We start from the raw sequence: 53,864 nt of genomic DNA, 5'->3' as shown, positions 1-53,864 counted from the left end.
ACGCGATCGACCTGACGGGCGCGGACGCCGACCTGGCCCGTGAACTGGAGATCGCCGCGGCGGACAACCTGAAGCGCGTCCTGCGCCCCCGCACCGAGGACTTCACCGAGCCCCCGGGCACGGACCGCATGACCGCGTTCCTGGAGACGAAGACCGTCTGGCACCCCACGGGTTCGCTGGGCGCGAGCGGCTCCTCGTACTAGTCGCACACGTGCCGGAGGCCCCGACCGCGTCGGTCGGGGCCTCCGCCGCGCGTCCCTAGGGCAGCAGCCCCTGCGTGAGCGGACCGGCCACCGGCAGGTCAGCGAGCGCGCCGCCCCTGGTGACGAGGTCGGTCGCCATGTTCGTGCCCACCGGCTTGAAGTCGGCGACCTGCGTGCCGAGTCCGTTGTCGAGCGGGTCCACGCCCGTGTTGGCCAGCGGGTCGATCTGGAGCTGCGTCAGCGGCGCCACACCGTGACCGACGCCCTCCAGGGCGGCCGCGCCGTCCACCTGGGTCAGCGAGTCGGCCGGCAGCGGCACGCCGACCCCCTCGACGGCCTGGGCCGCGGCGCCCGCGCCGAGCAGGGCGGCACCGGCCGCCGTGACGGTGAGTCCGGCCTTCAGCAGAGCGCTGCGACCGGGGGTCCGGGACTGTGCGTGACGCGCCATGGAGATCCTTCCAACGGCTTCGTGGGGTGACAGAGCGGCCACAGACGGTAGCGGAGGTGTGATGCTCGATACCAACGGGTCACCTCGGTGGTCCCCTTTTCGGGGTAATGGTTCACACTGGTGTCCCGTGAGTTCCCAACCGATCCCGACCCGGGTCGTCCTGCTCGCGGGCCCCTCCGGCTCCGGCAAGTCGTCCCTCGCCGCCCGCACCGGACTGCCGGTCCTGCGCCTCGACGACTTCTACAAGGAGGGCGACGACCCCTCCCTGCCCACCGTCATGGGCAGTTCGGACATCGACTGGGACTCCCCGCTCTCCTGGGACGCGGACGCCGCCGTGGCGGCCATCACCGAGCTGTGCCGTACGGGACGGACCCATGTGCCCGTCTACGACCTCGCCACCAGCGCCCGGGTGGACCGCGAGACCCTCGACATCGAGCGGACCCCGCTGTTCGTGGCGGAGGGGATCTTCGCCGCGGACATCGTGGAGCGCTGCCGCGAGCTCGGCGTCCTCGCCGACGCGCTGTGCCTGCGCGGCCGCCCTTCGACGACCTTCCGCCGCCGGCTGCTGCGCGACCTCAAGGAGGGCCGCAAGTCGGTTCCGTTCCTGCTGCGCCGCGGCTGGCGCCTGATGCGCGCCGAACGCTCCATCGTCGCCCGCCAGACCGCGCTCGGCGCGCACCCCTGTGCCAAGGACGAGGCCCTGGGTCGCCTGGCCGCCGCGGCGGCCGGCCGCCGCCGCACCCCGGCGACCCGCTGACGCCACCGCTCAGCGACCGGCGGCGCCGACCGCCGACCGCCGAACCCGAACGCGCCGAGGGCCGGACAGGATCCCCCGATCCTGCCCGGCCCTCGCCGTTTTCCCCCGTACCCGTACCCCCGTACGGTCCCCCCGTCGATTCCCCCGTAGGGTCCGCGATTCCCCCGTGGACCCCGCGTTTCCCCCCTCGCCTTCAGGCCACCAGCTCGCCGAAGGACTCCTCCTCGTCACGGCCGAAGCTCAGCACCTCGTCCTCGCGCAGTCGCCGCAGCGAGCGCCAGATGCTCGACTTCACCGTGCCGACACTGATGTCCAGGATCTCCGCGATCTCCGGGTCGGTCCGGCCCTCGTAGTAGCGCAGGACCAGCATCGTGCGCTGGAGCTCGGGCAGACGGGCCAGCGCCTGCCAGAGGACCGCGCGCAGTTCGGTGCCGCGCATCGCGTCCGTCTCGCCCACCGTCTCCGGGAGCTCCTCGGTCGGGTACTCGTTGAGCTTGCGCCGCCGCCAGGCGCTGATGTGCAGGTTCGTCATCGTGCGGCGCAGGTAGCCGCCGACCGCGGCCTTGTCGCTGATCCGGTCCCAGGCGCGGTACGTGGAGAACAGCGCGCTCTGGAGCAGGTCCTCGGCCTCGAAGCGGTCACCGGTCAGGTGGTAGGCGGTGGCGTACAGGGAGGCCCGGCGCTCCTGGACGTAGGCCGTGAACTCGGCCTCCGAGCAGGAACGCTCCCCCGTGACCTCCCCGTACGCCGCTGCCCCGTCAGCGACGGCGACCATGTACGGCGCCTTGTGCTGACGCCCGACGCCGCGAACGCACCCCCGCCCGCTCACGGCCCCGGACTTCTCGGTGCTCCGCGTGACGTCGTGGAGGCGCGTGACAACTGCGCTTGAGGTGGTGCTGTGCAGTGCGTTCATCTCGCGCCCCCCGTCGGTTGGAGTCCGTACGTCCTTGATGTCGAAAAGCCTGCCCGGCCGACTTCATGGCGGTGTCCGCCGACTGTCACAGCCGTGTCACAGGCCCAGGGCCGGGCGGGGGCGGGAGGGAGGAGCGACGGGACGGTCGAACTCGGACGGCCCATGCGACAGAATGAGGCCGTGCCTTTCCTGTTGCTGATCGAGGACGACGACGCCATCCGCACGGCCCTCGAACTCTCACTGTCCCGTCAGGGCCACCGTGTGGCCACCGCGGCGACGGGAGAGGACGGTCTGAAGCTGCTGAAGGAACAGCGGCCCGACCTGGTCGTGCTGGACGTGATGCTGCCCGGCATCGACGGTTTCGAGGTGTGCCGCCGCATCCGGCGTACGGACCAGTTGCCGATCATCCTGCTCACGGCCCGCAGCGACGACATCGACGTGGTCGTGGGCCTGGAGTCGGGTGCCGACGACTACGTGGTCAAGCCGGTGCAGGGCCGGGTGCTCGACGCCCGGATCCGCGCCGTGCTGCGCCGCGGCGAGCGCGAGTCCACCGATTCGGCCACCTTCGGCTCGCTGGTGATCGACCGCTCGGCGATGACCGTGACGAAGAACGGCGAGGACCTCCAGCTCACCCCGACCGAGCTGCGGCTGCTGCTCGAGCTGAGCCGGCGGCCCGGACAGGCCCTGTCGCGCCAGCAGTTGCTGCGGCTCGTGTGGGAGCACGACTACCTGGGCGACTCCCGCCTCGTCGACGCCTGTGTGCAGCGGCTGCGCGCCAAGGTGGAGGACGTGCCGTCCTCGCCGACCCTGATCCGTACCGTACGAGGTGTGGGCTACCGGCTGGACGTCCCTGCGTGAGCAAAGGGATCATCTCGGTGCTCCGGTTCACCAGCCTGCGGCTCCGGCTCGTCGTCGTCTTCGCCCTGGTCGCGCTCACCGCGGCCGTGTCGGCCTCCGGCATCGCGTACTGGCTGAACCGCGAGGCCGTGCTCAAGCGCACCCAGGACAGCGCGCTGAACGACTTCCGCCAGGAGATGCAGAACCGGGCGGCCTCCCTGCCCCTGCGGCCCACCGAGGACGAGCTGCGGCGCACCGCTGAGCAGATGGCGAGCGGCAGCGCCGGCTACAGCGTGCTGCTGATCGGCGAGCGCGACGCGGGCAAGCCGATCGTCGGCGCCTCGAATCCTGACAGGTTCACGCTCGCCGACGTGCCGCGTTCGCTGCAGACGGCCGTGGAGACGAAGCGCCCGGTGTCGGAGGCCAACGCCTACCCGTACCACCTGTTCTGGCAGCGGACCCAGCGCGGTTCGACGCCGTACCTGGTCGGCGGGACGAAGATCGACGGCGGCGGCCCGACCGGCTACATGTTCAAGTCGCTCGCGGCGGAGAAGGCCGACCTCAACTCGCTGGCCTGGTCCCTCGGCATCGCCACCGGCCTCGCCGTGATCGGCTCCGTGCTGCTCGCCCAGGTCGCGGCGACCACCGTGCTGCGCCCGGTGCACCGGCTCGGCGAGGCGGCCCGGCAGCTCGGCGAGGGCAAGCTGGACACCCGCCTGCGGGTCTCCGGCAACGACGAACTTGCCGACCTCTCCCGGACGTTCAACAGCGCGGCCGAGTCGCTCCAGAAGAAGGTCGCGGACATGAGCGCGCGGGAGGAGGCGAGCGCCCGCTTCGTCGCCGACATGTCGCACGAGCTGCGCACGCCGCTGACCGCGCTGACCGCCGTGACGGAGGTCCTGGAGGACGAGCAGGACGCGCTCGACCCGATGATCGCCCCGGCCGTGGCCCTGGTGGTCAGCGAGACGCGCCGGCTCAACGACCTGGTGGAGAACCTGATGGAGGTGACCCGCTTCGACGCGGGCACCGCCCGGCTGGTCCTCGACGACGTCGACATCGCCGACCAGATCACCGCGTGCATCGACGCGCGGGCCTGGCTCGACGCGGTGGACCTGGACGCCGAACGCGGCATCGTGTGCCGGCTCGACCCCCGCCGCCTCGACGTCGTCCTCGCCAATCTGATCGGCAACGCGCTGAAGCACGGCGGCTCGCCGGTGCGGGTCTCGGTGCGGACCGAGCGGACCGAGGACGATGAGACCGGCGAGACCTCGGAGGAGCTGGTGATCGCCGTGCGCGACCACGGCCCCGGCATCCCCGTGGAGGTCCTGCCGCACGTCTTCGACCGCTTCTACAAGGCGAGCGCCTCCCGGCCGCGGTCGGACGGCAGCGGTCTCGGCCTGTCGATCGCCATGGAGAACGCGCTGATCCACGGCGGTTCGATCACGGCCGCCAACTCGACGGACGAGAACGGCGAGGTGGACGGCGCGGTGTTCGTGCTGCGACTGCCCCGGGACGCCTCGGGGATCGCGCGGGAGCTGCAGACCCGCAGCAGCCAGGGCGAGGTGGAGGAGAGTTGAGACGTCGGCGTACAAGTGCGCTGCTCGCCCTGGGCGCGACCCTGGCCGCCGGACTGGTCACCGGCTGCGGCATCAGGACGACCTCGGTACCGGTGGACGCCGGCGCGGCGCCCTCACGCGTGCCGTGCAGCGTCACCGGCGGCGCGGACCTGTCCGCGGCCCAGGGAGTGCCGCTGCGGGTGTACCTGCTGTGCGGGGCCCAGCTGGAGGCGGTGGAACGCAGGTCGCCGCTGCCGGAGGAGAAGGTCTCGGGCGATCCGCTGCGCACGGCCTCGGCGCTGCTCGCCCAGTTGTGGAGCGAGCCCTCGGCCGAGGAGCGCGAGGCCGGGTTCACCACCGCGGTGAAGGGCCCGCTCGTGGTGACGGCCGGCCACAAGGGAGACCCGGCGGGCACGCTGCGGCTGAGCCGCCAGCCGGAGGACCTGCCGCCGACGGCGCTCGCGCAGATCGTCTGCACGTTCGCGGAGAGCGCGGCGGGCGCGTCCGGCACGGGCGGCCCGGCCGGCGACTCGGTCGTCCTCGGCGGCCCCGGCACGTACCAGCCGCGCCGCTACAGCTGCCCCCGGGAGCTGAAGGAGCGCCCGGAGTCGGCGGTTCCGTCGACGCCGGCCACGGCCTCCTGACCGGTCGCGGACCTGCTCGGGGGCCTCGGCCGAAACCCTTCGGGCGAGCGGCGGAACCGATTCCGCCGGAGCTCGCGTCTTGGGGGGCGTGCAGCGTCAAGGTTCGGGCGGTTCGAGCAGTTCCGGCGGCAGTGTCGCCGTGGTCGTACGCGTGGCGGGGTTCGTCCTTCTCCTCGCCCATCTGCTGCTCGTCGCCTGGGTGACGCTCCGGCCGCGCGACGTGGCCTGGATGACCGCGCCCAACCTGACCCCGCTGGCGGGGCTCCGGGGCGACCTGGCGCTCGGCCCGGCCGAGGCCGCCCGGCGGATCGCCGGCGGACTGCTGCTCCTGGCCCCGCTCGGGGTGCTGCTCCCGATGGCCGACGGCCGGCTGACCGTCTCGCCGTGGGCGTCCCTGACCCGTACGACGGCGGCCGGGGCACTGGTGTCGCTGGCGGTCGAGCTGCTGCAGACGGCCGTTCCGGGGCAGGTCGTGGACGTGGACTCGGTGCTCCTGAACACCCTGGGCGTGGCGCTGGCGCACGTCCTGGTCGTCCCGGCCGCCCGGGCGCGCCTGCGCCGCGGTCCGCGGGGGACGGCCTCCCGGAAGCCCGCCCCAGGCGCGTCGCCGGGGGCCGGTCCGGGCGCGTCCCAGGGGTCCCGTCGGGGTTCGGCCCGGGGTTCCGCCGCCGCTCCCGGACGCGGCTCCGCCGAGGGGTCCTCCTCCGGCAGGAGGAGGAAGGAGCGGTCTTCTCAGGGGGCGACCCCGACGATTCCCAGGGTCGGGATCGCCCCGTAGACCAACGTTTTGTCCGGCGCGCCGGGCCAGGATGGAGACAGATCGGGAGCCGGACGGACGGCCCCCGCGAGACTCCGAAGGAGCCCACCATGGCCGCACTGACCCGCCCCCGTGACGGACGCGTGATCGGCGGAGTGTGCGCGGCGCTGGCACGGCGCTTCGGCATCTCCGCCTGGGCGATGCGCGCGATATTCCTGGCCTCGTGCCTGCTGCCCGGCCCGCAGTTCCTGCTCTACCTGGCGCTGTGGGTGCTGCTGCCGGCGGAGAAGTCGCCGAGCACGGCCTGGTAGCCGACGAGGTACGCCGAGGGCGCCCATCCCGGTCACGGGGTGGGCGCCCTCGGGCGTGTCCGCGGGAGGCCTTACAGCGGCAGGCCGCCCAGCGCGGAGCCCACCGGCAGGCCGCCGAGGAGGCCGCCGGCCGCGCCGAGCGGGGTGGCGGCGAGGCCGCTCTGGGCGCCCTGGAGCGGGAGGTCGCGGGCCTGCTTCTGGACCTCGCCCGGGAGGTTCTGGGCCTGCTCGACCGCGCCCGGCAGGGTGTTCACGCCCTGCTCGACGCCGTTGCCGAGGGCGGTCTCGCCGCCGCCGAGGGCCTCGGCCGCGCCGTCGGGGAGCTCGGTGAGGCCGTCGCCCAGCGGCACGGTGCTGGTGACCAGGCCGAGCACGTCGGGGCCGGCCGGCAGCGAGGCCGGGGCGGCGGTGGCCGTTCCGGCGGCGGCAGCGGCGAAAGCGGCACCGAGGGCGGCGACACCGAGCGTCTTGGCGGCAGACTGCTTCATCAGAAAATCTTCCTCAGGGAATCTCGGGTGCGTCTCGGGCGACGGGAAGGCCCGGAGAGCATGGGGAACGCGGAGAATGCGGAGCGGCTACGCAAACTAACGAGCAAAATTGCGCACCGCAAACACCGAAATGCGGCCGGGCGTGGTGCGCCCGGCCGCTCCGCACTCCGTTCCGAGGGCTCCGGTCAGCCGGCCTGACGGGAAGAGTCGCTGGTGGTGGCCGTCTGCTGGAACAGCCATTCGGACTTCAGCTCGGCATAACCGGGCTTGATCACGTCGTTGATCATCGCGAGTCGTTCATCGAAAGGAATGAACGCTGATTTCATCGCATTGACCGTGAACCACTGCATGTCGTCGAGCGTGTAGTCGAAAGCCCCGACCAGGAATTCGAATTCCCGGCTCATGCTGGTGCCGCTCATCAGACGGTTGTCGGTGTTGACGGTGGTCCGGAAGTGCAGCTTGCGGAGCAGCCCGATGGGGTGCTCCTGGTACGAGGCCGCCGCACCGGTCTGCAGGTTCGAGGTGGGGCACATCTCCAGCGGGATGCGCTTGTCCCGGACGTACGCGGCGAGCCGGCCCAGGGTCACCGAGCCGTCGGCGGCGACCTCGATGTCGTCGATGATCCGCACGCCGTGCCCGAGCCGGTCGGCGCCGCACCACTGCAGGGCCTGCCAGATCGACGGCAGGCCGAAGGCCTCGCCGGCGTGGATGGTGAAGTGGTTGTTCTCCCGCTTCAGGTACTCGAAGGCGTCGAGGTGGCGGGTGGGCGGGAAGCCGGCCTCGGCGCCCGCGATGTCGAAGCCGACGACGCCGGAGTCGCGGTAGCGGTTGGCGAGTTCGGCGATCTCCAGGGCACGGGCGGCGTGCCGCATCGCGGTGAGCAGGGCGCCGACCCGGATGCGGTGCCCGTTGGCCCGGGCCTGGCGCTCCCCCTCGCGGAAGCCCTCGTTGACGGCCTCGACGACCTCTTCGAGGGTGAGACCGCCCTCCAGGTGCTGCTCGGGGGCGTAGCGGACCTCGGCGTAGACGACGCCGTCCTCGGCGAGGTCGACCGCGCACTCGGCGGCGACGCGGACGAGGGCCTCGCGGGTCTGCATGACGGCGCAGGTGTGCGCGAAGGTCTCCAGATAGCGCTCCAGGGAGCCGGAGTCGGCGGCCTCGCGGAACCAGATGCCGAGCTTGTCGGGCTCGGTCTCGGGGAGGCTCTCGTAGCCCTGGGCCCGGGCGAGTTCGATGATCGTGCCGGGGCGCAGACCGCCGTCGAGGTGGTCGTGCAGAAGGACCTTCGGGGCGCGGCGGATCTGGTCCGCCGAGGGGGTGCTGGGGATCTGGCTCGTCATTTTCGCACTCTAACGCCTACGCGCGTAGAGCGCGCCCCTTGGCACCGCATCGTCCCGCCGCGTTTTTCCCGTGCGGGCGCCCGTGGCGGCCACCTAGCCTGCCCGTATGACCACTTCATCGGACGCCTCCGCCACCGACCGCGAACTGCGCCGGATCCGGGGCTTCCTGTCCACGTTCGCCCGTCGGCAGGCCGAGCGGACGATCGACTTCCCCGGCGGGTTCGCCGCGCTCGACGACACCTTCGCCCTGTCCTACGCCAACAACCACGTCCTGGTGGACGGCACGCCCGACCCCGAGACCCTGCCCGCCGTGGTCGACGAGGTCATGTCCCACCTGACGCACCGCAGCGTGTACATCCCCGACCCGGCGGTCGCCGAGGCCTGCTCCGGCCCCCTCACCCGGGCCGGCTACACCCGCACCACCGCCGTCGTCATGCGCCACACCGGCCCGGTCCCGGAGCTCGGCGGCGCCCGCGAGGTGGACCTGCCCGCGCTGCGCGGCCCTCTCCTCGAGAGCCAGCGGCGCTTCCTGCCGGACGCCGCGGACGAGGTGATCGAGACCCTGGTGGAACGCCGCGCGGCCCGCCGCCGCGGCGCCGACGACGTCCGCTTCCTCGCCTCCCACGACGAGTGGGGCGAGGTCGCCTCCTGGGCCGACCTCTACGTCGACCGGGCCACGGGCGTCGCCCAGATCGAGGACCTCGTGACGGCCGGGAGCCACCGCGGCCAGGGCCACGCCGGCGTCGTCCTGGACACCGCCCTCCGCCTCGCCGACGCTGCCGGCTGCACCACGGTCTTCCTCATCGCCCTCGCCGACGACTGGCCGCGCCACTGGTACGCCCGCCGGGGATTCGCGCCGGTGAGCGAGCTGTACTGCTTCGACCGGGCCTAGGAGGGACGGGCGTTCGCTGAGCGGACGATACGTAACAGAGATCGCGCGTACGGCTTCCGTACACCTTGGCTTCTGAGACTGTTCTGCCATGGCGCACTACGCACTCGTGGGACCGGCCGACGCCCCGACACCCCGGCTCGGTCGGCCTGTTGGAGCGACGAACCCGGTGACCGAGGCGGGCGGAGTGGTTCTGCTGCTTCCGGACGGTGAACCGGTGTCGGGGCGGCGCGCCTCCGTGCGGGCGCACGCGGCCGTGCTGCCGTGGGGGCGGCGGCTGGTGCGGGCCGGGCGGGAGGACGGGCTGGTCGCGCACGTGGTGCGCTACCGGGGACGCGGATGGAACGGCGCGGACGCCCAGTTGGCGGCGGACGCCTCATGGGCGGTGGCGGAGGCCGTACGGCGCTACGGGGACGTGCCGGTGTGCCTCGTGGGGCGCGGGATGGGCGCGCGGGCGGCGCTGCGGGCGGCCGGGCATGCGGCGGTGACGGCGGTGCTCGCGGTCGCGCCCTGGCTGCCGGAGGACGACCGGGCGGCGGAACCGGAGCCGGTGCGGCAGCTGGTGGGCCGGCGGGTCCTGCTCGTGCACGGGACGAACGACGCCCGGACGGATCCCGAGCTGTCCTATCGCTTCGCCGAGCGGGTCAAGAAGTCGAACCGGGACACCTGCCGCTTCGAGGTGCACACGGACGGGCACGCGCTGCGCCAGTACCAGGACGAAGTCCAGGCGCTGGCGGCCGACTTCGTGCTCTCGGCGCTGTTCGGGCACGTACCGAGCCGGCCGCTCGCGGACGCGATGGCCGCGCCGCCCCCGCTGGGGCTGCGGATGCCGCTGGCGGCGGGTTTCGGGCGGTCGATGCGCTAGTCATGCGGGCAGGCGCTGGTCATTCGGGCAGCAGGCTGCCCCGCTTGCTCAGCAGGAACTTCTTGAAGGCCGCGACCGGCGGGGTGTCCGGGTGGCCGTCGAGCCAGGCCACGCCGATCTCGCGGACCGCGCGCGGGGAGGTCACGCCGAGTTCGACGACGCCGGGGCGGGCGACGGCCGGCGGCGGCAGGAGGGCGACGCCGAGGCCCGCGGCGACCAGGCCGCGCAGGGTCTCGGCCTCCTCGCCCTCGAAGGCGACCCGGGGCTTGAAGCCGGCCTGGGCGCACAGGTCGTCGGTGATGCGGCGGAGCCCGTAGCCGGGTTCCAGGGTCACGAAGGTCTCGTCGGCGGCCTCGGCCAGGCGGATGCGCTTGCGGGCGGCGAGGCGGTGGTCGTCGGGGACCACGAGGCGCAGCCGCTGTTCGTCCAGGCGGCGGGCCACCAGGTCGGGGGCGTCCGGGACCGGCGAGGTCAGGCACAGGTCGAGGTCGCCGGCGCGCAGGCGTTCGATCATCGCCTCGCCGTAGTTCTGCACGAGGGTGAAGCGGACCTTGGGGTGGTCGACCCGGAAGGCGCGGATGAGCCCGGGCACGGTCTCGGAGCCCATGGTGTGCAGGAAGCCGAAGGCGACCCGGCCGGCGGTGGGGTCGGCGTCGGCCCGTACCGAGTCGGCGGCCCGCTCGACCTCGGCGAGGGCGCGTTCGGCGGAGGAGAGGAAACGGCGGCCGGCCGGCGTGAGGGAGACCGTGCGGCCGCGGCGGGCGAAGAGGGCGACGCCGAGGTCCTCCTCGAGGCGGACCATGGCCCGGGAGAGGGTCGACTGCGGCACGCCCATCTCGGCGGCGGCGCGGGTCACGTGCTCGTGCCGGGCGACGGCGGCGAAGTACGCGAGCCGGGGCGCGAGCAGCAGTCCCATGTCTTCTTCGTTACTGTTCGGTGACAGGCGAGGCTGTGACCTGTACTCATGCACCATGGGAACGATTACAGCAGTTCCGTGCATTGGACGCATGAAGCGGGGCGGCCTACGTTCGAGACATGCCTGATGCCAGTACCGAGGCGGCCGCCACCAGCACGGTCGCCGACTCCAGTGCCGCCGATTCCCGTCTCGCCCCCGGCGCCTCCGGCTACCGCCGGATGAGCCTCGCGCTGTTCGCCGCCGGAGTGGCCACCTTCGCCCTCCTCTACTCCACGCAGGCGCTCCTCCCCGCCGTCACGGCCGCGTTCGGCGCCACCGCCTCGGCCGCCTCCTGGACGGTGTCCGCCGCGACCGGCGCGCTCGCCCTGTGCGTCCTCCCCCTCAGCGCGCTGTCCGAGCGCTTCGGGCGCCGCTCGATGATGACGGCCTCGCTCGCCGTCGCCGTCGCCGTCGGCCTCCTCGTGCCGCTGGCGCCGAACCTGGAGAGCCTGGTCGCGCTGCGCGCGGTGCAGGGCGCGGCCCTGGCCGGTGTGCCGGCCTCGGCGATGGCCTTCCTGGCCGAGGAGGTGCGCCCGCGGGCGCTGATCGCGGCGATCGGTCTGTTCGTGGCGGGCAATTCCATCGGCGGCATGAGCGGCCGGATCGTCACCGGCTGGGTGGCGCAGCTGTGGGGCTGGCGGGCCGGCCTGGCGGCCGTCGGGGTGCTGGCGGCGGTGTGCGCGCTGGCCTTCCGGGCGCTGCTGCCCAAGGCGCGGCACTTCACGCCGTCGACGCCCGCCCCGAAGGCTCTCCTCCGGACCGTCCGCGGTCACCTCGCCGACCCGCTCCTGCTGCGCCTGTACGCGATCGGCGCGCTGTTCATGACGGTGTTCGGCGCCGTGTACACGGTGATCGGCTACCGCCTGGTCGAGGCGCCGTTCTCGCTGCCGCAGGGCGTGGTCGGCTCGATCTTCCTGGTCTATCTCGTCGGTACGGTCGCGTCGGCGGCGGCCGGCCGGCTGGTCGGGCGGCTCGGCCGGCGCGGGGCGCTGTACCTGGCGGTCTCGACGACGGCGGCCGGTCTGCTGCTCTCGCTCGCCGACGAGCTGCCCGCGGTCCTCGCGGGTCTGGTCCTGATCACGGCCGGCTTCTTCGCCGGACACGCGGTCGCCTCGTCCTCGGTGAGCCGTACGGCGAGGACGGGCCGCGCGCAGGCCTCGGCGCTCTACCAGTCGGCCTACTACCTGGGCAGCAGCGCGGGCGGCACGCTCGGCGCGGTGGCCTTCCACGCGGGCGGCTGGGCCGGAACGGTGCTGATCGGCCTGGTGGCGGTGCTCGGCGTCGTGTCGATCACGCTGTACGGGACGCACAGCGCGCGGGTCGAGGCGCGCCGTGTGGCGGCGGGACGTCACGAACTGGCCACGGCCGCCTGAGGCACTGCAACTGTCGGGCTCCCCCGAGCGTCAAACGCATCAGGACTCTAGGGGGAGTTGACGATCATGAACGGGATACGCAGACGCGCGGGCATCGGGCTCGCCGTCACGTCTCTGGTGGTACCGATGACGGTGGCGCTCACCGCCGCCCCGGCGCAGGCCGCGTCGTGCAACGTCACGACCGGCCCGTACCAGAAGCAGGTGGAGAAGTTCCTCGGCCGGCCGGTCGACGGGAAGCAGTCGCTCGCCGACTGCAAGGCCATCCAGGCGTTTCAGGCCAAGCACGGGATCACCCCGACGCAGGGATACGCCGGGACGATCACCTGGCGCACGATGTCCACGATGCTGGCGCAGCGGGCGGCCGGGACCAATCCGAACAAGGACCACAAGTGTCCGACGAACAAGGGCCGGATCGCCTGTGTCGACCTGACCCGCCAGCTCAGCTGGATCCAGGACGGCGCCAAGCTGAAGTACGGCCCCGTGCCGGTACGGACGGGCCGGGACGGCTCGGAGACGCGCACCGGCGCCAAGAAGATCTACTGGCGCAACATCAACCACTGGTCGACGCTCTACCACGTGTCGATGCCGTACGCGCAGTTCTTCGACGGCGGCCAGGCCTTCCACTCGGTCACCAAGTCGATGTGGAACCCGCCGGGTTCGGCCGGCTGCGTCAACATGACGCAGAAGGACGCCAAGGCGTACTGGAGCCTGCTCCGCAACGGTGACGACGTGTTCGTGTACGGGCGCAAGCCGGGCACCTGACCGGAACCGGCCCCGGTTGTCAGTGGGCTGCGATAGCTTCCCCCCATCGGCGTCGAACGGGCGCCGATGAGGGGCGACCGGGGTGGACCGATGGCTGCGCAGATGACCGAGGACCTGGAGAAGTACCGCACCGAGCTGACCGGTTACTGCTACCGGATGCTGGGCTCCGCCTTCGAGGCGGAGGACGCCGTGCAGGACACGATGGTCCGCGCCTGGCGGTCGATCGACTCCTTCGAGGGCCGCTCCTCCTTGCGTTCCTGGCTCTACCGGATCGCCACGAACGTGTGCCTGGACTCTCTCAACGCGGGCAACCGGCGGGCCCGTCCGATGGATCTGACGGATCCGACGCCGGTCGCCCAGGCCCGGCTCAACGAGCGCCCGGAGGTCACCTGGCTGGAGCCGGTGCCGGACGGCCGCGTGCTGCCGTCGGTGGCCGACCCGGCGGAGACGGCGGTCTCGCGCGAGACGGTGCGGCTGGCGTTCGTGGCCGCGCTGCAGCACCTGCCGCCGAAGCAGCGGGCGGTGCTGATCCTGCGCGAGGTGCTGGCCTGGAAGGCGAGCGAGGTGGCCGAGCTGCTCGGCCTCACCGTCGCCTCGGTCAACAGCGCGCTGCAGCGGGCCCGGGCGACCATCGCGCAGCAGGCGCCGGCCACGTCCGACGCCGCCGACCCGCTGGACGAGGAGCAGAAGGCGCTCCTCGACCGCTATGTGGCGGCCTTCGAGGGGTACGACATGCAGGCCCTCACCGCGCTGCTCCACGAGGACGCGACGATGTCCATGCCGCCGTACGACCTGTGGCTGCGCGGCCACGAGGACATCGTGGGCTGGATGCTCGGCGTCGGCGAGGTGTGCCGCGGATCGAAGCTGGTGCCGACCGTGGCGAACGGGCAGCCGGCCTTCGCGCACTACCACCCGGACCCGGAGGGCGGCTACGCGCCGTGGGCGCTGATCGTCCTCCAGCTGAGCGACGGGAAGATCGGCGGGATGGACTTCTTCCTGGACACGAAGCGCTGGTTCCCGCTGTTCGACCTGCCGGAGCGGCTCGACGCCTGACGTCCGCCGTCACAGCAGCTCGCCGAGTCCTACGAGCTCGAGGATTCCGCGTAGTTCGGGCGCGGCGCCCCGGAACTCCAGCCGGTGCCCGCGCCGCCGGGCCGTGAGCCGCAGCCGGGCGAGCGCGTCCACGACGGCGAGATCGGCCGGGCCGAGCCCGCCGATCTCGCAGACGACGCGACCGGGCTCGGCCGCTTCGAGCAGGGCGCAGAGCCGGCCCACGTCGTCCGGGGCGGGCCGCCCGGCGAGGCGCAGTTCGAGCGTGCGAGAGGTGTCCACACCAGGGAGACCGCCGGCGTGCGCGGAACTCATCGCCCCTTAGGCTCGGCGCCATGACTCATGATCGCGTCGAACTGGTGATCTTCGACTGTGACGGTGTTCTGGTGGACAGCGAGCGGATCTACTGCCGGGTGGACCGGGAGGTGTTCGCGAGCGTCGGCGCCGAGTTCAGCGAGGAGGAGATGGTCGACCTGTTCGTCGGCTCGTCCCACTCGCGGCTCACCGCCCTGGTCGAGCAGCGCGCCGGCCGTCCGCTCGCCACCGACTGGCAGCGGCCGTTCCGGCACCTGTACGAGGAGGCGCTGGACGCCGAGCTGACGGTCGTCGAGGGCATCACGGACGTGCTGGACGCGCTGGAGGTGCCCTTCTGTCTCGCCTCCAACGGCAGTCCCGAGAGCATCTCCGCCAACCTGGCCCGCACGGGCCTGCTCGACCGCTTCGAGGGCCGGGCCTTCAGCGCCCGGCACGTCCCCCGCCCCAAACCGGCTCCCGATCTCTTCCTGCACGCGGCCGCCTCGATGGGCGTCCCGCCCGAGCGCTGCGCGGTCGTCGAGGACAGCCCGTACGGCGTCCAGGCGGCCCGCGCGGCCGGCATGCGGGCCTTCGGCTACTGCGGGGGGCTGACGCGGGCGGAACGACTGGAAGGGCCGGGCACCCGGGTGTTCGGCCACATGCGGGAGCTGCCGGGGCTGCTGCTCAGCTGACGGGGAACTCGGCGGTGTCGAGGGTGAGGTCGAAGGGGGCGGGGAGGTGGAGCTCCTCGCCGAACGGGACCGCGCTCAGAACGCGGTAGACGTCTCCCTTCGGCTCGCCGTAAAGGGTGACGGTAGGACCGCCGGGCGCGAAGGAGTCGACGAGGAGGAAGAGCGGCACGCCGGCCTGCGCGTATCCCGCTGCCTTGGTGATCCGGTCCGTGCCGGCGTTGGACGGTGAGGTGATCTCGACGATCATCTCCGCTCCGGCGGCCGAGACGAAATGCCCCCTTTCGGTGCGCAGCACCGCCCTGGGCACTACGGCAAGATCGGGGATGAACAGGCCCTGTCGGGACGGGACGGCAGTACCGAGCGTCTGGTAGACGCCCCAGTCCTGAGGAATGGCAGTGTAGAGCGCTCGATGGATCTGGTCGGCGATGTCGTTGTGGTTGTTGGCCGGCGGCGGTGACACGGTGATGATCCCCGCGATGATCTCCACCTTGCAGCCCTCGGGCGCGTCCGTCTCCTCCCAGAGCCGGACGAGGTCGCTCCACTCGTAGCCAGGGGACGAGTGGTCGACGGTGAGTGCGCTCATGGCGGTCTCCTCTATCGATGCGTCACCGATCCCAGCATGCCGAACGGGGCCGATGGACGTCCATCGGCCCCGTTCACCTGGAGGTGTCACAGGCATATGCCTATGCGATGCGGTCCAGCACGATCGGGTTCGGCGTGAACGCCGTGCCCGGAGCCGCGATGTCCCACGCGCCTTCGAGGGACTTCAGGGCGTAGTCGAACTTCTCCGGGGTGTCCGTGTGGAGGGTGAGGAGGGGCTGGCCGGCGGTGACCGTGTCGCCCGGCTTGGCGTGGAGCTCGACGCCCGCGCCGGCCTGCACCGGGTCCTCCTTGCGGGCGCGGCCGGCGCCGAGGCGCCAGGCGGCGATGCCGATGTCGTAGGCGTCGAGGCGGGTCAGGACGCCGGAGGCCGGGGCCGTGACGACGTGCTGCTCGCGGGCGACCGGGAGGGTCGCGTCCGGGTCGCCGCCCTGCGCGGCGATCATGCGGCGCCAGACGTCCATCGCGGAGCCGTCCGCGAGGGCCTTGGCCGGGTCGGCGTCCTTGATGCCGGCCGCGGTCAGCATCTCGCGGGCGAGGGCGACGGTGAGCTCGACGACGTCCGCCGGGCCGCCGCCCGCGAGGACCTCGACCGACTCGCGGACCTCGAGCGCGTTGCCGGCGGTGAGACCGAGCGGGGTCGACATGTCGGTGAGCAGCGCGACCGTCCTGACGCCGCTGTCGGTGCCGAGGGCGACCATGGTGGAGGCGAGCTCGCGGGCGTCCTCGATGTTCTTCATGAAGGCGCCGGTGCCGACCTTGACGTCCAGCACCAGGGAGCCGGTGCCCTCGGCGATCTTCTTCGACATGATGGACGACGCGATCAGCGGGATGGCCTCGACCGTGCCGGTGACGTCGCGGAGCGCGTAGAGCTTCTTGTCCGCCGGGGCCAGGCCGTCGCCCGCCGCGCAGATGACCGCGCCGGTCGTGTCGAGGACGTGCAGCATCTCCTCGTTGGAGAGCAGCGCGCGCCAGCCCGGGATCGACTCCAGCTTGTCGAGGGTGCCGCCGGTGTGGCCGAGGCCACGGCCGGAGAGCTGCGGGACGGCCGCGCCGCAGGCGGCGACCAGCGGGGCGAGCGGCAGGGTGATCTTGTCGCCGACGCCGCCGGTGGAGTGCTTGTCGGCGGTGGGGCGGGAGAGCGCGTCGAAGTTCATGCGCTCACCGCTCGCGATCATCGCGGCGGTCCAGCGGGCGATCTCGTCGCGGTTCATGCCGTTCAGCAGGATGGCCATGGCCAGGGCGGACATCTGCTCGTCGGCGACCACGCCGCGGGTGTAGGCGTCGATGACCCAGTCGATCTGCTCCGGGCTCAGCTCTCCCTTGTCCCGCTTGGTGCGGATGACGGAGATGACGTCCATGGTGGTGCCTCTTTCTACGCGCATAGAGGGTGGTGCGGGGAGGGAAGACAGGAGCGGCCCTTCCATGGTGGCGGAAGGGCCGCTCCTCGGTGCTACTTCGACAGATGGTGCGGGCCGAAGGCCTGCGGCAGCATCTCGTCCAGGGTGAGGAACCCGGTGGGCGTCTCCAGGACGAGCTCGGGGCCCCCGAACTCGTACAGCAGCTGCCGGCACCGGCCGCACGGCACCAGCGGGTCGCCGCCGCCGTCCACGCACACGAAGTGCGTCAGCCGGCCGCCACCGGTGGCCTGCAGCTGCGAGACCAGGCCGCACTCGGCGCACAGGCCGAGTCCGAACGAGGCGTTCTCGACGTTGCAGCCGGAGACCACCCGGCCGTCGTCGACCAGGGCCGCCGCGCCGACCGGGTAGCCGGAGTACGGGGCGTAGGCGTGGGACATCGCCTCGCGCGCCGTCGTACGCAGCAGCTCCCAGTCCGGCTCGGGGCGGGCCGGGGTCACTTGCCCTGGCCCTTCCGGTACGGCAGGCCGTCCGCCTTCGGCATCCGCAGCCGCTGCGCCGACAGGGCCAGCACGAGCAGCGTGGTGACGTAGGGGGCGGCGTCGACGAACTGGCTCGGGACCTCGTCGGTCAGCGCGTACCAGAGGAAGAAGCCCACGGCGAAGACGGCGCCGATCGCCGCGACCACCCACTTCTTCCGGTACATCTGCCACAGCGCGGCGATCACCAGGAGGATGGCCACGAGCAGCAGCAGCGCGTGGACGTTCTCGGCGCCGCCACGGATCTTGAGGCTGTCGGTGAAGCCGAACAGGCCGGCGCCCATCGCCATGCCGCCCGGCATCCAGTTGCCGAAGATCATCGCGGCGAGACCGATGTAACCGCGGCCGCCGGTCTGGCCCTCCTGGTAGATGCCCGTGGAGACGATCGCCAGGAACGCGCCGCCGAGGCCGGCGAGGGCGCCGGAGATCGCGACGGCGATGTACTTGTACTTGTAGACGTTGACGCCGAGGGACTCGGCCGCGACCGGGTTCTCGCCGCAGGAGCGCAGCCGCAGGCCGAAGGCCGTCCGCCACAGCACCCACCAGGTGCCGGGGATCAGCAGGATCGCGACGACGGTGAGCAGCGACAGGTTGGTCACCAGGCCGCCGAGGATGCCGGCCACGTCGGAGATCAGGAACCAGTGCTTGCCCTGGAGGTCCTCCAGCCAGCCGGAGAGCCCGGGGATGGTGATCTCGGTGATCTGGTCGATGCGCGGGGACTGCTTGGAGGAGCCGCCCTCGGCCTCGGCGAACGTGAAGTTCGACAGGTACTGGGTGAAGCCGACCGCGAGGATGTTGATCGCGACACCGGAGACGATGTGGTTCACGTTGAAGGTGACGGTGATGATCGCGTGGAGCAGACCGCCCAGCGCGCCGCCGAGCAGGCCGACGACGACACCGGTCCACGGGCCCCACTGGTAGCCGGCCCAGGCGCCGAACCAGGTGCCGAGGACCATCATGCCCTCGAGACCGATGTTGACGACGCCCGCGCGCTCGGACCACAGACCGCCGAGACCGGCGAGGCCGATCGGCACGGCGAGCTGGAGCGCGCCGGAGACCTGGCCGACCGAGGTCAGGTCGTTGGCCCCGGAGATGACCCGGACCAGCGAGAAGAGGACGAGAGCGGCCGCGACGAACAGCAGGATCCAGGGCCAGGTCAGCTTGCGGCGGCCGGCCGCCTTGGGCGCGGCGCTCGGCTTGGTGGCGGTGCCGGTGCTCATGCCGCAACCTCCTTGTCGGTCTTGAGGGCACCGCCGGCGGCCAGCTGCTCGCCGACCTTCTGCTGCTGGCGGCGGAGGCCGTAACGGCGGACGAGTTCGTAGGAGACGACCACGGCGATCACGATGATGCCCTGCATGATCTGGGTGATCTCCTTCGGGTAGCCCGCGATGTCGAGAGACGACGACGCCTTCTCCAGGAAGGCGAAGAGCAGGGCCGCGAAGAGGATGCCGACCGGGTGGTTGCGGCCGAGCAGGGCGACGGTGATGGCGGTGAAGCCGACGCCGACGGGGAAGTCGAGGCTGTACGTGTGCGTCTCGCCGAGCAGGGTCGGCATGCCGGACAGGCCGGCCAGGGCGCCGGAGAGCAGCATCGAGGTGAGGATCATCTTCTTGGCGTCGACACCGCTCGCCTGGGCGGCGGACTCGCTGGCGCCGGTGGCGCGCAGGTCGAAGCCGAACTTGGTCCGGTTGAGGACGAACCAGTAGACGACGCCGAGCGCGAGCGCGACGAAGGTGAAGCCGTAGATCTCGCCGTTGCCCTCGCCCATGTCGATCCCCGGGAACCAGCCGGACTCGGCGATCTCACCGGTGGTGAGGTTGTTCGAGCCGGCGGGCTGGACGCCGAAGTTCTTCGGCAGGATCAGCCAGGCCACCAGAGAGGTGGCGATGGCGTTGAGCATGATCGTCGAGACGACCTCGGAGACACCGCGGGTGGTCTTCAGGATGCCGGCGATGCCGGCCCAGAAGGCGCCGGTGAGCATGGCGGTGAGCACGATCACGAGGATGTGCAGCGGACCGGGCAGCTCGATCGAGGCGCCGACCAGGGCGGAGATCATCGCCGCGAGCCGGTACTGGCCGTCGACGCCGATGTTGAAGAGGTTCATCCGGAAGCCGATGGCGACCGCGAGCGCCGCCAGGTAGAGGATTCCGGTGTAGTTGACGATCAGGACCTGGATGTCCGAGTACCCGGCGTTCTCGATCATCAGCCGGATCGGCTCGATGGGGTCGAGGCCAGTCGCGAGCAGCACCAGCACGGTGAGCACGAACGAGGTGACCAGGGCGAGCACGGGACCCGCGGCCCCGATGATCAGCTTGTCCTTGTCGATCTTCATCATCGGGCGTCACCGTCTTCGGGCTGCTCTTCGGTGCCTTCGAGCTGGCCGGTGGCCGCGCCGGTCATGGCGGAGCCGAGCTGCTCGGGCGTGATGGTGGCGGGGTCGGCGTCCGCGACGAGCTTGCCGCGGTACATGACCTTGAGGGTGTCGGACAGGCCGATGAGCTCGTCCAGGTCGGCCGAGATCAGCAGCACGGCCAGGCCCTCGCGGCGGGCGTCGCGGATCGCGTCCCAGATCTGCGCCTGGGCGCCGACGTCCACACCACGGGTGGGGTGGGCGGCGATCAGGAACTTCGGGGCGTGGCTCATCTCGCGGCCGACGATCAGCTTCTGCTGGTTGCCGCCGGACAGCGAGGCCGCGGTGACGTCGATGCCGGGGGTGCGCACGTCGTACTCGCGCACGATCCGCTCGGTGTCCTTGCGGGCGGCCTTCGGGTCGAGGATGCCGCGCTTGGAGTTGGGCGCCTCGGTGACGTGGCCGAGGATGCGGTTCTCCCAGAGCGGGGCCTCCAGGAGCAGGCCGTGGCGGTGCCGGTCCTCGGGGATGTAGCCGATGCCGCCCTCGCGGCGCTTGCGCACCGAGACCGCGGAGATGTCCTCGCCGTCGAGGGTGATGACGCCCGTGTCGGGGCTGTTCATGCCCATGAGGGCCTCGATGAGCTCGGTCTGGCCGTTGCCCTCGACGCCGGCGATGCCCAGGATCTCGCCCTTGTGGATGGTCAGGGAGACGCCGTCGAGGAGCTTGCGGCCCTCGCCGGCCTCCTGCATCCCGACCGCGCCGGACGGGTCCGGCGGTGCGGCGGTGGTGAGCGGGGCGGCGGACGCGGCGCCGGCCTCGGTCAGCGTCAGCTCCTTGACCTGGAGCATCGGCACGTCGGTGACGGTCGACTCGCGGGTCTCCGGCGACGGCAGCTCGGTGCCGACCATCAGCTCGGCGAGCTGCTTGGTGGTGGCCGTCTTCGGGTCGGCGGTGCCGACGGTGGTGCCGCGGCGGATGACGGTGATGTCGTCGGCGACCTTCAGGACCTCGCCCAGCTTGTGCGAGATGAAGATGACGGTCAGGCCCTCGGCCTTGAGCTCGCGCAGGTTGTCGAAGAGCGCGTCGACCTCCTGCGGGACGAGCACGGCGGTCGGCTCGTCGAGGATGAGGATCTTGGCACCGCGGTAGAGGACCTTGAGGATCTCCACGCGCTGCCGGTCGGCGACGCCGAGGTCCTCGACCAGCGCGTCGGGGCGGACGCCCAGGCCGTACGCCTCGGAGATCTCCTTGATCTTCTTACGGGCCTTGGCACCGATGCCGTAGAGCTTCTCGCCGCCGAGAACGACGTTCTCCAGGACGGTGAGGTTGTCGGCGAGCATGAAGTGCTGGTGCACCATGCCGATGCCGCGCGCGATGGCGTCGCCGGGGCTGGAGAAGGTGACCTGCTCGCCGTCGATGGCGATGGTGCCCTCGTCCGGCTTCTGCATGCCGTAGAGGATCTTCATCAGGGTCGACTTGCCGGCACCGTTCTCGCCGATGAGGGCATGCACGGTGCCCTTGCGGACGGTGATGGCGATGTCCTTGTTGGCGACGACGCCGGGGAAGCGCTTGGTGATGCCGTGGAGTTCTACGGCAGGGGGGCTGGACGCGTTGATGGCGCACTCTCCTTGGCCGGAAGGAGCGGGAGCGGACGGGCAGGGCGGGGCGAAGTTATCGTGCCGCTGGGACATCTACACGCGTAGCACTGCCGAAAATTGAAAACCCGTACGGGAATGGGGCCGGGGCCCGGTTCCGGTGGGGGCGTCCCACCGTCGCCGGGCCCTCGGTTCAGGTCTGACCTGGGCGCCGTTACGGCGTGGTCTTGACCGTGATCTTGCCGTCGACGATCGCCTTCTTCGCCTGCTCGACGGCGGCGGTCACGTCGGTCATCTTGGTGTACGCCGGGTTGGAGTCGGCCAGGCCGACGCCGTCCGTGGCGAGACCGTAGCGGATCTCACCGGTCTGCGGCTTGCCGTCCTTGACCGACTTGATCAGGTTGAAGACGGAGTCGGAGACGTCCTTGGTGACCGAGGTCAGGATGTGCTCCTTGTAGGCGGCCAGACCCTTCTGGTTGTACTGGTCCGAGTCCACGCCGATGGCCCACTTGCCGGCCTTGGCGGTGGCCTCGATCGCGCCGGAACCGGCGAGACCGGCGGCCGCGTAGATCACGTCGGCGCCCTTGTCGAGCTGGCCCTGCGCGGCGGCCTTGCCGAGGTCCGGCTTCGAGAAGCCGTCGAAGTTCGGCGGCTGGGTCAGGTACTGGGTGAGCACCTCGACCTTGGGGTTGGTGTCCTTGACGCCCTGGGTGAAGCCCGCCTCGAACTTCTTGATCAGCGGAACCTCGACACCGCCGATGAAGCCGACCTTGTTGGACTTGGTGGCCTTGGCGGCGGCGACGCCGGCCAGGTAGGAGCCCTGCTCCTCGTTGAAGACCAGGTTGGCGATGTTCTTGCCGGTCTTCGACGTGTCGTCGATGAGGCCGAAGGTGGTCTTCGGGTAGGCCTTGGCGACCTTCTCGATGGCCGGGGCGTAGGCGAAACCGACACCGATGACCGGGTTGTTGCCGGCGCGGGCCAGCGCGGTGAGGCGCTGCACCTTGTCGGCGTCGCCCTCACCGGCGGACGGCTCGGCCTCGGCACCCTTGACGCCGAGCTCGTCCTCGGCCTTCTTCAGGCCCTCGTAGGCGGCGTCGTTGAAGGACTGGTCGCCGCGACCGCCGATGTCGTAGGCGATGGCGGCCTTGATGGCACCGGAGCTGGAGCTGCTGGGGCTCGAGCCGGCGTCCGACGACGACTTGCCACACGCGGTGGCGGACAGCGCGAGCGCCGCGGAGGCGATGCCCACGGTGGTGATCCTGGTGATCCGGCGCAAGAGGAGGGTCCCTTCGAGACTGACCGAAAGCGCCTCTTCCGGCGCTGGTTTCGCGGCGATCGTAACGCGCGTAGATGTCAGTTAAAGACCCGTTCATGAGTCGTTATCGGATCGACGCGAACCAGCCAGGGGGCCACCCCTGGCGTCCGGCCCGATACGGCCCGTCATACACGCTGGTGCGGGCCTACGGACCGGGCCCCGATTCGACACGCCGAGAGGTGGGCCGGACGGATGAACACAGTCCGGCCACCTAAAAGTCGTACTTAAAGTCCGGGTTGCGGCGGTTGCTCCGACACGGGATCGGCGCGTCGGGCCTCGCCCGGATCAGCGCTTCGGCTCGGCGTCGATGAGCGCCGCCGCGGTGAAGAGCTCGACCGCGACCCCGATGGACCGCTCGTCCACGTCGAAGTCCCCCGCGTGCAGATCGCGCACCCGGGAATCGCCGGGGGCCCGGACGCCGAGCCGGGCCATGGCGCCGGGGACGTGCTCCAGGTACCAGGAGAAGTCCTCGCCGCCGAGGGACTGCTCGGTGTCCTCGATCGCGTACGGCCCGCGCCGGGCGGTCATCGCGTCGCGGAGCAGCTCCACGATCACCGGGTCGTTGACGACCGGCGGCACGCCGCGGACGTATTCGACGGTCGACTTGGCCCGGTGGAGGGCGGCGACCTCGTCGATCGCCGCGTGCACCAGGTCGGGCGCGTCACGCCAGGCGGGCAGGTCGAGGCAGCGGACGGTGCCGGAGAGCTCGGCGTGCTGCGGGATGACGTTGGGGGCGTGACCGGCCTCGATCCGGCCCCAGGTGACCGACAGGCCGGACCGGGCGTCCACCCGGCGGGCCAGCACCGCGGGGACGTCGACGGCGACCCGGGCGGCCGCCGTGACCAGGTCGGTGGTCAGGTGCGGCCGGGCGGTGTGGCCGCCGGGCCCGTCGAGGGTGATCTCCAGGCGGTCGCAGGCGGACGTGATGGGCCCGACCCGCAGGCCGATCTTGCCGGCGTCGACCCTCGGGTCGCAGTGCACCGCGATGATCCGCCCGACGCCGTCCAGGACGCCCGCCGCGACGGCGTCGGCGGCGCCGCCCGGCAGCACCTCCTCCGCGGGCTGGAACAGCAGCCGTACGGCCGCGGGCAGCCTGCCCTGGCGGTCCAGCTCGGCGAGCACGAGTCCGGCCCCCAGCACGGCCGTGGTGTGGACGTCGTGGCCGCAGGCATGGGCGCGGTTCGGCTCGGTGGACCGGTACGCGACGGTCTTGACGTCCGGGATGGGCAGCGCGTCCAGGTCGGCGCGGATCGCCAGCATGGGCCGCCCGCCGTCCCAGGTCCCGATGTCACAGATGAGCCCGGTGCCCCCCGGGAGTACCTGGGGGCGCAGCCCGGCCGCCTCCAGGCGGGCCTTGAGCGCGGCGGTGGTACGGAACTCCTGGTTGCCGAGCTCGGGATGCATGTGCAAGTCCCTGCGGAACGCGATCAGTTCGGCGCGCAGGGGTTCGGACAGCGTTCCGGGCAGCGCTGCGGGCGCCGCTCCGGGGCCGGGCTCACGGGACTTCAACTGGTTCACCTTTTGAAGGGTAGGCCCACCAGGTGATCAACTGCCCGTTGATCACGAAAAGTTCAGCCCGATAGGGGAAAGAAAACGCGTTCCGTGGGCATGACGGTCACCCTCTGTGGGTATGGTTACCCGAATTCGAGCCTTTCGGTGAGTGTCGCGGTGCCGGCGACCCCCGCCAGGAAGCCCTGCGCGCGCGGCGAGGCGTTGGCGCGGAGCCACTCGGGGGCGATCTCGCAGACGGCGACCTTCACGCCCGTGCCGACGAGGGCCAGGGGCAGGGTGTGCACGACCGTGGACGGGAAGCTGACGATCGTGCGGCCGATCGGGCCGCGGCGCGCGATCAGCTCCAGCGGGAGGTCCGGGCGGACCACCTCCAGGCCGGTCTCGACGGCGATCCGGTGCAGTTTCTCGGTGCTCTCGCGGCGGTGGGCGAAGTAGCGGGTGGCGCCGTGGGTGCGGGCCAGCACGGTGACGGCCCGAAGGTACTCGTCGGGGTCGACGACCCCGGTCTCCACCAGCGAGGTCCCCACCAGGTCGGCGCCGCGGGTGAGCCGGGGCGGCCCGAAGCGGGACCGGGTCCAGGCGAGGTCGTTGGCCGTGACGGTCGTGCCGGGCGGCGGCTCGACCGGCAGCGAGGTGAAGATCTCCACGGTGCGGCCGCGGCCGGGCGCGAGCTTGCGGCGGGCGACCGAGGTCACCGGGGCGAGGACCAGCTCGCGCGGGCCTGCGCCGCCCCGCCGGTGCCAGCGCACCAGGCGCTCGCCGCGCGCGAGTTGGGCGGCGAACTCCATGGTGGCGGTGCCGTCGTCGACGACGGTGACCCGGCGGGGGCCGAAGAGGCCGAGCAGCAGCTGGACGTAGCGCGAGAAGGGGTCGCCGACGATCACGCGCTCGGCGGCGCGCAGCGGCCCGGCGAGCTCCCGGAGCGTCTTCGCCACGGCTCCCCTGCCCTGCCGCGCGTCCTGCCACTTCACGGTGACCCCCTCGTCCCTGGCCAGCTGCGCCATCCGGCGCAGCTGGCCGCGGGACATGGGGTCGGTGGGCGACAGGACGACCACGGTGAGGCCGGCGTGCGCGAGCGAGGGGTCGGCCGGCGTGGCCGGCGCGGGGCTTCCCGCGCTCCGGCGCCGGTCCGGCTGGGGCGGGACCGCGCCGAGGCGGGCCGGGGCGCCCTGGAGCGCCGTGGCGTGGGCCCACTCCAGGACGTTCAGGAGCTGGACCGGACTCTCGACGAACGCCAGCCGGGCGGTCATGCGGCGACGAGTCCCTGGACCCGGCGGAGCTTCTTCATCGGGCCGAGCTCCGACTCGTAGACCTTCTTGACGCCGTCGCCGAGCGCGGTCTCGATCGTGCGGATGTCGCGGACCAGGCGCTGCAGGCCCTGCGGCTCGACGGAGGCGGCCTGGTCGGAGCCCCACATGGCGCGGTCGAGGGTGATGTGGCGCTCGACGAAGGCGGCGCCGAGGGCGACGGCGGCGAGGGTGGTCTGCAGGCCGGTCTCGTGGCCGGAGTAGCCGATCGGGACGTTGGGGTACTCCTCCCGCAGCGTCTGGATGACGCGCAGGTTGAGCTCCTCGGCCCTGGCCGGGTAGGTCGAGGTGGCGTGGCAGAGCAGGATGTTCTCGCTGCCGAGGACCTCGACGGCGTGGCGGATCTGCTTCGGGGTGGACATGCCGGTGGAGAGGATCACGGTGCGGCCGGTGGCGCGCAGCTCGCGCAGCAGCTCGTCGTCCGTGAGGGAGGCGGAGGCCACCTTGTGGGCGGGGAGGTCGAACTTCTCCAGGAAGGCGACGGCCTCGGTGTCCCACGGGGAGGCGAACCAGTCGATGCCGCGCTTCCGGCAGTGCTCGTCGATGGCGCGGTACTCGTCCTCGCCGAACTCGACGCGGTGGCGGTAGTCGATGTACGTCATCCGGCCCCAGGGGGTGTCGCGCTCGATGTCCCACTGGTCGCGCGGGGTGCAGATCTCGGGGGTGCGCTTCTGGAACTTGACGGCGTCACAGCCCGCCTCGGCGGCCACGTCGATGAGCGCGAAGGCGTTGTCCAGGTCACCGTTGTGGTTGATGCCGATCTCACCCGTGATGTAGACGGGCCGGCCCGGTCCGGCGGTCTTGCTGCCGAGGGTGCGAAGGCGGTTGCTCATGATGGTGGTTCCTTATGCGTCGGGGGTGTGGAGCTCAGGGGTGTGGGGCTCGGGGGTGTGGGGCTCGGGGGTGTGGGGCTCGGGGACGCGGAGCTCGGGTCCGAGGAGCCAGGCGGCGATCTCGCGGATCGCTCCGGAGCCGCCGGGCGTGTCGGTGACCGCGCGGGCGGCGGCCCGTACGGAGTCGTGGGCGCTGCCCACCGCGACGGGCCAGCCGACGAGGTGGAAGCAGGGCAGGTCGTTGACGTCGTTGCCGGCGTAGAGCACCCGCTGCGGGTCGACGCCCTGCTCGTCGCACCACTGCTTGAGGGCGAGGTCCTTGCGGTCCACGCCGTGCAGCACGGGGATCCGCAGCTTGCGGGCGCGGGCGGCGACGACGGGGTTCTGCTCGGTGGAGAGGATGAGCAGCGGCACGCCGGCCCTGCGCAGGGCGGCGATGCCGAGGCCGTCGCCACGGTGCACGGAGACGAACTCGCGTCCGTCGGCGTCGATGTGGACGCGGTCGTCGGTCTGCGTGCCGTCGAAGTCGAGGACCACGGCGTCGACGTCGGCGAGCGCGGGCGTGGTCGGTGTGTCGAGGAGCGGGGCCAGGGCGCGGGCCCGGGCGAGGTCGTGCGGGTCGTCGATCTCCAGGACGCGGGCCGGGTCGGTGACGACGAGCGCGGTGCGGCCGAAGAAGCGGTGCCGGTGGGTGCGGAAGGCCTCGGCGGCCATCGCGTAGACGGCGCCGGTCTCCAGGTATTCGGGCTCGCGGTCCTGGCGGCGCGGCCGGTGGGCCTTGTCGTGGTTGACCCCGGTGGCGCCCTCGGCCGAGTCCTTCCAGAGGAAGCCGTGGCTGGGGGCGGCGGTGAAGGCGGTGTCCGCCTCTCCCGAGACGATCTTCGCGGCCGTCTCGTCGACCTCGCCCGGGGTGAGGAAGGGGCTGGTGCACTGGACGAGGAGGACCACGTCGGCGGCGCGGCCGTGGGTGGCCTCGAAGGCGTCCATCGCGTGCAGCACGGCGGACTCGCTGGTGGCGGTGTCACCGGAGAGCTCGGCGGGACGCCGTACCACCTCCGCGCCGAAGGCCCGGGCGGCCGCCGCGATGCCGGGGTCGTCGGTGGAGACGACGACATCGGTGACGTGCGGGGCGCCGAGGCAGGCGCGGACGGCGCGGCCCACCAGCGGGACGCCGGCCACGGGGGCGGCGTTCTTGGCCGGGACGCCCTTGGAGCCGCCTCGTGCGGGGATCACGGCGAGCACGGTCGGGGTGGGCATCACAGTTCTCCCAGGCGGCGGATGACGGGGGCGACGCGCTGCACGCCGTGGCGGTAGGCGCCGCGCGCCGCCTCGCGGACGATCCGGCGCACCCCGCTCTCCCGGGGCTCGGGCGCGGTGACGTCCAGGCGGTGGCGGGCGAGGACGCCGGGCAGGTAGCCGCCGGCGGTCTCGGGCGTGTAGTAGGGGGCGATCGGCGGCAGCGCGGGGCCGTCGAGGAGTTCGGCGACGCGCGCGCGGGCGGCGTCGAAGGCCTTCTCGTAGTCGCCGTCGGCGCCCACGCCCTGGCGGGCCAGCCACGCCTCGTCCGGCTTCGGCACGGCGCCGCCGTCGAGCCGGTCGAAGGAGGTGAGGAGGCCGGAGCCGATGAAGTGGTGGTTGCCGAGCGCCTCGCGCACTCCCAGGTCGGTGAGGACCGCGGTGGGGATCCGCCGGTGCAGGGCTTCGAGGGCGGCCGTGGAGGAGACGGTGACCAGCAGGTCGGTGCGGTCCAGGACCTCGCCCATGTGCCCGTAGACGAGACGGAGGTTGGGCGGGACGGACAGGTCGCGCACCAGCTTCTGGTACGGGAACTCCTCCAGGTGCGTGGTGTGTTCGCCCGGCCTGGAGCGCAACTTGAGCAGCACCTCGCGGTCCGGGTGGAGCCGGGCGTGCTCGACCAGCCGGCGCAGCACGTAGGCGCGTTCGGCCCGGGTCACGGGCACGGAGGGCTGGGCGGCGAAGACGAGCGTGTCGCGGCCGGGCTCGGGGGCGTACGGGGCGCCGCCCAGGAAGGGCAGCGCGGCCTCGACGACGGCGCCCGGGTCGGCGCCGACGCCCTCGTACACGGCGCGGAAGCGCTCCGCGTCGTGGCGGGAGTTGGCGAGCACGACATCGGCGCCGTGGCGCAGCAGGAGTCCGTCGGCGAGCTTCTCGTAGACGACGCCGACGTAGCCGGTGACGAGCACCGGGCGGCGGTCCAGGGCGAGTTCGGCGAGGCCGTGGAGCAGGGCGCGGACGGTGCCGCCGACCAGGGCGAGGACGATGACGTCGTATCCCTCGCCGCGTGCCGCGGCGTCCCGTACCTCGCGCAGGAACTCCGTTCCCGTCACCTCGCGCGGGGCGGTGTCGGACACCGCGGTCTCGGCGAGCTGGCGGGGGGTGGGGGTGGCGCGGCCGCGCAGGACGAATCCCCGGGCATCGCTTCCGGCGTTTTCCGCGGTGATGCGGCGCGCGGTGAGCACGCCCCATTTCCACCGGGTGTCGGAGTCGGCGAGTACGGCGACGCGCGCCGCTCGTTCGGTACGTGAGGGCACGTCGAGGACGCTAGGAGGGCCGGGGGATTCGCGGCCCAACTGGGCCGCAACAAATGGTTAACAGCGCCATGACGCATTGCGGGAAACGGACAGAAAGGGAGACCGGTCCGGGGTGGTTAAGGGGCCCGCCGCCTCGTGTTCACCGGGCATCCCCTTGTGGGTCAGGACGAATGCCGGGGCGCCGCCTAACGTCGGCGGCGTGGTCAAGCTCTCCGTCGTCGTGCCGTTCTACAACGTGCAGACATACGCCCCCGACGCCCTCAGAAGCCTGCGTGCGAACGCCCGTGAGGACTTCGAGTTCCTGCTGGTCGACGACTGTTCGACGGACGGGACCCCGGAGCTCCTGGCACGGGCGGAGCGCGAGATTCCCGGGGCGAGGCTGATCCGGCACCCGCGCAACGAGGGACTCGCCACCGCCCGCAACACCGGCCTGGACGCGGCGCGCGGCCGCTACCTGGCGTTCCTCGACGGGGACGACTGGCTCTCCCCCGGCTTCTACGCGGGCCTGGTGGCCACCATGGACCGGCTGGACTGCGACTTCCTGCGCACCGACCACGTCCGGGTGACCGGCCGGAACAGGTCGGTGCGGCGGGCGCCGGTCGGGCGCCGGCACGAGCTGCTGCGGCCCCGGGACGCGATCCTGCCGGCCGACCGGACGACCTCGGTCGACTACCCGTACGCCTGGGCCGGGATGTACCACCGGCGGCTGCTCGACCGCGGCCTGCTGCACTTCCCGCACGGCCTGCGGACGGCCGAGGACCGGCCGTGGATCTGGCGGCTGCACCGGGAGGCGGATTCCTTCGCGGTCACCGGTGATCTCGGAATCTTCTACCGGCGCGGGATCGCCACTTCGCTCACCCAGATCGGGGACGTACGCCAGCTCGACTTCATTCGCGCTTTCGACCAGGTGATCGAGGAGACGAGGAATGATCGGGATGCGGACCGGCTCTTGCCCAAGGCTGTCCGGACCTATTGCGCGGTGATTTCCCATCACATCGGGAACATGACGAAATTCGAACCCGGAGTGCGCCGGGAATTGCGGGCGATGAGCGCCGGGGCGCTGCGTCGGATGCCGCAGGACGTTCTCGCGGAGGCGCTGTCGGCGATGGGCGAGGACCGCGCGGCCCCGCTGCGCCGGCTCAAGCGCCGCCGCCCGGCCCCGGCCCCGGCCTCCTCGGAGGTGGCGGCATGAACGGCGGCACGACGCAGATCTTCTACGCCTCCACGCTCTACGGGGCGGCCACCCTGGCCGCCGCGATCGACAGCGGCTGCTTCCGCCCCGCCGGGCGGCGCGTGCTGCTCGTCTCCACCAACGCGGCCGTCCCCGAGACGACCACCCCGCTGCACCGGATGCCCGGCTTCGAGCGGCTGCGCGGCCGCTTCGACGAGGTGCTCGACTGGAACGAGACCATCGAGCCGCTCCACCCCGGCGGCTGGACCCCCCGCCCGGACGACCTGCCGCTGCTCCAGCGGCACCTGCGGCGGCTGTGGGCGCTCGGCGGCGACCGGGTCGAACTCGTCGTGGAGTCCCTCCAGGTGGCGCCCGCCCTGACGATCGCCCAGCTCTTCCCGGACGCGCCGATCGACGTCTACGCGGACGGGCTGATGAGCTACGGCCCGACCCGCAACAAGATCGACCCGCTGGTGGGCGAGCGGGTGCGCCGGCTGCTCCACCTGGACCTGGTGCCCGGGCTCGCGCCGCTGCTGCTGGCCGAGTTCGGGACGGGCGCCGAGACCGTGCCGACGGAGGCCTTCACCAAGGTCGTCGAGGAGCTGTCGGGGCCCACGCCCTCGGCGCCCGCCACGGAGCCGGCCCCCGCCCTGCTGCTCGGCCAGTACCTGGCGGCGCTCGCCCTCCTCACCCCCGCGGAGGAGGCCGAACTGCATCTGCGCATGGTCCGCGGCGCGGTCGCCCGCGGCCACCGCCGGCTCGTCTTCAAGCCGCACCCGACGGCCCCCGACGCCTGGTCGCGGGCGCTGGTACGGGAGGCGGCGGCGCTCGGCGCCGAACTGACCGTCCTGGACCGGCCGGTGCTCGCCGAGGTGCTCTACCGGGAGCTGCGGCCCGCGCTCGTCGTGGGCTGCTTCTCCACCGCGCTGTTCACCGCGAGCGCCTTCTACGGACTCCGGACCGCCCGGGTCGGCACCCGGCAGCTGCTCGCCCGGCTCGCGCCGTACCAGAACAGCAACCGGGTGCCGGTGGTCCTCGTGGACGCGCTGATCCCGGACCTGGAGGAGCCCGGCGGCCAGCAGCCGATGCCCCTGGCGCACCTGGAGAGCCTGGTCGCCGCGGTCGGCTTCGCGATGCAGCCGAAGATCCGCCCCGACCTGCGGGACGCGGCCGTACGGCATCTGTCCGGCCCGCTCGCCGCGCCCACCCGGCACCACTTCACCCGCCGCCGGCTCACCTCGCTCGGCCTGCCCGGCGGCCTGCCGGTCCCCCGCCACCCGGGCCTGCGCCGCCTGGCCCGCCGCGCCCTGAGACTGAAGCGTCGGGCCCTGGGCGGCAGGTGACGGCGGGGCCCGGGCGCAGGAGGCACCCGGACGCACGGCGCCTGGCGGGTGCCGCACGGATGCGGGGCGGGCGCCTGGCGGATGGCAGGCGCCGGACGGATGCCGGGCGGACGCCTGGCGGGGCGCCCGAGCCGGACCGGGGACGAACCCGGAGCCGGACCGGGGACGGACCCGGAGCCGGATCACGGGCCGGTGCCGGTCCGGCGGGCCCCCGCCTAGGCGCGGGTGATCGGCTCCTGGAGTTCGGTCACCCAGCCGGACCGGTCGTCCGGCACCTCCAGGTACAGCTCGCGGGCGTACCCGGCGGAGGCGTAGCCGTTGGTGTCGATCCAGCTCGCCAGGGTCTGGGCGGTCGGCAGGATCTCGTCCATCGAGCCGCGGTGGACGACCGTGGCCGCCTCCTCGATGCCGGGCAGCACGAGGACGTCGACGCCCTCGACCTCCGTCCCCTCGGGAACGGTCATGCCGGCGTGCACGACGACCGAGCCGTCGCCGCGGCCGGCGTCCTCGTAGTAGGCGATGCCGGGCCCGAACTCCTTGAGGCCGGCCGCCTCCAGGCGCCCGCACAGCTCGTCGTACAGCGGGCTGACGACCGGGCCGATGTCGGCCGGTCCGAAGCTCGCCGCGAGGCCGCTCAGCTCGGCGATCCGGACCGCGGGGATCTTCTTGACGACGACGTCCTGCGTGGACATGCGTCCCTCGCTCTCGATGGCTCGGAGCCGCGCACCGACCCGGGCGAGCCGGGCCGCCGCCTCCGCGGCGGCCGTCTCCAGCTCGGCCTGGCGCAGCCGCAGCATCCCGCGCAGCTGCTCCGCGCCGATCTGCTCGTCGAGGATCGACTGGACCTGTTCGAGGGTGAAGCCGAGGTCCTTGAGCGCGATGACACGGTTGAGCCGGGCGAGCTGGGCCGCCTCGTAGAAGCGGTAGCCGCTGTGCGGGTCGACGTGGGCCGGGCGCAGCAGTCCGATGGCGTCGTAGTGGCGCAGCATGCGGACCGACACCCGCCCGTGCCGGGCGAAGTCTCCGATGGTGAACATGACGCCCTCCACGGAACGCCCTCACACGGTGTGAGGGTCAAACGGTCAGGCGGCGCTGCTGAGCGAGAGCTTCACGGCGAAGCCGAGGAAGAGGGCGCCGGCGGCCGAGGTCGCGCCCGCCGAGAGGCGCTTGCGGCGGCGGAAGGCCGCGGCGAGGCGGGTGCCGCCGAATATGAGGGTCGTGAGGTAGAGGAAGCTGCCGAGCTGCAGCAGGGTGCCGAGGACCAGGAAGGACAGCGCCGGGTAGGCGTAGGACGGGTCCACGAACTGCACGAAGAAGGAGATCAGGAAGAGGATCGCCTTGGGGTTGAACAGGCTGATGATCAGCGCCCGGCGGTACGGGCGCTCGACCGGCCCGTCCTCCTCGGCGGCGGCCGGCTCGTCGGCGAGGGCCTGCCCGCGGGAGCGCCACATGCCCAGGGCGGCGCGCAGCATCCCGTACGCCATCCACGCGAGATAGCCCGCGCCCGCGTACTTCACGATCATGAAGAGCAGCGGCGTGGTCTGCAGCAGCGAGGCCGCGCCCAGGGCGGCGAGGGTCATCAGGACCGTGTCGCCGGTGAACACCCCGGCCGCGGCCTTGTAGCCCGTGCGCGTGCCCTTGCGGGCGGCGACGGACAGCACGTACAGCGAGTTCGGCCCCGGGAGCAGGATGATGAGGACGAGGCCCGCGAGATAGGTCGGCAGATCGGTGACACCCAGCATGAAGCGGAGTGTCGCACGTGGGTACGACACTCCGCTCGGGTGTTTCGCATCGCGGAAGATCCCAGACCAGGGGAGGTCTCGGAGGCCTCAGAAGACGTCGGAGGGCACGTACGTGCCCCAGACCTCGCGCAGCGCGTCGCAGACCTCGCCGACCGTGGCGCGGGCCCGGAGCGCCTCCTTCATCGGGTAGAGCACGTTCTCGGTGCCCTCGGCGGCCTTCTTCAGCTCCGCCAGCGCCGCGTCCACGGCCGGCTGGTCGCGCTCGGCGCGCAGCCTGGCGAGGCGGTCGGCCTGCTGGGCCTCGATGGCCGGGTCGACGCGCAGCGGCTCGTAGGGCTCCTCGACGTCGACGGTGTAGCGGTTGACGCCGACGACGACCCGCTCGCCGGAGTCGGTCTCCTGTGCGATGCGGTACGCCGAGCGCTCGATCTCGTTCTTCTGGAAGCCGCGCTCGATCGCGTTGACGGCGCCGCCCAGGTCCTCGACCTTCGTCATCAGTTCCAGGGCCGCGGCCTCGACGTCGTCGGTCATCTTCTCCACGACGTAGGAGCCGGCGAAGGGGTCGACGGTGGCGGTGACGTCGGTCTCGTAGGCGAGCACCTGCTGGGTGCGCAGGGCCAGGCGGGCGGACTTGTCCGTCGGCAGGGCGATGGCCTCGTCGAAGGAGTTGGTGTGCAGGGACTGGGTGCCGCCGAGCACGGCGGCGAGGCCCTGGACGGCGACGCGGACCAGGTTGACCTCGGGCTGCTGCGCGGTCAGCTGCACGCCGGCGGTCTGGGTGTGGAAGCGGAGCATCAGCGACTTGGGGTTCCTGGCGCCGAACTCCTCCTTCATCACCCGCGCCCAGATCCGGCGGGCGGCACGGAACTTGGCGACCTCCTCCAGGATCGTCGTCCGGGCCACGAAGAAGAAGGAGAGGCGTGGCGCGAAGTCGTCCACGTCCATGCCGGCGGCGACGGCGGTCCGGACGTACTCGATGCCGTCGGCGAGGGTGAACGCGATCTCCTGCGCGGGCGAGGCACCGGCCTCGGCCATGTGGTAGCCGGAGATCGAGATCGTGTTCCACTTCGGGATCTCGGCCTTGCAGTACTTGAAGATGTCGGCGATCAGCCGCAGCGAGGGCTTGGGCGGGAAGATGTACGTGCCGCGGGCGATGTACTCCTTCAGCACGTCGTTCTGGATCGTGCCGGTCAGCCGGTCCGCCGGGACGCCCTGCTCCTCGCCGACGAGCTGGTAGAGCAGGAGCAGCAGCGCGGCGGGGGCGTTGATGGTCATCGACGTGGAGACCTTGTCCAGCGGGATGCCGTCGAAGAGGACCCGCATGTCGTCGATCGAGTCGATGGCGACCCCGACCTTGCCGACCTCGCCGTGCGCGATCGGCGCGTCGGAGTCGTGGCCCATCTGGGTCGGCAGGTCGAAGGCGACCGACAGGCCCGTGGTGCCGTTGGCGATCAGCTGCTTGTAGCGGGCGTTGGACTCGACGGCGGTGCCGAAACCGGCGTACTGGCGCATGGTCCACGGCCGGCCGGTGTACATCGACGGGTACACGCCGCGCGTGAAGGGGTACGCGCCCGGCTCGCCCAGCTTCTCCGCCGGATCCCAGCCCTCCAGGGCGTCCGGCCCGTAGACCGGCTCGATGGGCAGTCCGGACTCCGTCTCGCGCGCCATGTGGTGTGCCTCCCGTGAAGACTGCTCCTGAGCGGTACCGACCCTCGCGACGGACTGTAGTGGCGCCCGTACGGCACGGAGGAGTGCAGCACGCTGGGACCTTCCTCACAGGATGCACGTCTCTTTTCGGTCACGTGCGCAACCGCCCTGGCGTGGGCAGCATCCCTTGTTCTACACACGCCGTTCCCGGGGGGCTGAGATGAAGCGTTCGTCCGTCATACGCAGGGCCGTACTGGCCGCCACCGCCGTCGTCCTGGCCGCGGGCTGTACGGCCCAGGCCGGTGACACGGGCAAGGGCACGGTCAGTCCGGCGCCCACCACGGCCGCGCCGGCACCCACGGCGAGCGGCACGGGCGACGACAAGCCGTCCTCCCCCGCCACGCCGTCCACCGGCACGCCGTCGACCTCGGCCACCTCCGGGCCGCCGAAGGCCAAGGTGCTCATGGACGACGGCGACGAGACCGCTCAGGTGCGCGAGCTCCAGGCGCGGCTGCGGCAGATCGGCTACTTCGACCGGGCGCCCACCGGCTTCTACGGGACGATGACCGCGTCCGCGGTGAAGGGCTTCCAGAAGAAGCGGGAGCTGCCGCAGACCGGCACGGTGGACGAGACCACCTGGCAGAAGCTGGTCACCATGACGCACGAGCCGACCGCGGACGAGCTGCGGCCGGCCACCACCAACAAGCTGGACGCGCCCGACCCGCGCTGCCTGACCGGCCGCGTGATGTGCATCAGCAAGGAGAGCCGGACGCTCGCCTGGATGATCGACGGCAAGGTCGTGTCCTCGATGGACGTGCGTTTCGGCTCGGAGAACACGCCGACCCGCGAGGGCGAGTTCAAGGTGGAGTGGAAGGCCCGCGAGTGGACCTCGACGATCTACCACACGCCCATGCCGTACGCGATGTTCTTCAGCCGCGGCCAGGCCGTGCACTACTCGGCCGACTTCGCCGCCCGCGGCTACGCCGGCGCCTCGCACGGCTGCGTCAACGTCCGGGACAAGGGGAAGCTCGCGGCGCTGTTCGACCAGGTGAAGGTGGGCGACAAGGTCGTCGTGCACTGGTAGCGGCCGGCCGGAGCGGCGGCGGGGGGAAGAAGGAGAAGGGGCGCGGGTGGGACCGGGGGAACGTGTCCCACCCGCGCCGGTGCGCCGAGCCGAAGGTACGGGGGGAACCCCGGCTCCGTGCGCTCGCCGATGACCAGTCGGCTCATTCAGTACTGCGTCGGCGGGTCGAAAAGTGTCACACCCGCCTGTCGGCGCTATGAACGGGAGCGGTCGCCGCCGTGCCCGCCGGGCCCTCGGGAGCCCTGTCCCGGGGCCTTGCCGCCGTGTCCGTGACCCTTGTCGCGGTCCTTGGCGCCTCGATCGCTCTTGTCGTCGCCGTCGGAGCCGCCCGTCTCGGAACCGCTGCCCGAGCCGCCGGTCCCGGAGCCGCCGGTGCCCGAAGGGGTGCGGCCGGCGGTCGGCCTGGTGGTGGCGGTGGCCGGCACGTCGGCGAGGATCCGGTCGCAGTAGCGCTTCACGGTCTCGCCGTTCCTGAGCGCGCTGGTGAGCCGGTCGCGGCCGCTGCCGGCCAGCTTGCCCGCGCGGTAGTCCTGGCAGGCCTCGATCACCTTGGCGCGGTCCGCGTCGCCGCCCCTCGGTCCGCCGGTCGGCGTCCGGCCGGGCGTGACGGTGGCGCCGTTCTCCCCGCCGGGCCCCGCCGTGGCGGTGGCCGGGCCGTCGGTGGCGCCGGGAGTGACGGTGCGTCCGTCGGGACCCGTGGGCACGGCGGGCACCTCGGAGCCGATCCCGCCGGTCGGCGAGCCGGAGACGGCGGGCCCGGTGGTGTCGGTGGCCGCGACCGAGCGTCCGGGCGGTTCGGCGGTCAGCGGCAGCACGCCCGTGCCGGCGGCGACGGCGACCCCGCCGACCGTGACGGCGGCGAAGGCGGCCGCGAGGCCGTAGCGCAGGGAACGCCCCCAGCGGCGGCCGGCGAGGACCGGAGCGATGCGGACGGCACCGAGGTCGGCAGCGCCGCGTGCGGTGGATCCGGGCACGGCGGCCTGGGCCGCGCGCTCGGCGACGACCTTGCGGAAGGCGGCGAGGGCGGCGGCCTCTCCGGGGAGTTCGCCGTCCCGTTCGAGGGCCGCGGGCGTGCGGGCAGCGTCGAGGGCCCGCGCGAGGATCTCGGCCTGCGCGCGGGACACGTCGTCGACGGAGTCGACCGGCTCGCCGCGGAGCAGCCGCTCCGCGGCCTCCTGGTCGAGCCACTGGTACCGCTCGTCGGCCATCACATGTCCTTCTGCGTCCGCGCGCGCGATTGCGTCACACCGCCGGGAGCCGTGGCCCCCGGCCGCCGGCCGCGCTGCGGAGGGACGCCGTCCAGGGCGGCTCCGTCGCCGTCGGGACCGGGCGCGCCGAGGAGTTCGGCGAGCTTCTTGAGGCCGCGGTGGGCGGCGGTACGGACCGCGCCGGGCCGCTTACCGAGGGTGTCGGCGGCGCTCTTGGCGTCCAGGCCGACGACGACCCGCAGGACGACGGCCTCGGCCTGGTCCTGCGGAAGCTGTGCGATCAGGTGCATGGTGCGGCCGGTGGCCAGGGCTTCCATCGCCTCGTCCGCGGTGTCGGAGTCGGCGGGCTTGTCGGTGAGTTCGGTCTCGTCGCCGCCGACGGCAGGGCGTCGGCCGCGCATCCGGATGTGATCGAGGGCACGGTTGCGGGCGATCCGGGCCGCCCAGCCGCGGAAGCGGTCCGCGTCGCCGCTGAAGCGGTCGAGGTCGCGGGCGATCTGCAGCCAGCTCTCGGAGGCCACGTCCTCGGCGTCGGCCTCGCCGACGAGAGTGCGTATGTAGCCGAGGAGCCGGGGATGCACCGCGCGGTACACGGCGCGGAAGGCGTCCTCGTCACCCTCCTGCGCGGCGAGCACTGCGGCCGTCAGCTCCGCCTCGTCCCCCAGCACTCCCCACACCTGTCCGTCGTCACGCTCATCGCGGCTGGTCGTCACCGCCACGCCGCCTGGGCGCAGCAGAACGCTACGTCCTTTTCGGGCACCGCGTCCACGCGGGTCCGGTTCTTTGTACAAGTCGAAACTTCGCACCCCTTCAGCGGGGGCGGAAGCGGGGTGTGACAGAAAACGCACGCACGGCGCTGTTAGGAGTACGGGGCCGTGCTGCGGCTCCGCGGACGACGACCGGGGCCTCTCCTGTGGGGGGTGGCGGCCCCGGTCGTCTTCCTTTTCGGGCGTCTCTGAGAGGCGCCCTTTTCCTTTTGCCCCCCTTCCGCCCGTATTGCCACCGACAGCGCCCCCGCGACTGTCAACCACCAGTTGACACCTCTCGACTGTCAACCTAGGGTTGCACTCATGACGAATCCACTCGGCATGACCAGCCCCGTGCGTCTCGACGACCTGATCGACGCGATCAAGAAGTCCCATCCGGACGCCCTGGAGCAGCTCTCCGGCGCGGTCATCGCGGCGGACCACCTCGGTGAGGTCGCGGACCACCTCATCGGCCACTTCGTGGACCAGGCCAGGCGGGCCGGCGCCTCCTGGACCGACATCGGCAAGAGCATGGGCGTCACCCGGCAGGCCGCCCAGAAGCGCTTCGTCCCCAAGGACGACAAGGAGGCGGACGCGGCGAAGATGGACCCGAACGCCGGCTTCAGCCGGTTCACGCCCCGGGCCCGGAACGTCGTGATGGCCGCGCAGAACGAGGCCTCGGCCGCCCGCAACGACAAGACGGTCCCGGCGCACCTCGCACTGGGCCTGCTCGCCGAGCCCGACGGGCTCGCCGGCCGCTGGATCGTGGGCCAGGGCGTCGACCTGGACCGCATCCGCGAGGCGGTCACCCCGACGCTGCCGCCGGCGGCCGAGGAGGTGCCCGCGCTCATCCCGTACGACGCGGACGCCAAGAAGGTCCTGGAGCTCACGTTCCGCGAGGCCCTGCGCCTCGGGCACAACTTCGTGGGCACCGAGCACATCCTGCTCGCCCTGCTCGAGTTCGAGGACGGCAAGGGCGTGCTCGCGGGGCTCGGCCTCGACAAGGCGAAGGCCGAGCGGGAGATCGCCGAGGCGATCGCCTCCCTGCACATCGCGGAGCCGGAGCCGGAGCCGGCACCGGAGGCCTGACCTCAGGCCCGTACGAGGTGACACGAGGTGAAGGGGGTGGCCGGCGCCGGCCACCCCCTTCAGGCGGTCCGCCGCGCCGTGCGGTTCAGGCGGTCCGGGCCCGGCGCGAGACGACCGCGCGCAGCACCCGTCCGCCCTCGATGGACAGCTCGCGGGCCCGGCGCAGACCGGTCGGTCCGTGGGCCGCGGCCTCCAGGACGGCGCTCTGCCGGCGCAGTTCGCCCGCGTGCAGCGGGCCGGCCTCGGTCGCGTCGTACAGGCGGTGCAGGGTGAGCGCGATCGAGGAGCACCGCCCGGCCCACTCCCGCAGCGGCCCCTCGGCCCACTCGGCGGGAACGCCGTCCAGCATGACGCGCACCATCGTGACGACCCCGCCGGCGTCGACGTCCCCGTCGCCCGCGCCGTCCAGCTCGACCCGCGCCTTGCCGACGGCCTCGGCCCACGCGCCGCCGTCGCCGCGCGCCACCGCGGCCCACACCGGTCGCAGCACCTCGGCGCGATCGGGCGCGAGCAGCGGCAGGCACCGGTCCAGACACGCGAGTCCGGCGGCCGCGAGGCTCCGCGTGTCGGCGCGGTCGATCAGTTCCTGCAGGCTCGTGCTCGTCACGGACGTCATGGACGCCTCCTCGCCAACGATGCGGACGCCGTACTTCCCCTACTGCGCCGCCCGACGGTTTTTCGTCACTGCGCGGCCGGAATCATGCCAGTGGCGTTCAGGCCCTGCATAGGGGTCGAACGGCGCACGTAGAGGATGCCGAGGAGAGCGACGACGGCGTTCAGCGCGTCGGCGGCGGCGAGCCAGGTCGCGCCCGTGACGAACCCGGGCACGGTCGTGGCGGAGGCGTACCGCCAGGTCCCGGCGGCCAGCGCGAGCGCGGCGAGGGCGAGGGACGCCCACCAGAGCCGCCCGGCCCAGCCGGCCTGCACGCCGCGGTCCCGGCCCCGGAACCAGAGCGCGAAGAGCACCGCGGCCGCCGGCAGCACCACGCACTGGGCCGTCCCGGCCATGGCCAGGTCCAGGTCGCCGAAGCCCGCCGGGTCGGAGTGGTCGGCGAGCGGGCCGAGGAACAGGGCGCGCACGTCGACCGCGGCCCACGCGGCCAGGACGTCGACGGCCGCGCCGGCGAGGAGCAGAGGGGCGACGGCGTACGACCGGCCGTCCGGGTTCGTTCGAAGCATGAGCGGAACCTACGGGCCGCCGGGAACCGGCCACCACGGCGAAAACACTCAGACCGGTCTGAGTACGTACCTCAGCGCACCCGGGCCGCCAGGTCCCGGAAGGCCGCCCAGGTCAGTGCCGGTCTGCGCGCGTCCCACAGCTTCTGGGCCGTCGCCGTCAGCGGCATCCGGATGCCGTCCGCCACCTGGGTCTGGGTCTGGGCGTTCGGGAAGTCGCCCCAGACGGCGAAGGCGCCGCCGAGGATCTGGGCGTCGTAGCGCGCGGGGACCGGGGTGCTGCCGCGCACGACGAGCGGGGTCCACTCCTCGTAGATGCGGCGGCCGGTCGGGTACGTGAACTTGTTCGGCTGGCCGAGGACGTAATAGAGGTACGCGTCGTTGAGGTTCAGCATCTTCCGCCCCGCGCTCAGATAAGAGACGGGGGTGCGCGCCCCGATCTCCTTGCCGGTCCAGTACGCGACCTGGAGGTCCTTGGCGGCGCTCACCACCCCGCCGGTGAAGAAGCCGTCGTTCCAGGCGCGCAGCGCCTTGCCGGTCGGCCGGACGACCGCGGCGCGGTCGTTGAGCCAGCCGGTCGCGAGGTCCTGGACGCGGCCGGAGGGGCCGTACTTCGCGGTCGCCGCGCGGGCCAGCTGCGGGTAGGTGGCCTCGGGGTTCTTCGCCATCAGGGCCACGTACTCGTCGCCGCCCAGGTGCCAGTAGGGGCCGGGGAAGAGCCCCTGGTACTCGCGGAGCAGCTCGTCGACGATCTTCGCCGCGGCGGGCTTGGAGATGTCGACCGCGCCGCGCGGGGTGCGGCCGCTCGCGCTGACGAGCTGGAGGTCGGGGTGGGCGGCGATGACCGCGCCCAGGTGTCCGGGCGAGTCGATCTCGGGGACGACGCTGATGTGCAGGCTCCCGGCGAGGGCCACGATCCGCCGCACCTCGGCCTTGCTGAGGTGCTTCGCGGAGACCACCTCGGGGTGACTGTCCGAGGCGATGCGGAAGCCCTGGTCGTCCGAGAAGTGCAGCTGCAGCTGGTTGAGCTTGAGGTCGGCCATCTCCCGCAGCCGGGCCTCGATCCACTCGGCGGAGTAGTACTTGCGGGCGATGTCGACGAAGAGCCCGCGCTCGGGCTTCGCGGGGGCGTCGGTCACCACGCCCTCGGGCATCGCGCCGGTGGACCTGACGGACTGCTTGAGCGTGCGGGTGCCGTAGAAGACGCCGGCCTGGTCGGGTCCGGTGATCCGGACCCCGCCGTCGCGGACCGTGAGCGTGTACGCCCCGGAGGCTCCCTGCCCGCCGAGGGCGAGGCTGACGTCGCCCGGGCGGGCGGCGGCGGTGCCGCGGTACGGGACGCGCAGCTCGCCCGCGATCAGCCGGGCCTCGTCGGCGAGCGCGGCCTCGTCCTTCGCCGCCACGACGACACCGGCGGCCGGGCCGGGCTTCCAGCCGGGGCCGCGGGCGGCCTGGTGGCTGCGGACGGCCGGGATCACCCGGGGCGCGGTGGAGAGGGGATAGGTCTTCGTCGGTGTCGGACTCGGCGGGGGCGCGGCCGTGGTGGGTGCCGCGGCCGAGGCGGCGGAGCCCGTGCCGGTGGCGGCGGGCGGCCCCGAGGAGGATCCGTTCGAGCAGGCCGCCACGGTGACCAGCGTCACCGCGGCCGCCATCAGCGCGGAGCCCCTCCGGGGCCCCCGTATGGAGTACCGCATCACTCGGAATCCTCCCTCACCGCGCGAATCATGGCATCCCGGGGTTTTCCGTCGCTTCCGTCCACGCCTTCGACGAAACCCACTCGTCCAGGTGAAATTCGCGCATCCGTCGGACACTTCCCCCTTCCCGCCGATAGCGTGGCGTCACATCCACCCCATCGATTTCCCCACCCCTTCTCCTCCTCGTTGCGCTCCCGGAGCCCCCGCTGACCAGCGACACCCACGCCGCCCCGTGCCGGACCCCGGTTCCCCCCGCCATACCTGCCCAGCAGGGCGCCGCCCGGCACCTCACGGGTCTCGTGCGTTTCAACGCGGCCTCCCCCGAGCTCGCCGAGGGCCTGCTGCTCGACTGCTGCGGCAGCCGCCGTTGGGCCGAACGGGTGGCCGCGCACCGTCCGTACCCGACCCTCGACGCGCTGCTCGCCGCCGCCGACGAGGCCGTTTACGACCTGTCGGGGCGCGATCTCGACGAGGCCCTGTCCCACGAGACCTCGGCCCTGCCGCACCCGGACGCGCCGCCGGCCGCCCGCACCGCGCTGCGCGCCGCCCTCGCCGCGTACGAGAGCAGCTTCGGACACGCCTTCGTGATCAGCCTGGACGGCGTGCCGGCCGGCGAGCGGCTCGACCAGGTCCTCGCCGGCATCCGGTCACGTCTCGGCAACGAAAGGGAGGAGGAACGGGTCGTGGCCGCCGACGAGCTCCGCCGACTCGCCCGCCTCAGGCTCACCCGTTCGATCGCCGGCCGGTGAGTTCGCCCGGAATGCGGCGATTCGGGGCCGAACGATAGCCCGTCCGTGCCTGTTTGATCACACCGATGGACCCCGCGCGAGCGAACCGACAACTCGTCGCTACGATGACCGGGGCCGGTGGACCGTACCCGGCCGGGCCTGACCGACAGAGAAGCCGGCCGGCCCTGATCCCCGCTCCCGGAGGGTTTTTCCGTGCCGGCTGGAACGCTGTACCGCGGCCGGGAAGGAATGTGGTCCTGGGTGGCTCACCGAGTCACCGGCGTCCTCATCTTCTTCTTCCTGTTCGTACACGTGCTGGACACCGCTCTCGTCCGCGTCTCCCCCGAGGCGTACGACGACGTCGTGGCGACGTACAAGACGCCGATCGTCGCACTCCTCGAGTACGGCCTCGTCGCTGCCATCCTCTTCCACGCGCTGAACGGTCTCCGTGTCATCGCTGTGGACTTCTGGTCCAAGGGCCCGCGCTACCAGAAGCAGATGCTCTGGACCGTCGTGGGCATCTGGGTCGTGCTGATGGCGGGCTCGCTGTACCCCGTCCTCGGCCACGCCGCACGTGAACTGTTCGGGAGCTGACGCCAGACATGTCCGCTGACACCACTTCCGCCATCGGTCCCGTCGAGGGCGCGGCCCCGTACGGCGTGGACAACCCGGCCCCGTACATCGAGGCCCCGCGCAAGCGCACCGGCAAGACCCCGCGGGCGACCCGAGGCAACTTCGAGATGGCCGCGTGGCTCTTCATGCGCCTCTCGGGCGTCGTCCTCGTCGTCCTGGTCCTCGGCCACCTGCTGATCCAGCTCTTCCTGGACGGCGGCGTCTCCAAGATCGGCTTCGCCTTCGTGGCCGGCCGCTGGGCGTCCCCGTTCTGGCAGGTCTGGGACCTGCTGATGCTGTGGCTCGCGATGCTGCACGGGGCCAACGGCCTCCGCACGGTCGTCAACGACTACGCGGAGCGCGCCAACACGCGCCTGTGGCTCAAGGGCCTGCTGTACACCGCCACGGTGTTCACCATCCTTCTGGGCACGCTGGTGATCTTCACCTTCGACCCGAACATCCGCTAGGCACGGGGCTGAGGTAACCACGTCATGAAGTTCCACAAGTACGACACCGTCATCGTCGGCGCCGGCGGCGCCGGCATGCGCGCCGCCATCGAGGCGACGAAGCGCAGCCGCACCGCCGTGCTGACGAAGCTCTACCCGACCCGCTCCCACACGGGCGCCGCGCAGGGCGGCATGGCCGCCGCGCTCGCCAACGTGGAGGAGGACAACTGGGAGTGGCACACCTTCGACACGGTCAAGGGCGGTGACTACCTGGTCGACCAGGACGCCGCCGAGATCCTGGCGAAGGAGGCCATCGACGCCGTCCTCGACCTGGAGAAGATGGGCCTGCCGTTCAACCGCACCCCGAACGGCACCATCGACCAGCGCCGCTTCGGCGGTCACTCCCGCAACCACGGCGAGGCCCCGGTCCGCCGGTCCTGCTACGCCGCGGACCGCACCGGTCACATGATCCTCCAGACGCTGTACCAGAACTGCGTCAAGGAGGGCGTGGAGTTCTTCAACGAGTTCTACGTCCTGGACCAGCTGATCACCGAGGTCGACGGCGTCAAGAAGTCGGCCGGTGTGGTCGCCTACGAGCTGGCCACCGGCGAGATCCACGTCTTCCAGGCGAAGGCCGTGATCTACGCGTCCGGCGGCACCGGCAAGTTCTTCAAGGTGACGTCCAACGCCCACACCCTGACCGGTGACGGCCAGGCCGCCTGCTACCGCCGCGGTCTGCCGCTGGAGGACATGGAGTTCTTCCAGTTCCACCCGACGGGCATCTGGCGCATGGGCATCCTGCTCACGGAGGGCGCCCGCGGTGAGGGCGGCATCCTGCGCAACAAGGACGGCGAGCGCTTCATGGAGAAGTACGCGCCGGTCATGAAGGACCTCGCGTCCCGTGACGTCGTCTCCCGCTCCATCTACACGGAGATCCGTGAGGGCCGCGGCTGCGGTCCCGAGGGCGACCACGTCTACCTGGACCTGACACACCTCCCGCCGGAGCAGCTGGACGCCAAGCTCCCGGACATCACCGAGTTCGCCCGTACGTACCTCGGCATCGAGCCGTACACGGACCCGATCCCGATCCAGCCCACCGCGCACTACGCCATGGGCGGCATCCCGACCAACGTCGAGGGTGAGGTCCTGCTGGACAACACCACCGTCGTCCCGGGTCTGTACGCGGCCGGCGAGGTCGCCTGTGTCTCCGTGCACGGCGCCAACCGTCTCGGCACCAACTCGCTGCTCGACATCAACGTCTTCGGCAAGCGCTCCGGCATCGCCGCCGCCGAGTACTCCGCCAAGAACGACTTCGTCGAGCTGCCGGAGGCCCCCGAGGCGTTCGTCGTCGAGCAGATCGAGAACCTGCGCAACTCCACGGGCAGCGAGCGGGTCGCCGACCTGCGCCGCGAGCTCCAGGAGACGATGGACGCCAACGTGATGGTGTTCCGTACGGAGCAGACCATCAAGACGGCCGTCGAGAAGATCGCCGAGCTGCGCGAGCGCTACAAGAACGTGTCCATCCAGGACAAGGGCAAGCGCTTCAACACCGACCTGCTGGAGGCCATCGAGCTGGGCAACCTGCTCGAGCTGGCCGAGGTCATGGCCGTCTCGGCCCTGGCGCGCAAGGAGTCCCGCGGCGGTCACTACCGCGAGGACTACCCGAACCGCGACGACGTCAACTTCATGCGCCACACCATGGCGTACCGCGAGGTCGGCGAGGACGGCTCCGAGACCGTCCGTCTCGACTACAAGCCGGTCGTCCAGACCCGCTACCAGCCGATGGAGCGTAAGTACTGATGGCTACCCCCGTTCTGGACAAGGTGGAGAAGGACTCCGCCGCGTCCCCCTACATCACGGTCACCTTCCGGATCCGCCGCTTCAACCCCGAGGTGTCGGACGCGGCGGTCTGGGAGGACTTCCAGGTCGAGATCGACCCGAAGGAGCGCGTGCTCGACGGTCTCCACAAGATCAAGTGGGACATGGACGGCACGCTGACCTTCCGCCGCTCGTGCGCGCACGGCATCTGCGGCTCGGACGCGATGCGGATCAACGGCAAGAACAGGCTCGCCTGCAAGACGCTGATCAAGGACATCAACCCCGAGAAGCCGATCACCGTCGAGGCCATCAAGGGCCTCACGGTGATGAAGGACCTCGTGGTCGACATGGAGCCCTTCTTCCAGGCGTACCGGGACGTCATGCCGTTCCTGGTCACCAAGGGCAACGAGCCGACCCGCGAGCGCCTGCAGTCCGCCGAGGACCGCGAGCGCTTCGACGACACCACCAAGTGCATCCTGTGCGCCGCGTGCACGTCGTCCTGCCCGGTCTTCTGGAACGACGGCCAGTACTTCGGTCCGGCCGCGATCGTCAACGCGCACCGCTTCATCTTCGACTCGCGTGACGAGGCGGGCGAGCAGCGCCTGGAGATCCTGAACGACAAGGACGGCGTGTGGCGTTGCCGCACGACGTTCAACTGCACGGACGCGTGCCCGCGTGGCATCGAGGTCACGAAGGCGATCCAGGAAGTGAAGCGCGCGCTGATCACGCGCCGCTTCTAGCTTTCTTCCGGCCTTCTTCCGGCCTTCTGCCGGCCTTTGCGACCCGGCGGCCTCCGGTCGCCGGTGCGTGCCCGGGCCCCGTCTCCCCTGGGGAGGCGGGGCCTTTCGCGTGTCCAGGGGGCCACCCGGGCCACCGGGCGCTCCGGGGAAGGCGCGCATGTGCCAGGATCTGGGGCAGCGTTGGCGCCAGGAAGGACGGGGATTGATGAGCGAGCCGAACCCTTACACGTCGGACTCGGGAAGCTACGAGTGGGGGCCGGGCGGGCAGGCCGGTGCCCCGGGCTACGGCTACCCGCAGGCGCCGTCCTATCAGCCGACCCTGGCGGGCGGGGTGCCGGTGCCGCCGCAGCACGCGCCCATGATGCCGGCGGGTCTCGGTGCGGCGCCGCTGCTGGCGCTCGGGGACATCACCGTGGTCGGGGACCAGATCATCACGCCGGCGGGGGCGATGCCCCTGAAGGGCGCGGTGTGGAACGCGATGGACATGTCGCGGACCGAGGAGAAGATGCCCACGGTGGCGGTCGTCCTCGCCATCGTCTTCTTCCTCTTCTGTCTGCTCGGTCTGCTGTTCCTGCTGATGAAGGAGAAGCAGACGACCGGCTTCATCCAGGTCACCGTGACCAGCGGCGGCCGGCACCACGCGACGATGATCCCGGCGACCGGCCCGGACACCATCCACTGGGTGATGGGTCAGCTCAACTACGCGCGGTCGCTGAGCGTCTGACGAGCACTCAGGGCTGTTCTTCGAGGCGGGGCCTGCGGGTCCGTCCTCAGGGTCCGTCCTCAGGGGCGGACCAGGGTCGTCCCCGATGGTCCGGAGGGTCGGTGCCGCGGGAGCCTTGATCCATGACGAACTCATGGACGGGAATGGCGCGTTGGATGACGGCCGCGGTGGTGGCCGCCGCGGTGGTGGCGGGAGCGGGCGTGCCCGCGAGTGCGGCGGCGCCCGGCGCGTCCGCGGTGGCGCCGGCCGCCGGGCGGGTCGATCCGGCGGCGCTGCGCGAGGCGCTCTCTGGGCTGCCCGACGACCATGTGCGGGGCGCCATGGTGAGAGTGACCGGGCGGGACGGACAGTGGAGCGGGACGGCCGGTGAGTGGACCGGGTCGGCGGACTCCGCGTTCGCGACAGGCAGCGTCACCAAGCTCTTCACCTCCGCCGTCGTGCTCCAACTCGTCGGCGAGGGACGCCTGTCGCTCGACGACACGGTCCAGGGACTGCTGCCGGGCCTGCTGCCGGAGTCCTACGCGCCGATCACCGTGGGGCAGCTCCTCAGCCACACCAGCGGGCTGCAGAAGCCCACCTGCGTCCGCCCCGGCACGCCGGTGGAGATCGTGACCTCCGCGGTCTCCTGCGGGACGCCGACGGCACCCGGGAAGGCGGTCCAGTACAACGGCATCAACTACTTCGTCCTCGGCCTCGCGATCGAGAAGGTGACGGGCCGGACGTACGCGGAGGAGCTGGACGACCGGGTGCTGCGGCCGCTCGGCCTGCGCCACACCCGGCTGCAGGCCGACGACTGGGCCTGGGCGGAGGGCGGTCTCGTCTCCGACGCCGCCGATCTGCGGCGCTTCATGACGGCCCTGATACGCGGCGGGCTGCTGCGCCCGGCCGAGCGGCGGCTGCTGTTCGCGCTGCCTGCGGTGCCCGGCGCGAACTTCAGTTACGGCGGGCTGATGGCGTTCCGGCTCGACAGCGGCCTGGTGGTCTGGGGCAAGACCGGCTCCCACGGGGGCCACGCGAACGGGGTGTTCACCACGCCCGGCCTGGACCGCGTGCTCGTGTACTCGGTGCTGCCGACCGGCAAGGACGCCCGGGAGGAGATCGCGCGGATCGAGAAGATAACCGACGCGGCCTTCAGCGGGGTCTCCAGCGCGGGCTAGGGGTGTCCGGACACGCCCCTGGGGCCCCTGGGGGGTCCCAGGGGGCGGCGGACGGGAGCAGGACGGCCCCCGAGGCGGTGCCCTAGACGTGCCAGGGCTGGGTGGTGGCGTCCTGTTCGGCGACGACCATGATCCGGCGGAGCATGTCGTTGAGGTTCTCGCGCTCCTCGGGGCTCAGGACGCCGAGGAGGCGTTCCTCCTCGTGGCCGAGGACGTCCATGGCGCCGAGCCACGTCTCGCGGCCGCTGGCGGTGAGTTCGACGTTCACACGGCGGCGGTCGGTCGTGGACTGGGTGCGGCGGACGAAGCCGCGCTTCTCCAGGGCGTCGAGCCGGCCGGTGACGGAGGCGGGGGCGAGGTCGAGGTCCTGGGCGAGCTCGGAGGGGGCGGCGCTGCCGCCGCGGCCGGCGAGCTTGTGGAGGGTGTCGAACTCGTGGCGTTCGAGGTCGAAGTCGACGAGGGACTGCTCGCGCACCCGGCGGAGGTGGACGGACAGCTTCTTCATCCGGGTGACCGCGCCCTCGACGACCGGGTCGAGGCCGGGCAGCACGGGCTGCCAGCGGGCCACGTGCTCGTCGGTCCAGTCGTGCGGGGCCTCGCGCGGGGTCGCGCGCGGTTCCTCGGGGGATGCCATGCGGTGATCGTACGTCGAAGGGAGGCTCCTCACCCGGAGAGCACGCACAGGTATTTCGTTGACGAATTATTCGGTGCCGAAATACTCTGCGGCCCATGCCTGCCCTCACGACTCCTGTCCCCCACCCGCTGCGCACCCGTTCCTTCCGGCTGTTCTTCGCCGGGCGCGCGCTCTCCCTCGTCGGCGACGCCGTCATCCCGGCCGCGCTCGCCCTCGCGGTCCTGAAGGCGACCGGCTCCACCTCGGCGCTCGCGCTCGTCCTGGCCTGCTCGATGGTGCCCAAGCTGCTCCTGCTGCCGCTGGGCGGCGTCGTCGGCGACCGGTTCGACGCCCGCACGGTGGCCCTGGCGATGGACCTCCTCCGCTGTGTCACCCAACTCGTGGTCGGCGTCCAGCTGCTGAGCGGTACGCCGTCGCTGGCGGTCATCGCGGGCGTGGAGGTGCTCGGGGGCGCGGCCGGCGCCTTCGCGACGCCCACCTCCGCGCCGCTGGTCAAGGGCACGGTCCCGGCGGAGGCGCTGCAGCGGGCCAACGCGGCGATGGCGGTCGCCTACAGCGCGAGCCGGGTCGGCGGCCCCGCCCTGGCCGGGACGCTGATCCTCACGGTGGGGCCCGGCTGGGCGTTCGTCCTGGACGCGGCCAGCTTCGCCGTGAGCGCGGCCCTGCTGTGCGCCGTACGGGTGGAGCGGGTGAAGGTGCCGCGGCGTTCGGTCCTGGCCGACCTGAAGGAGGGCTGGCGGGAGGTCCGCACCCGCGACTGGTACTGGACGAGCCTCATCGGGCACAGCGCCTGGAACGGGGCCGCCGCGGTCCTGATGACGCTCGGGCCCGCGATCGCCCTGGACCGGCTGGGCGGCGACCTCGCCTGGGCGGTCTTCCTCCAGGTGGGGGCGATCGGACTGCTGCTCGGCTCGCTGGCCGCCGACCGGGTGCGCCCCGGGCGTCCGATCCTCGCCGCGAACCTGGGCCTCGCCACCTACGCGCTGCCGCTGCTGCTCCTGGCGGCCGGCGCGCCCGCGCCGCTCACGATCGGGGCGTACGGGCTCGCGCAGGCCGGCCTGGGCTTCCTCACCCCGGTGTGGGAGACCGCGGTGCAGCGGGCTGTACCGGAGCACGCGCTGGCGCGTGTGACCTCGTACGACTGGCTGCTCTCCTTCGCCGCGATGCCCCTGGGCTACGCCCTGGCCCCGCTGGCCGCCGCCACATGGGGCCCCGGGCTTCCCCTGGTGGTCGCGGCGGTGGCGGTGGCGGGCTGCTGCCTGGGGACGGCGCTGGTGCCGGGAGTGCGGGGGTTCAGGGCCGGCTGAGGAAGTCCTCGATCAGCCGGGAGGTCTCCTCGGGGCGCTCCAGGGCGGGGAGATGGCCGGCCCAGTCCAGTTCGAGGTGGCGGACGTCGGGGAGGAGGCCGGCGAGCCGGGTGGCGATGGCGCGGAAGTCCGGGACGTCGTGGGCGCCGGTGACGGCCAGCACGGGGACTTCGATCGCGGCGAGGTCGGCGTCGGTCACGTCCACCTGCCCCGGGGCGAACTCCTCGGGAGCGGCGAGCTGGAGCTCGAAGGCGCGGGCCTGCATGCGCCGGACGAGTTCACGCGCCTCGGCTCCGGCGTCCGGGCCGAGCCAGAAGTCCACGTTGAGGTCGACGGCCCCGGCCAGGTCGCCGGCCTCCAGCAGGGCCCCCTCGCGCCCGAAGAAGGAGCGCAGCTCCGGCCCCGCCCGGTGGCCGGGGGCGGCCGCGCAGAGCAGCGCGAGGGAGGTGGTGCGGCCCGGGTGGCGCACGGTGAACTCCAGCGCCACCTCGCCCCCGAAGGACGAGCCGACCAGGGCGGCGCGCTCGGCGCCGAGCCGGTCGAGGAGGGCGGCCACGTCGTCGGCGTGGACGTGCGCCCGGTCGACCGGGCTGTCGCCGAAGCCCCGCAGATCGCAGCGGACCACACGGTGGCCGGCCGCGGCGAGGGCGTGGAACTGCGCGTCCCACATACGCCGGTCGCAGACGCCGGAGTGGAGCAGCAGGACGGTGGAGGGGCCGTCGCCGGCCACGTCGTGAGCGAGTGTCATGCGGCTGACCCTAGATGCCCGGAGCCGCCCTCACCAGGGCTTTCCTTGGCCCGACAACCCCTGACTTGAACATGTTCAAGGAGAGGTCTACATTCGTTCCTGTCAGCTTTGAACGCGTTCAAGGGAGTGTGAGGGCATGGACCTCACTGTCGTCGCGTACGTCGCCTACCTGCTCATCAGCGTCGGGCTCACCGTCTGGGTCGCCCGCACCCTCAGCCGCAACGGCAAGGTCTTCCTCGCCGACGTGCTCCAGGGGAACGAGAAGCTCGCGGACGCCGTGAACCATCTGCTGGTCGTCGGCTTCTACCTCGTCAACTTCGGCTTCGTCGCCCTCTACCTGAGCCAGGACGACGCCGTCCTCGACGCCCGCCGGCTCTTCGAGGCGCTGTCCGTGAAGCTCGGCGTCGTCCTGCTCGTGCTCGGCGTGATGCACCTCGGCAACGTCTACGTCCTCAACAAGATCCGCCGCCGGGGCGTCCTGGAGCGCGGCCAGGTCCCGCCGGTGCCCCCGCAGGGCTGGACCGGCCCCGCCAAGGGCGGCCCCGCCGGCCCCCACGGCCCCAACCCGTGGGCCACCCCGGCCAGCGGCGCCTGAGCCCGGGCCTGCACGGCACCGGCACCGGCACTCCGATGAAGCCGAACGCGCCCGTGCGGCGCCTGACCGTCCTCTACGACGCGGACTGCCCACTCTGCGTCCACCTGCGGCACTGGCTGCTCCGCCAGCCCCAGCTCGTCCCCCTGGACCTCGTCCCGGCCGGCTCCCGGGAGGCGCGGCGGCGCTTCCCGGCCCTCGACCACGACGCCACCCTGCGGGAGATCACCGTGGTCGGGGACGGCGGCCAGGTCTACCACTCCACCGCCGCGTGGATCGTCTGCCTCTGGGCCCTGGCCGAACACCGGCCCAAGGCCCACTGGCTGGCCACCCCGGCCGGGCAGCCCTTCGCCCGGGCGACGGTCCTCGCCGCCGCCCGGTGGCGCGAGATCCTGAAGCCGGACCGCACCGCCTGTGCCGACGGGCAGTGCGGGACACACAGCTCGTCCGGCTAGGCTCAGGGCCTGTGGAGGTCGCGATGGAAGAGAAGCAGGACACGGACGCCGACGGGCAGCCGACGGACAAGCCCGCCAAGGCGCCGAAGAGCGAGCAGACCCGCGCGCTCATCCTGGAGACCGCGCTCCGCCTGTTCAAGGAGCGCGGCTACGACAAGACGACGATGCGGGCCATCGCCCAGGAGGCCGGCGTCTCCGTCGGCAACGCGTACTACTACTTCTCCTCCAAGGAGCACCTCGTCCAGGGCTTCTACGACCGGATCGCCGAGGAGCACCAGCGGGCCGTCGAGCCCATCCTGGAGAACGGCGAGAAGGACCTGACGGCCCGGATCCGCGGGGTGCTCCTCGCCTGGCTCGACATCGCCGCCCCGTACCACGAGTTCGCGTCCCAGTTCTTCAAGAACGCCGCCGACCCGGACAGTCCGCTCAGCCCCTTCTCGCCCGAGTCGGAGGGTCCGCGGGAAGCGGCGATCGAGGTCCACCGGCGGGTCATCCGGGGAGCCTCGGTGAAGGTCGACCCCGAACTGGCCGAGGCCCTGCCGCGCTTGCTGTGGCTGCAGCAGATGGGCCTGGTCCTCTTCTGGGTGTACGACCGCTCCGAGGACGCCGCCAACAGCCGGCGCCTGGTGGGGCGACTCGCCCCCGTCACCGCCCGGGCCATCTCGCTCTCCCGCTTCCGGATCCTGCGCCCCCTGGTCACGGACGTCCACGACGTCCTGTCCGACTTCATGCCGACGGCGGCCGGGATGGCGGCCTCGGGCAAGCCCAAGCGGGCCACCCGCAAGTCCTGACGACGGGCCCCACCCGGGCAGACGAAAGGGGCCCCGGACCACGGCGGGTGGTCCGGGGCCCCTTTCGGGACCGGGGGGCGTGCCCGGGCGCCACGGGCGCTAGATCCAGCTGAGCTCCCAGAGGCGCCAGATGCCCGTGCCGTCCGACAGGTACTGCGACCCGGCCACCTCGTCCGTCGACAGCACGTAGTCCTTCTTCTGCCACAGCGGCACCAGCGGCACGTCCTTGGCGACCTCGTCCTGGATGGCCTTGAAGTCGGCGGTCGCCCGCGCGCGGTCGCTGTACTGCTGCGTCGAGGCGATCAGGGAGTCGATCGTGGCGCTGGAGAACCCGTTGTGCAGAGTGCTGTTCGTGCCGACCAGCGGGGCGGTGAAGCTGTCGGAGTCCGGGAAGTCCGGGAGCCAGCCGACCGTGTACGCGTCGAACTTGCCCTGCGCGTACTCCTTCTGGAACTCGGTCCACTCCACCGGGACGACCTTCACCTCGAAGAGCCCCGTCTCCTCCAGCTGCTTCTTCAGCTCGGCGGCCTCGGCCGCGTAGGTGGCGTCCTTGCGGTGGCCGAGCGTGAACTTCACCGGGGTGTCGACGTCCGCGGACTTCAGCAGGCTCTTGGCCTTGGCGACGCTGGGCTCCGGGTAGGTGTCGTAGAAGGCCGTGCTGTGGCCGACGAAGCCCTGCGGAATCAGGGAGTACAGCGGCTCGACCGTGCTCCGGTACGGGCCGGTGGTGATGGCCGGGCGGTCGATGACCGCGGCGACGGCCTGCCGGACCGCCCTCTTCGCCATGGCCGAGCCGGGCCGCACGTTGAAGTTGAGGTTGCGGATCTCGGCACTCGCGGCCTCGGTGACCTTCGTGTCGTCCGGGGTCGCCTCGTTCAGCTTGTCGAGGAAGGCCGGCGGCATCTGCCGGTGCGTCACGTCGACCTGCTTGTTCTTCCAGGCGCCGGCCAGCTCGTCGGACTCCTTGAAGTACTTCACGATCACCGGGCGGCCGGCCTTGGTGACGGCGCCCCGGTAGTTGGGATTGGGCTCCAGGCGCGCGCTGACGCCCGGCTGGTACTCCTTGAGGACGTACGGCCCCGAGCCGTCCACCACGTTGTCCTTGCGCAGCGCC

The 53,864-nt window shown here is 72.0% G+C and carries 57 protein-coding genes (2 of these 57 running past the window's edge); 28 read left to right on the top strand and 29 right to left on the bottom strand.

Annotated features, from left to right (window positions below; translation table 11 throughout):
- Positions 1-203: the 3' portion of an aldehyde dehydrogenase family protein gene (locus tag ACIGXE_RS27575; protein WP_399751560.1), read on the top strand. It extends 691 nt beyond the left edge of the window; the window shows 203 of its 894 coding nt (coding positions 692-894); its start codon lies off the left edge, out of view; it ends in the stop codon at positions 201-203.
- 55 nt (positions 204-258) lie between these two features.
- Here ACIGXE_RS27575 and ACIGXE_RS27570 read toward each other — a convergent pair whose 3' ends face one another.
- Positions 259-651: a hypothetical protein gene (locus ACIGXE_RS27570; RefSeq protein WP_399751559.1), complete on the bottom strand. Its 393-nt coding sequence runs from the start codon at positions 649-651 to the stop codon at positions 259-261.
- A 61-nt stretch (positions 652-712) separates the two neighbouring features.
- Here ACIGXE_RS27570 and ACIGXE_RS27565 point away from each other — a divergent pair, with 61 nt between their 5' ends.
- Positions 713-1,408 carry a uridine kinase gene (locus ACIGXE_RS27565; RefSeq protein ID WP_399751558.1) on the top strand — a complete coding sequence of 232 codons (696 nt, stop codon included), beginning with the start codon at positions 713-715 and terminating at the stop codon, positions 1,406-1,408.
- A 193-nt stretch (positions 1,409-1,601) separates the two neighbouring features.
- Here the strand turns inward: ACIGXE_RS27565 and ACIGXE_RS27560 are convergent, their stop codons facing one another.
- Positions 1,602-2,321 carry a SigE family RNA polymerase sigma factor gene (locus tag ACIGXE_RS27560; RefSeq protein WP_399751557.1) on the bottom strand — a complete coding sequence of 240 codons (720 nt, stop codon included), beginning with the start codon at positions 2,319-2,321 and terminating at the stop codon, positions 1,602-1,604.
- A 180-nt stretch (positions 2,322-2,501) separates the two neighbouring features.
- Here ACIGXE_RS27560 and afsQ1 point away from each other — a divergent pair, with 180 nt between their 5' ends.
- The 5 genes from afsQ1 (at position 2,502) to ACIGXE_RS27535 (ending at position 6,426) form a co-directional block, all read left to right on the top strand.
- On the top strand, positions 2,502-3,179 hold the full coding sequence (gene afsQ1, locus ACIGXE_RS27555; protein ID WP_181019089.1) for a two-component system response regulator AfsQ1: 678 nt from the start codon (positions 2,502-2,504) through the stop codon (positions 3,177-3,179).
- A complete protein-coding gene (locus tag ACIGXE_RS27550; protein ID WP_399751556.1) occupies positions 3,176-4,735 on the top strand; it encodes an ATP-binding protein in 1,560 nt (519 codons plus the stop codon). The genes afsQ1 and ACIGXE_RS27550 overlap by 4 nt, the downstream gene beginning before the upstream one ends.
- The gene (locus ACIGXE_RS27545; protein WP_399751555.1) at positions 4,732-5,358 is read left to right on the top strand and encodes a hypothetical protein; all 627 of its coding nucleotides are present in this window, start codon (positions 4,732-4,734) and stop codon (positions 5,356-5,358) included. The genes ACIGXE_RS27550 and ACIGXE_RS27545 overlap by 4 nt, the downstream gene beginning before the upstream one ends.
- A 139-nt stretch (positions 5,359-5,497) precedes the next feature.
- A complete protein-coding gene (locus ACIGXE_RS27540) occupies positions 5,498-6,136 on the top strand; it encodes a VanZ family protein (RefSeq protein WP_399751554.1) in 639 nt (212 codons plus the stop codon).
- Positions 6,137-6,225: 89 nt separating this feature from the next.
- Positions 6,226-6,426: a PspC domain-containing protein gene (locus ACIGXE_RS27535; protein ID WP_399751553.1), complete on the top strand. Its 201-nt coding sequence runs from the start codon at positions 6,226-6,228 to the stop codon at positions 6,424-6,426.
- Positions 6,427-6,497: 71 nt separating this feature from the next.
- Here ACIGXE_RS27535 and ACIGXE_RS27530 read toward each other — a convergent pair whose 3' ends face one another.
- Positions 6,498-6,914 carry a hypothetical protein gene (locus tag ACIGXE_RS27530; protein ID WP_399751552.1) on the bottom strand — a complete coding sequence of 139 codons (417 nt, stop codon included), beginning with the start codon at positions 6,912-6,914 and terminating at the stop codon, positions 6,498-6,500.
- Positions 6,915-7,099: 185 nt separating this feature from the next.
- Positions 7,100-8,254, bottom strand: coding sequence for an adenosine deaminase (locus ACIGXE_RS27525; protein WP_399751551.1), 1,155 nt, complete (start codon positions 8,252-8,254; stop codon positions 7,100-7,102).
- 106 nt (positions 8,255-8,360) lie between these two features.
- Here ACIGXE_RS27525 and ACIGXE_RS27520 point away from each other — a divergent pair, with 106 nt between their 5' ends.
- Together ACIGXE_RS27520 and ACIGXE_RS27515 are read left to right on the top strand one after the other, a co-directional pair.
- Positions 8,361-9,146, top strand: a complete 786-nt coding sequence (locus ACIGXE_RS27520; protein ID WP_399751550.1) for a GNAT family N-acetyltransferase — start codon at positions 8,361-8,363, stop codon at positions 9,144-9,146.
- Positions 9,147-9,234: 88 nt separating this feature from the next.
- Positions 9,235-10,008 (top strand): alpha/beta hydrolase, encoded by a 774-nt coding sequence (locus ACIGXE_RS27515; protein ID WP_399751549.1) that lies wholly within the window; start codon positions 9,235-9,237, stop codon positions 10,006-10,008.
- Between the two features lie 19 nt (positions 10,009-10,027).
- Here the strand turns inward: ACIGXE_RS27515 and ACIGXE_RS27510 are convergent, their stop codons facing one another.
- Entirely contained in the window at positions 10,028-10,981 is a 954-nt protein-coding gene (locus ACIGXE_RS27510) for a LysR family transcriptional regulator (RefSeq protein WP_399751548.1), read from the bottom strand.
- A gap of 62 nt (positions 10,982-11,043) precedes the next feature.
- Between ACIGXE_RS27510 and ACIGXE_RS27505 the strand changes: the two genes are divergently transcribed.
- From ACIGXE_RS27505 to ACIGXE_RS27495, 3 genes are all read left to right on the top strand, one after another.
- Positions 11,044-12,336 (top strand): MFS transporter, encoded by a 1,293-nt coding sequence (locus ACIGXE_RS27505; protein WP_399751547.1) that lies wholly within the window; start codon positions 11,044-11,046, stop codon positions 12,334-12,336.
- Positions 12,337-12,402: 66 nt separating this feature from the next.
- Complete coding sequence (locus ACIGXE_RS27500) at positions 12,403-13,098, top strand: L,D-transpeptidase family protein (RefSeq protein ID WP_399751546.1); 696 nt, start codon at positions 12,403-12,405, stop codon at positions 13,096-13,098.
- Between the two features lie 90 nt (positions 13,099-13,188).
- Positions 13,189-14,151 (top strand): sigma-70 family RNA polymerase sigma factor, encoded by a 963-nt coding sequence (locus ACIGXE_RS27495; RefSeq protein WP_399751545.1) that lies wholly within the window; start codon positions 13,189-13,191, stop codon positions 14,149-14,151.
- A 9-nt stretch (positions 14,152-14,160) separates the two neighbouring features.
- Here ACIGXE_RS27495 and ACIGXE_RS27490 read toward each other — a convergent pair whose 3' ends face one another.
- Positions 14,161-14,463, bottom strand: a complete 303-nt coding sequence (locus ACIGXE_RS27490; protein WP_399751544.1) for an STAS domain-containing protein — start codon at positions 14,461-14,463, stop codon at positions 14,161-14,163.
- 20 nt (positions 14,464-14,483) lie between these two features.
- Here ACIGXE_RS27490 and ACIGXE_RS27485 point away from each other — a divergent pair, with 20 nt between their 5' ends.
- The gene (locus tag ACIGXE_RS27485) at positions 14,484-15,134 is read left to right on the top strand and encodes an HAD family hydrolase (RefSeq protein WP_399751543.1); all 651 of its coding nucleotides are present in this window, start codon (positions 14,484-14,486) and stop codon (positions 15,132-15,134) included.
- Here ACIGXE_RS27485 and ACIGXE_RS27480 read toward each other — a convergent pair.
- The 12 genes from ACIGXE_RS27480 to ACIGXE_RS27425 form a co-directional block, all read right to left on the bottom strand.
- A complete protein-coding gene (locus ACIGXE_RS27480) occupies positions 15,127-15,717 on the bottom strand; it encodes a Uma2 family endonuclease (protein WP_399751542.1) in 591 nt (196 codons plus the stop codon). The two genes, ACIGXE_RS27485 and ACIGXE_RS27480, sit on opposite strands and share 8 nt — an antisense overlap.
- 100 nt (positions 15,718-15,817) lie before the next feature.
- On the bottom strand, positions 15,818-17,095 hold the full coding sequence (locus tag ACIGXE_RS27475; protein ID WP_399751541.1) for a thymidine phosphorylase: 1,278 nt from the start codon (positions 17,093-17,095) through the stop codon (positions 15,818-15,820).
- A 92-nt stretch (positions 17,096-17,187) separates the two neighbouring features.
- Positions 17,188-17,592, bottom strand: a complete 405-nt coding sequence (locus ACIGXE_RS27470) for a cytidine deaminase (RefSeq protein WP_399751540.1) — start codon at positions 17,590-17,592, stop codon at positions 17,188-17,190.
- Positions 17,589-18,851, bottom strand: coding sequence for an ABC transporter permease (locus ACIGXE_RS27465; RefSeq protein WP_399751539.1), 1,263 nt, complete (start codon positions 18,849-18,851; stop codon positions 17,589-17,591). The genes ACIGXE_RS27470 and ACIGXE_RS27465 overlap by 4 nt, the downstream gene beginning before the upstream one ends.
- On the bottom strand, positions 18,848-19,966 hold the full coding sequence (locus ACIGXE_RS27460; protein WP_399751538.1) for an ABC transporter permease: 1,119 nt from the start codon (positions 19,964-19,966) through the stop codon (positions 18,848-18,850). Before ACIGXE_RS27460 ends, ACIGXE_RS27465 begins: the two co-directional genes overlap by 4 nt.
- Positions 19,963-21,675 carry an ABC transporter ATP-binding protein gene (locus tag ACIGXE_RS27455; protein ID WP_399751537.1) on the bottom strand — a complete coding sequence of 571 codons (1,713 nt, stop codon included), beginning with the start codon at positions 21,673-21,675 and terminating at the stop codon, positions 19,963-19,965. Before ACIGXE_RS27455 ends, ACIGXE_RS27460 begins: the two co-directional genes overlap by 4 nt.
- A 118-nt stretch (positions 21,676-21,793) precedes the next feature.
- A complete protein-coding gene (locus tag ACIGXE_RS27450) occupies positions 21,794-22,855 on the bottom strand; it encodes a BMP family protein (RefSeq protein ID WP_399751536.1) in 1,062 nt (353 codons plus the stop codon).
- 324 nt (positions 22,856-23,179) lie between these two features.
- Positions 23,180-24,412 (bottom strand): amidohydrolase, encoded by a 1,233-nt coding sequence (locus ACIGXE_RS27445; RefSeq protein WP_399751535.1) that lies wholly within the window; start codon positions 24,410-24,412, stop codon positions 23,180-23,182.
- A gap of 116 nt (positions 24,413-24,528) precedes the next feature.
- Entirely contained in the window at positions 24,529-25,656 is a 1,128-nt protein-coding gene (locus tag ACIGXE_RS27440; protein WP_399751534.1) for a hypothetical protein, read from the bottom strand.
- The gene (locus ACIGXE_RS27435) at positions 25,653-26,546 is read right to left on the bottom strand and encodes an N-acetylneuraminate synthase family protein (RefSeq protein ID WP_399751533.1); all 894 of its coding nucleotides are present in this window, start codon (positions 26,544-26,546) and stop codon (positions 25,653-25,655) included. The genes ACIGXE_RS27440 and ACIGXE_RS27435 overlap by 4 nt, the downstream gene beginning before the upstream one ends.
- 12 nt (positions 26,547-26,558) lie before the next feature.
- Complete coding sequence (locus ACIGXE_RS27430; protein WP_399751532.1) at positions 26,559-27,803, bottom strand: cytidylyltransferase domain-containing protein; 1,245 nt, start codon at positions 27,801-27,803, stop codon at positions 26,559-26,561.
- The gene (locus ACIGXE_RS27425) at positions 27,803-29,098 is read right to left on the bottom strand and encodes a DUF6716 putative glycosyltransferase (protein WP_399751531.1); all 1,296 of its coding nucleotides are present in this window, start codon (positions 29,096-29,098) and stop codon (positions 27,803-27,805) included. Before ACIGXE_RS27425 ends, ACIGXE_RS27430 begins: the two co-directional genes overlap by 1 nt.
- Positions 29,099-29,297: 199 nt before the next feature.
- Here ACIGXE_RS27425 and ACIGXE_RS27420 point away from each other — a divergent pair, with 199 nt between their 5' ends.
- Together ACIGXE_RS27420 and ACIGXE_RS27415 are read left to right on the top strand one after the other, a co-directional pair.
- Entirely contained in the window at positions 29,298-30,290 is a 993-nt protein-coding gene (locus tag ACIGXE_RS27420) for a glycosyltransferase family 2 protein (RefSeq protein ID WP_399751530.1), read from the top strand.
- Complete coding sequence (locus ACIGXE_RS27415; protein ID WP_399751529.1) at positions 30,287-31,612, top strand: polysialyltransferase family glycosyltransferase; 1,326 nt, start codon at positions 30,287-30,289, stop codon at positions 31,610-31,612. The genes ACIGXE_RS27420 and ACIGXE_RS27415 overlap by 4 nt, the downstream gene beginning before the upstream one ends.
- Positions 31,613-31,827: 215 nt before the next feature.
- Here ACIGXE_RS27415 and ACIGXE_RS27410 read toward each other — a convergent pair whose 3' ends face one another.
- From ACIGXE_RS27410 to ACIGXE_RS27400, 3 genes are all read right to left on the bottom strand, one after another.
- A complete protein-coding gene (locus tag ACIGXE_RS27410; RefSeq protein ID WP_399751528.1) occupies positions 31,828-32,649 on the bottom strand; it encodes a MerR family transcriptional regulator in 822 nt (273 codons plus the stop codon).
- 45 nt (positions 32,650-32,694) lie between these two features.
- Positions 32,695-33,354, bottom strand: a complete 660-nt coding sequence (gene leuE, locus ACIGXE_RS27405) for a leucine efflux protein LeuE (protein WP_399751527.1) — start codon at positions 33,352-33,354, stop codon at positions 32,695-32,697.
- 87 nt (positions 33,355-33,441) lie between these two features.
- Positions 33,442-35,022, bottom strand: coding sequence for a methylmalonyl-CoA mutase (locus ACIGXE_RS27400; protein ID WP_399751526.1), 1,581 nt, complete (start codon positions 35,020-35,022; stop codon positions 33,442-33,444).
- A gap of 199 nt (positions 35,023-35,221) precedes the next feature.
- On the opposite strand from ACIGXE_RS27400, the gene ACIGXE_RS27395 reads away from it, so the two are divergent.
- A complete protein-coding gene (locus ACIGXE_RS27395) occupies positions 35,222-36,085 on the top strand; it encodes a peptidoglycan-binding protein (protein ID WP_399751525.1) in 864 nt (287 codons plus the stop codon).
- Positions 36,086-36,279: 194 nt separating this feature from the next.
- Here the strand turns inward: ACIGXE_RS27395 and ACIGXE_RS27390 are convergent, their stop codons facing one another.
- Both ACIGXE_RS27390 and ACIGXE_RS27385 read right to left on the bottom strand, forming a co-directional pair.
- Entirely contained in the window at positions 36,280-37,293 is a 1,014-nt protein-coding gene (locus tag ACIGXE_RS27390; RefSeq protein ID WP_399751524.1) for a hypothetical protein, read from the bottom strand.
- The gene (locus ACIGXE_RS27385) at positions 37,293-37,961 is read right to left on the bottom strand and encodes an RNA polymerase sigma factor (protein ID WP_399751582.1); all 669 of its coding nucleotides are present in this window, start codon (positions 37,959-37,961) and stop codon (positions 37,293-37,295) included. Before ACIGXE_RS27385 ends, ACIGXE_RS27390 begins: the two co-directional genes overlap by 1 nt.
- A gap of 402 nt (positions 37,962-38,363) precedes the next feature.
- On the opposite strand from ACIGXE_RS27385, the gene ACIGXE_RS27380 reads away from it, so the two are divergent.
- Complete coding sequence (locus ACIGXE_RS27380) at positions 38,364-39,128, top strand: Clp protease N-terminal domain-containing protein (protein WP_399751523.1); 765 nt, start codon at positions 38,364-38,366, stop codon at positions 39,126-39,128.
- Between the two features lie 85 nt (positions 39,129-39,213).
- Here ACIGXE_RS27380 and ACIGXE_RS27375 read toward each other — a convergent pair whose 3' ends face one another.
- The 3 genes from ACIGXE_RS27375 to ACIGXE_RS27365 form a co-directional block, all read right to left on the bottom strand.
- Positions 39,214-39,744, bottom strand: coding sequence for a hypothetical protein (locus ACIGXE_RS27375; protein ID WP_399751522.1), 531 nt, complete (start codon positions 39,742-39,744; stop codon positions 39,214-39,216).
- A 65-nt stretch (positions 39,745-39,809) separates the two neighbouring features.
- Positions 39,810-40,307 (bottom strand): hypothetical protein, encoded by a 498-nt coding sequence (locus ACIGXE_RS27370; RefSeq protein WP_399751521.1) that lies wholly within the window; start codon positions 40,305-40,307, stop codon positions 39,810-39,812.
- Between the two features lie 71 nt (positions 40,308-40,378).
- The gene (locus tag ACIGXE_RS27365) at positions 40,379-41,998 is read right to left on the bottom strand and encodes a glycoside hydrolase family 20 protein (protein WP_399751520.1); all 1,620 of its coding nucleotides are present in this window, start codon (positions 41,996-41,998) and stop codon (positions 40,379-40,381) included.
- A gap of 299 nt (positions 41,999-42,297) precedes the next feature.
- Here ACIGXE_RS27365 and ACIGXE_RS27360 point away from each other — a divergent pair, with 299 nt between their 5' ends.
- The 7 genes from ACIGXE_RS27360 (at position 42,298) to ACIGXE_RS27330 (ending at position 48,223) form a co-directional block, all read left to right on the top strand.
- Positions 42,298-42,747, top strand: coding sequence for a 2-oxo-4-hydroxy-4-carboxy-5-ureidoimidazoline decarboxylase (locus tag ACIGXE_RS27360; RefSeq protein ID WP_399751519.1), 450 nt, complete (start codon positions 42,298-42,300; stop codon positions 42,745-42,747).
- 192 nt (positions 42,748-42,939) lie between these two features.
- Positions 42,940-43,320, top strand: a complete 381-nt coding sequence (gene sdhC, locus ACIGXE_RS27355; protein ID WP_123954581.1) for a succinate dehydrogenase, cytochrome b556 subunit — start codon at positions 42,940-42,942, stop codon at positions 43,318-43,320.
- A gap of 8 nt (positions 43,321-43,328) precedes the next feature.
- On the top strand, positions 43,329-43,805 hold the full coding sequence (locus tag ACIGXE_RS27350) for a succinate dehydrogenase hydrophobic membrane anchor subunit (RefSeq protein ID WP_399751518.1): 477 nt from the start codon (positions 43,329-43,331) through the stop codon (positions 43,803-43,805).
- A gap of 24 nt (positions 43,806-43,829) precedes the next feature.
- Positions 43,830-45,584 (top strand): succinate dehydrogenase flavoprotein subunit, encoded by a 1,755-nt coding sequence (gene sdhA / locus ACIGXE_RS27345; protein WP_399751517.1) that lies wholly within the window; start codon positions 43,830-43,832, stop codon positions 45,582-45,584.
- Complete coding sequence (locus tag ACIGXE_RS27340; RefSeq protein ID WP_399751516.1) at positions 45,584-46,342, top strand: succinate dehydrogenase iron-sulfur subunit; 759 nt, start codon at positions 45,584-45,586, stop codon at positions 46,340-46,342. Before sdhA ends, ACIGXE_RS27340 begins: the two co-directional genes overlap by 1 nt.
- 205 nt (positions 46,343-46,547) lie before the next feature.
- The gene (locus ACIGXE_RS27335) at positions 46,548-47,066 is read left to right on the top strand and encodes a hypothetical protein (RefSeq protein ID WP_399751515.1); all 519 of its coding nucleotides are present in this window, start codon (positions 46,548-46,550) and stop codon (positions 47,064-47,066) included.
- A gap of 122 nt (positions 47,067-47,188) precedes the next feature.
- Positions 47,189-48,223, top strand: a complete 1,035-nt coding sequence (locus tag ACIGXE_RS27330; protein WP_399751514.1) for a serine hydrolase domain-containing protein — start codon at positions 47,189-47,191, stop codon at positions 48,221-48,223.
- Between the two features lie 82 nt (positions 48,224-48,305).
- Here ACIGXE_RS27330 and ACIGXE_RS27325 read toward each other — a convergent pair whose 3' ends face one another.
- Positions 48,306-48,857: a MarR family winged helix-turn-helix transcriptional regulator gene (locus ACIGXE_RS27325; protein ID WP_399751513.1), complete on the bottom strand. Its 552-nt coding sequence runs from the start codon at positions 48,855-48,857 to the stop codon at positions 48,306-48,308.
- 95 nt (positions 48,858-48,952) lie between these two features.
- Here ACIGXE_RS27325 and ACIGXE_RS27320 point away from each other — a divergent pair, with 95 nt between their 5' ends.
- Complete coding sequence (locus ACIGXE_RS27320) at positions 48,953-50,164, top strand: MFS transporter (RefSeq protein WP_399751512.1); 1,212 nt, start codon at positions 48,953-48,955, stop codon at positions 50,162-50,164.
- Here the strand turns inward: ACIGXE_RS27320 and ACIGXE_RS27315 are convergent.
- On the bottom strand, positions 50,151-50,912 hold the full coding sequence (locus ACIGXE_RS27315) for an alpha/beta fold hydrolase (RefSeq protein WP_399751511.1): 762 nt from the start codon (positions 50,910-50,912) through the stop codon (positions 50,151-50,153). The two genes, ACIGXE_RS27320 and ACIGXE_RS27315, sit on opposite strands and share 14 nt — an antisense overlap.
- Before the next feature lie 136 nt (positions 50,913-51,048).
- Here ACIGXE_RS27315 and ACIGXE_RS27310 point away from each other — a divergent pair, with 136 nt between their 5' ends.
- From ACIGXE_RS27310 to ACIGXE_RS27300, 3 genes are read left to right on the top strand one after another with little or no spacing between them, the layout of a single operon-like run.
- Complete coding sequence (locus ACIGXE_RS27310) at positions 51,049-51,507, top strand: hypothetical protein (RefSeq protein WP_399751510.1); 459 nt, start codon at positions 51,049-51,051, stop codon at positions 51,505-51,507.
- Between the two features lie 35 nt (positions 51,508-51,542).
- On the top strand, positions 51,543-51,959 hold the full coding sequence (locus ACIGXE_RS27305; RefSeq protein WP_399751509.1) for a thiol-disulfide oxidoreductase DCC family protein: 417 nt from the start codon (positions 51,543-51,545) through the stop codon (positions 51,957-51,959).
- 23 nt (positions 51,960-51,982) lie between these two features.
- Positions 51,983-52,750, top strand: coding sequence for a TetR family transcriptional regulator (locus tag ACIGXE_RS27300; protein WP_399751508.1), 768 nt, complete (start codon positions 51,983-51,985; stop codon positions 52,748-52,750).
- A gap of 99 nt (positions 52,751-52,849) precedes the next feature.
- On the opposite strand, the gene ACIGXE_RS27295 is transcribed toward ACIGXE_RS27300, so the two are convergent.
- Positions 52,850-53,864: the 3' portion of an ABC transporter substrate-binding protein gene (locus ACIGXE_RS27295; RefSeq protein ID WP_399751507.1), read on the bottom strand. It continues 545 nt past the right edge of the window; the window shows 1,015 of its 1,560 coding nt (coding positions 546-1,560); the start codon falls outside the window, past its right edge; the stop codon is at positions 52,850-52,852.

Origin of the sequence: Streptomyces sp. NPDC053431 (assembly GCF_044544925.1) — a bacterium.
In the GTDB taxonomy this organism is placed as follows: domain Bacteria; phylum Actinomycetota; class Actinomycetes; order Streptomycetales; family Streptomycetaceae; genus Streptomyces.
Note: the sequence above shows the minus strand (reverse complement) of the source record. Positions and strands in the feature narration are given on the sequence as shown.

Bases quoted from the DNA above. Each gene is read 5' to 3' on its own strand.
- ACIGXE_RS27305 (WP_399751509.1), top strand. From the start codon at position 51,543: ATGAAGCCGAACGCGCCCGTGCGGCGCCTGACCGTCCTCTACGACGCG.
- ACIGXE_RS27510 (WP_399751548.1), bottom strand. From the start codon at position 10,981: ATGGTGCATGAGTACAGGTCACAGCCTCGCCTGTCACCGAACAGTAAC.
- ACIGXE_RS27395 (WP_399751525.1), top strand. From the start codon at position 35,222: ATGAAGCGTTCGTCCGTCATACGCAGGGCCGTACTGGCCGCCACCGCC.
- ACIGXE_RS27565 (WP_399751558.1), top strand. From the start codon at position 713: ATGCTCGATACCAACGGGTCACCTCGGTGGTCCCCTTTTCGGGGTAAT.
- ACIGXE_RS27365 (WP_399751520.1), bottom strand. From the start codon at position 41,998: ATGCGGTACTCCATACGGGGGCCCCGGAGGGGCTCCGCGCTGATGGCG.
- sdhA (WP_399751517.1), top strand. From the start codon at position 43,830: ATGAAGTTCCACAAGTACGACACCGTCATCGTCGGCGCCGGCGGCGCC.
- ACIGXE_RS27330 (WP_399751514.1), top strand. From the start codon at position 47,189: ATGACGAACTCATGGACGGGAATGGCGCGTTGGATGACGGCCGCGGTG.
- ACIGXE_RS27310 (WP_399751510.1), top strand. From the start codon at position 51,049: ATGGACCTCACTGTCGTCGCGTACGTCGCCTACCTGCTCATCAGCGTC.
- ACIGXE_RS27485 (WP_399751543.1), top strand. From the start codon at position 14,484: ATGACTCATGATCGCGTCGAACTGGTGATCTTCGACTGTGACGGTGTT.
- ACIGXE_RS27320 (WP_399751512.1), top strand. From the start codon at position 48,953: ATGCCTGCCCTCACGACTCCTGTCCCCCACCCGCTGCGCACCCGTTCC.
- ACIGXE_RS27455 (WP_399751537.1), bottom strand. From the start codon at position 21,675: ATGTCCCAGCGGCACGATAACTTCGCCCCGCCCTGCCCGTCCGCTCCC.
- ACIGXE_RS27375 (WP_399751522.1), bottom strand. From the start codon at position 39,744: ATGACGTCCGTGACGAGCACGAGCCTGCAGGAACTGATCGACCGCGCC.
- ACIGXE_RS27460 (WP_399751538.1), bottom strand. From the start codon at position 19,966: ATGATGAAGATCGACAAGGACAAGCTGATCATCGGGGCCGCGGGTCCC.
- ACIGXE_RS27535 (WP_399751553.1), top strand. From the start codon at position 6,226: ATGGCCGCACTGACCCGCCCCCGTGACGGACGCGTGATCGGCGGAGTG.
- ACIGXE_RS27500 (WP_399751546.1), top strand. From the start codon at position 12,403: ATGAACGGGATACGCAGACGCGCGGGCATCGGGCTCGCCGTCACGTCT.
- ACIGXE_RS27495 (WP_399751545.1), top strand. From the start codon at position 13,189: ATGGCTGCGCAGATGACCGAGGACCTGGAGAAGTACCGCACCGAGCTG.
- ACIGXE_RS27335 (WP_399751515.1), top strand. From the start codon at position 46,548: ATGAGCGAGCCGAACCCTTACACGTCGGACTCGGGAAGCTACGAGTGG.
- ACIGXE_RS27490 (WP_399751544.1), bottom strand. From the start codon at position 14,463: ATGAGTTCCGCGCACGCCGGCGGTCTCCCTGGTGTGGACACCTCTCGC.
- ACIGXE_RS27400 (WP_399751526.1), bottom strand. From the start codon at position 35,022: ATGGCGCGCGAGACGGAGTCCGGACTGCCCATCGAGCCGGTCTACGGG.
- ACIGXE_RS27480 (WP_399751542.1), bottom strand. From the start codon at position 15,717: ATGAGCGCACTCACCGTCGACCACTCGTCCCCTGGCTACGAGTGGAGC.
- ACIGXE_RS27325 (WP_399751513.1), bottom strand. From the start codon at position 48,857: ATGGCATCCCCCGAGGAACCGCGCGCGACCCCGCGCGAGGCCCCGCAC.
- ACIGXE_RS27560 (WP_399751557.1), bottom strand. From the start codon at position 2,321: ATGAACGCACTGCACAGCACCACCTCAAGCGCAGTTGTCACGCGCCTC.
- ACIGXE_RS27390 (WP_399751524.1), bottom strand. From the start codon at position 37,293: ATGGCCGACGAGCGGTACCAGTGGCTCGACCAGGAGGCCGCGGAGCGG.
- ACIGXE_RS27370 (WP_399751521.1), bottom strand. From the start codon at position 40,307: ATGCTTCGAACGAACCCGGACGGCCGGTCGTACGCCGTCGCCCCTCTG.
- ACIGXE_RS27505 (WP_399751547.1), top strand. From the start codon at position 11,044: ATGCCTGATGCCAGTACCGAGGCGGCCGCCACCAGCACGGTCGCCGAC.
- ACIGXE_RS27440 (WP_399751534.1), bottom strand. From the start codon at position 25,656: ATGACCGCCCGGCTGGCGTTCGTCGAGAGTCCGGTCCAGCTCCTGAAC.
- ACIGXE_RS27435 (WP_399751533.1), bottom strand. From the start codon at position 26,546: ATGAGCAACCGCCTTCGCACCCTCGGCAGCAAGACCGCCGGACCGGGC.
- ACIGXE_RS27300 (WP_399751508.1), top strand. From the start codon at position 51,983: ATGGAAGAGAAGCAGGACACGGACGCCGACGGGCAGCCGACGGACAAG.
- ACIGXE_RS27520 (WP_399751550.1), top strand. From the start codon at position 8,361: ATGACCACTTCATCGGACGCCTCCGCCACCGACCGCGAACTGCGCCGG.
- ACIGXE_RS27350 (WP_399751518.1), top strand. From the start codon at position 43,329: ATGTCCGCTGACACCACTTCCGCCATCGGTCCCGTCGAGGGCGCGGCC.
- ACIGXE_RS27415 (WP_399751529.1), top strand. From the start codon at position 30,287: ATGAACGGCGGCACGACGCAGATCTTCTACGCCTCCACGCTCTACGGG.
- ACIGXE_RS27475 (WP_399751541.1), bottom strand. From the start codon at position 17,095: ATGGACGTCATCTCCGTCATCCGCACCAAGCGGGACAAGGGAGAGCTG.
- ACIGXE_RS27465 (WP_399751539.1), bottom strand. From the start codon at position 18,851: ATGAGCACCGGCACCGCCACCAAGCCGAGCGCCGCGCCCAAGGCGGCC.
- ACIGXE_RS27380 (WP_399751523.1), top strand. From the start codon at position 38,364: ATGACGAATCCACTCGGCATGACCAGCCCCGTGCGTCTCGACGACCTG.
- ACIGXE_RS27525 (WP_399751551.1), bottom strand. From the start codon at position 8,254: ATGACGAGCCAGATCCCCAGCACCCCCTCGGCGGACCAGATCCGCCGC.
- leuE (WP_399751527.1), bottom strand. From the start codon at position 33,354: ATGCTGGGTGTCACCGATCTGCCGACCTATCTCGCGGGCCTCGTCCTC.
- ACIGXE_RS27530 (WP_399751552.1), bottom strand. From the start codon at position 6,914: ATGAAGCAGTCTGCCGCCAAGACGCTCGGTGTCGCCGCCCTCGGTGCC.
- ACIGXE_RS27515 (WP_399751549.1), top strand. From the start codon at position 9,235: ATGGCGCACTACGCACTCGTGGGACCGGCCGACGCCCCGACACCCCGG.
- ACIGXE_RS27315 (WP_399751511.1), bottom strand. From the start codon at position 50,912: ATGACACTCGCTCACGACGTGGCCGGCGACGGCCCCTCCACCGTCCTG.
- ACIGXE_RS27430 (WP_399751532.1), bottom strand. From the start codon at position 27,803: ATGCCCACCCCGACCGTGCTCGCCGTGATCCCCGCACGAGGCGGCTCC.
- ACIGXE_RS27410 (WP_399751528.1), bottom strand. From the start codon at position 32,649: ATGTTCACCATCGGAGACTTCGCCCGGCACGGGCGGGTGTCGGTCCGC.
- ACIGXE_RS27340 (WP_399751516.1), top strand. From the start codon at position 45,584: ATGGCTACCCCCGTTCTGGACAAGGTGGAGAAGGACTCCGCCGCGTCC.
- ACIGXE_RS27570 (WP_399751559.1), bottom strand. From the start codon at position 651: ATGGCGCGTCACGCACAGTCCCGGACCCCCGGTCGCAGCGCTCTGCTG.